The 57,671-nt window shown below is 35.9% G+C and carries 57 protein-coding genes (2 of these 57 running past the window's edge); 26 read left to right on the top strand and 31 right to left on the bottom strand.

Annotated features, from left to right (window positions below; genetic code table 11):
• The 3 genes from BLT30_RS06880 to BLT30_RS18170 form a co-directional block, all read left to right on the top strand.
• Positions 1-477, top strand: the 3' end of a protein-coding gene (locus BLT30_RS06880) for an endonuclease (protein ID WP_089872638.1). 666 nt of this gene lie to the left of the window's left edge; 477 of the gene's 1,143 nt are visible here — the last part of the coding sequence; its start codon lies beyond the left edge, outside the window; its stop codon occupies positions 475-477.
• Between the two features lie 85 nt (positions 478-562).
• Positions 563-1,231 (top strand): GDSL-type esterase/lipase family protein, encoded by a 669-nt coding sequence (locus tag BLT30_RS06875; protein ID WP_089872636.1) that lies wholly within the window; start codon positions 563-565, stop codon positions 1,229-1,231.
• A gap of 195 nt (positions 1,232-1,426) precedes the next feature.
• Positions 1,427-1,579 carry a hypothetical protein gene (locus tag BLT30_RS18170; RefSeq protein WP_175487138.1) on the top strand — a complete coding sequence of 51 codons (153 nt, stop codon included), beginning with the start codon at positions 1,427-1,429 and terminating at the stop codon, positions 1,577-1,579.
• On the opposite strand, the gene BLT30_RS06870 is transcribed toward BLT30_RS18170, so the two are convergent.
• From BLT30_RS06870 to glgB, 14 genes are all read right to left on the bottom strand, one after another.
• Entirely contained in the window at positions 1,572-2,216 is a 645-nt protein-coding gene (locus BLT30_RS06870) for a DnaJ domain-containing protein (protein ID WP_089872634.1), read from the bottom strand. The two genes, BLT30_RS18170 and BLT30_RS06870, sit on opposite strands and share 8 nt — an antisense overlap.
• A 180-nt stretch (positions 2,217-2,396) precedes the next feature.
• Entirely contained in the window at positions 2,397-2,636 is a 240-nt protein-coding gene (locus BLT30_RS06865) for a hypothetical protein (protein WP_089872632.1), read from the bottom strand.
• Between the two features lie 338 nt (positions 2,637-2,974).
• Positions 2,975-3,418 carry an SRPBCC domain-containing protein gene (locus tag BLT30_RS06860; RefSeq protein WP_089872630.1) on the bottom strand — a complete coding sequence of 148 codons (444 nt, stop codon included), beginning with the start codon at positions 3,416-3,418 and terminating at the stop codon, positions 2,975-2,977.
• 94 nt (positions 3,419-3,512) lie between these two features.
• The gene (locus BLT30_RS06855) at positions 3,513-3,950 is read right to left on the bottom strand and encodes a VOC family protein (protein WP_089872627.1); all 438 of its coding nucleotides are present in this window, start codon (positions 3,948-3,950) and stop codon (positions 3,513-3,515) included.
• A 107-nt stretch (positions 3,951-4,057) separates the two neighbouring features.
• Complete coding sequence (locus BLT30_RS06850; RefSeq protein ID WP_089872625.1) at positions 4,058-4,504, bottom strand: VOC family protein; 447 nt, start codon at positions 4,502-4,504, stop codon at positions 4,058-4,060.
• 19 nt (positions 4,505-4,523) lie between these two features.
• Complete coding sequence (locus BLT30_RS06845) at positions 4,524-4,958, bottom strand: SRPBCC family protein (RefSeq protein ID WP_089872623.1); 435 nt, start codon at positions 4,956-4,958, stop codon at positions 4,524-4,526.
• The gene (locus BLT30_RS06840) at positions 4,958-5,485 is read right to left on the bottom strand and encodes a DinB family protein (RefSeq protein WP_245707131.1); all 528 of its coding nucleotides are present in this window, start codon (positions 5,483-5,485) and stop codon (positions 4,958-4,960) included. The genes BLT30_RS06845 and BLT30_RS06840 overlap by 1 nt, the downstream gene beginning before the upstream one ends.
• A gap of 14 nt (positions 5,486-5,499) precedes the next feature.
• Positions 5,500-5,940: an SRPBCC family protein gene (locus BLT30_RS06835; protein ID WP_089872620.1), complete on the bottom strand. Its 441-nt coding sequence runs from the start codon at positions 5,938-5,940 to the stop codon at positions 5,500-5,502.
• A gap of 11 nt (positions 5,941-5,951) precedes the next feature.
• Positions 5,952-6,806, bottom strand: a complete 855-nt coding sequence (locus tag BLT30_RS06830) for a VOC family protein (RefSeq protein ID WP_089872618.1) — start codon at positions 6,804-6,806, stop codon at positions 5,952-5,954.
• A 158-nt stretch (positions 6,807-6,964) separates the two neighbouring features.
• Positions 6,965-7,378, bottom strand: coding sequence for an SRPBCC domain-containing protein (locus BLT30_RS06825; protein WP_089872616.1), 414 nt, complete (start codon positions 7,376-7,378; stop codon positions 6,965-6,967).
• Between the two features lie 113 nt (positions 7,379-7,491).
• Positions 7,492-8,259: a DUF3108 domain-containing protein gene (locus BLT30_RS06820; RefSeq protein ID WP_089872614.1), complete on the bottom strand. Its 768-nt coding sequence runs from the start codon at positions 8,257-8,259 to the stop codon at positions 7,492-7,494.
• Between the two features lie 98 nt (positions 8,260-8,357).
• Complete coding sequence (locus BLT30_RS06815; RefSeq protein WP_089872612.1) at positions 8,358-9,626, bottom strand: glucose-1-phosphate adenylyltransferase; 1,269 nt, start codon at positions 9,624-9,626, stop codon at positions 8,358-8,360.
• A 108-nt stretch (positions 9,627-9,734) separates the two neighbouring features.
• Positions 9,735-11,141 carry a glycogen synthase gene (locus BLT30_RS06810; protein WP_089872609.1) on the bottom strand — a complete coding sequence of 469 codons (1,407 nt, stop codon included), beginning with the start codon at positions 11,139-11,141 and terminating at the stop codon, positions 9,735-9,737.
• Positions 11,142-11,169: 28 nt separating this feature from the next.
• A complete protein-coding gene (gene glgB, locus BLT30_RS06805; RefSeq protein ID WP_089872607.1) occupies positions 11,170-13,116 on the bottom strand; it encodes a 1,4-alpha-glucan branching protein GlgB in 1,947 nt (648 codons plus the stop codon).
• Between the two features lie 601 nt (positions 13,117-13,717).
• Here glgB and BLT30_RS06800 point away from each other — a divergent pair.
• On the top strand, positions 13,718-14,338 hold the full coding sequence (locus BLT30_RS06800; RefSeq protein WP_089872605.1) for a hypothetical protein: 621 nt from the start codon (positions 13,718-13,720) through the stop codon (positions 14,336-14,338).
• Between the two features lie 160 nt (positions 14,339-14,498).
• On the opposite strand, the gene BLT30_RS06795 is transcribed toward BLT30_RS06800, so the two are convergent.
• The 4 genes from BLT30_RS06795 to BLT30_RS06780 all read right to left on the bottom strand — a co-directional run bounded on the left by BLT30_RS06795 (position 14,499) and on the right by BLT30_RS06780 (position 19,813).
• Positions 14,499-15,977 carry a lipopolysaccharide biosynthesis protein gene (locus tag BLT30_RS06795; protein WP_089872603.1) on the bottom strand — a complete coding sequence of 493 codons (1,479 nt, stop codon included), beginning with the start codon at positions 15,975-15,977 and terminating at the stop codon, positions 14,499-14,501.
• 42 nt (positions 15,978-16,019) lie between these two features.
• Entirely contained in the window at positions 16,020-16,823 is an 804-nt protein-coding gene (locus tag BLT30_RS06790; RefSeq protein ID WP_089872602.1) for an FkbM family methyltransferase, read from the bottom strand.
• A gap of 164 nt (positions 16,824-16,987) precedes the next feature.
• Entirely contained in the window at positions 16,988-17,857 is an 870-nt protein-coding gene (locus tag BLT30_RS06785; protein ID WP_089872600.1) for a sugar phosphate isomerase/epimerase family protein, read from the bottom strand.
• A 225-nt stretch (positions 17,858-18,082) separates the two neighbouring features.
• Positions 18,083-19,813 (bottom strand): hypothetical protein, encoded by a 1,731-nt coding sequence (locus tag BLT30_RS06780; RefSeq protein ID WP_089872598.1) that lies wholly within the window; start codon positions 19,811-19,813, stop codon positions 18,083-18,085.
• Between the two features lie 273 nt (positions 19,814-20,086).
• On the opposite strand from BLT30_RS06780, the gene BLT30_RS06775 reads away from it, so the two are divergent.
• On the top strand, positions 20,087-20,851 hold the full coding sequence (locus BLT30_RS06775) for a response regulator transcription factor (RefSeq protein ID WP_245707130.1): 765 nt from the start codon (positions 20,087-20,089) through the stop codon (positions 20,849-20,851).
• A 195-nt stretch (positions 20,852-21,046) separates the two neighbouring features.
• The gene (locus BLT30_RS06770; RefSeq protein WP_370874196.1) at positions 21,047-21,559 is read left to right on the top strand and encodes a glutathione peroxidase; all 513 of its coding nucleotides are present in this window, start codon (positions 21,047-21,049) and stop codon (positions 21,557-21,559) included.
• 69 nt (positions 21,560-21,628) lie between these two features.
• Here BLT30_RS06770 and BLT30_RS06765 read toward each other — a convergent pair whose 3' ends face one another.
• Positions 21,629-22,099: a PepSY-like domain-containing protein gene (locus tag BLT30_RS06765; RefSeq protein WP_089872592.1), complete on the bottom strand. Its 471-nt coding sequence runs from the start codon at positions 22,097-22,099 to the stop codon at positions 21,629-21,631.
• Between the two features lie 91 nt (positions 22,100-22,190).
• Complete coding sequence (gene gcvT, locus BLT30_RS06760) at positions 22,191-23,270, bottom strand: glycine cleavage system aminomethyltransferase GcvT (protein WP_089872590.1); 1,080 nt, start codon at positions 23,268-23,270, stop codon at positions 22,191-22,193.
• Positions 23,271-23,456: 186 nt separating this feature from the next.
• Here gcvT and BLT30_RS06755 point away from each other — a divergent pair, with 186 nt between their 5' ends.
• Positions 23,457-23,789: a zinc ribbon domain-containing protein YjdM gene (locus tag BLT30_RS06755; RefSeq protein WP_089872945.1), complete on the top strand. Its 333-nt coding sequence runs from the start codon at positions 23,457-23,459 to the stop codon at positions 23,787-23,789.
• A gap of 308 nt (positions 23,790-24,097) precedes the next feature.
• On the opposite strand, the gene BLT30_RS06750 is transcribed toward BLT30_RS06755, so the two are convergent.
• Complete coding sequence (locus tag BLT30_RS06750) at positions 24,098-25,030, bottom strand: sulfate/molybdate ABC transporter ATP-binding protein (RefSeq protein WP_089872589.1); 933 nt, start codon at positions 25,028-25,030, stop codon at positions 24,098-24,100.
• 83 nt (positions 25,031-25,113) lie between these two features.
• Between BLT30_RS06750 and BLT30_RS06745 the strand changes: the two genes are divergently transcribed.
• From BLT30_RS06745 to BLT30_RS06685, 13 genes are all read left to right on the top strand, one after another.
• Complete coding sequence (locus tag BLT30_RS06745) at positions 25,114-25,773, top strand: YceI family protein (RefSeq protein ID WP_089872587.1); 660 nt, start codon at positions 25,114-25,116, stop codon at positions 25,771-25,773.
• Between the two features lie 149 nt (positions 25,774-25,922).
• Entirely contained in the window at positions 25,923-26,933 is a 1,011-nt protein-coding gene (pheS, locus tag BLT30_RS06740; protein ID WP_089872585.1) for a phenylalanine--tRNA ligase subunit alpha, read from the top strand.
• A gap of 372 nt (positions 26,934-27,305) precedes the next feature.
• On the top strand, positions 27,306-28,877 hold the full coding sequence (locus BLT30_RS06735) for a sensor histidine kinase (RefSeq protein ID WP_245707129.1): 1,572 nt from the start codon (positions 27,306-27,308) through the stop codon (positions 28,875-28,877).
• On the top strand, positions 28,874-29,515 hold the full coding sequence (locus tag BLT30_RS06730) for a response regulator transcription factor (RefSeq protein WP_089872581.1): 642 nt from the start codon (positions 28,874-28,876) through the stop codon (positions 29,513-29,515). Before BLT30_RS06735 ends, BLT30_RS06730 begins: the two co-directional genes overlap by 4 nt.
• Before the next feature lie 240 nt (positions 29,516-29,755).
• Positions 29,756-31,216 carry a tetratricopeptide repeat protein gene (locus BLT30_RS06725; protein ID WP_089872579.1) on the top strand — a complete coding sequence of 487 codons (1,461 nt, stop codon included), beginning with the start codon at positions 29,756-29,758 and terminating at the stop codon, positions 31,214-31,216.
• Positions 31,217-31,387: 171 nt separating this feature from the next.
• Entirely contained in the window at positions 31,388-32,023 is a 636-nt protein-coding gene (locus BLT30_RS06720; protein WP_089872577.1) for a hypothetical protein, read from the top strand.
• Between the two features lie 107 nt (positions 32,024-32,130).
• A complete protein-coding gene (locus BLT30_RS06715) occupies positions 32,131-32,814 on the top strand; it encodes a hypothetical protein (protein WP_089872575.1) in 684 nt (227 codons plus the stop codon).
• Between the two features lie 767 nt (positions 32,815-33,581).
• Positions 33,582-34,037: a hypothetical protein gene (locus BLT30_RS06710; RefSeq protein WP_089872573.1), complete on the top strand. Its 456-nt coding sequence runs from the start codon at positions 33,582-33,584 to the stop codon at positions 34,035-34,037.
• A 187-nt stretch (positions 34,038-34,224) separates the two neighbouring features.
• The gene (locus BLT30_RS06705) at positions 34,225-34,542 is read left to right on the top strand and encodes a GNAT family N-acetyltransferase (RefSeq protein WP_089872571.1); all 318 of its coding nucleotides are present in this window, start codon (positions 34,225-34,227) and stop codon (positions 34,540-34,542) included.
• Positions 34,543-34,561: 19 nt separating this feature from the next.
• Positions 34,562-35,089, top strand: a complete 528-nt coding sequence (locus BLT30_RS06700) for an NADPH-dependent FMN reductase (RefSeq protein ID WP_089872568.1) — start codon at positions 34,562-34,564, stop codon at positions 35,087-35,089.
• Positions 35,090-35,091: 2 nt separating this feature from the next.
• Positions 35,092-35,304 carry a (4Fe-4S)-binding protein gene (locus tag BLT30_RS06695; protein ID WP_027382520.1) on the top strand — a complete coding sequence of 71 codons (213 nt, stop codon included), beginning with the start codon at positions 35,092-35,094 and terminating at the stop codon, positions 35,302-35,304.
• A gap of 2 nt (positions 35,305-35,306) precedes the next feature.
• A complete protein-coding gene (locus tag BLT30_RS06690) occupies positions 35,307-35,705 on the top strand; it encodes an OsmC family protein (RefSeq protein ID WP_089872944.1) in 399 nt (132 codons plus the stop codon).
• Between the two features lie 2 nt (positions 35,706-35,707).
• Positions 35,708-35,989, top strand: coding sequence for a GNAT family N-acetyltransferase (locus tag BLT30_RS06685; protein WP_089872566.1), 282 nt, complete (start codon positions 35,708-35,710; stop codon positions 35,987-35,989).
• Between the two features lie 102 nt (positions 35,990-36,091).
• On the opposite strand, the gene BLT30_RS06680 is transcribed toward BLT30_RS06685, so the two are convergent.
• The gene (locus tag BLT30_RS06680) at positions 36,092-38,506 is read right to left on the bottom strand and encodes a DUF5916 domain-containing protein (RefSeq protein ID WP_089872565.1); all 2,415 of its coding nucleotides are present in this window, start codon (positions 38,504-38,506) and stop codon (positions 36,092-36,094) included.
• Positions 38,507-38,618: 112 nt separating this feature from the next.
• Positions 38,619-40,292, bottom strand: a complete 1,674-nt coding sequence (locus BLT30_RS06675; RefSeq protein ID WP_089872563.1) for a glutamine--tRNA ligase/YqeY domain fusion protein — start codon at positions 40,290-40,292, stop codon at positions 38,619-38,621.
• A gap of 205 nt (positions 40,293-40,497) precedes the next feature.
• On the opposite strand from BLT30_RS06675, the gene BLT30_RS06670 reads away from it, so the two are divergent.
• The 4 genes from BLT30_RS06670 to BLT30_RS06655 all read left to right on the top strand — a co-directional run bounded on the left by BLT30_RS06670 (position 40,498) and on the right by BLT30_RS06655 (position 44,468).
• Positions 40,498-41,175, top strand: coding sequence for a response regulator transcription factor (locus BLT30_RS06670; RefSeq protein WP_027382525.1), 678 nt, complete (start codon positions 40,498-40,500; stop codon positions 41,173-41,175).
• 31 nt (positions 41,176-41,206) lie between these two features.
• The gene (locus BLT30_RS06665; RefSeq protein ID WP_089872561.1) at positions 41,207-42,316 is read left to right on the top strand and encodes a sensor histidine kinase; all 1,110 of its coding nucleotides are present in this window, start codon (positions 41,207-41,209) and stop codon (positions 42,314-42,316) included.
• A gap of 112 nt (positions 42,317-42,428) precedes the next feature.
• Positions 42,429-43,013, top strand: coding sequence for an IS1096 element passenger TnpR family protein (locus BLT30_RS06660; RefSeq protein ID WP_089872559.1), 585 nt, complete (start codon positions 42,429-42,431; stop codon positions 43,011-43,013).
• Positions 43,014-43,124: 111 nt separating this feature from the next.
• Positions 43,125-44,468, top strand: a complete 1,344-nt coding sequence (locus tag BLT30_RS06655) for an alpha-amylase family glycosyl hydrolase (RefSeq protein ID WP_089872557.1) — start codon at positions 43,125-43,127, stop codon at positions 44,466-44,468.
• Positions 44,469-44,562: 94 nt separating this feature from the next.
• On the opposite strand, the gene BLT30_RS06650 is transcribed toward BLT30_RS06655, so the two are convergent.
• From BLT30_RS06650 to BLT30_RS06625, 6 genes are all read right to left on the bottom strand, one after another.
• Positions 44,563-45,216: an NAD(P)-dependent oxidoreductase gene (locus tag BLT30_RS06650; RefSeq protein ID WP_089872555.1), complete on the bottom strand. Its 654-nt coding sequence runs from the start codon at positions 45,214-45,216 to the stop codon at positions 44,563-44,565.
• 59 nt (positions 45,217-45,275) lie between these two features.
• Positions 45,276-45,686, bottom strand: coding sequence for an Rrf2 family transcriptional regulator (locus BLT30_RS06645; RefSeq protein WP_089872553.1), 411 nt, complete (start codon positions 45,684-45,686; stop codon positions 45,276-45,278).
• Positions 45,687-45,787: 101 nt separating this feature from the next.
• Positions 45,788-47,254, bottom strand: coding sequence for a serine hydrolase domain-containing protein (locus BLT30_RS06640; RefSeq protein ID WP_089872551.1), 1,467 nt, complete (start codon positions 47,252-47,254; stop codon positions 45,788-45,790).
• Between the two features lie 87 nt (positions 47,255-47,341).
• A complete protein-coding gene (locus BLT30_RS06635; RefSeq protein WP_245707128.1) occupies positions 47,342-47,944 on the bottom strand; it encodes a helix-turn-helix domain-containing protein in 603 nt (200 codons plus the stop codon).
• A gap of 736 nt (positions 47,945-48,680) precedes the next feature.
• The gene (locus BLT30_RS06630) at positions 48,681-49,175 is read right to left on the bottom strand and encodes a hypothetical protein (RefSeq protein WP_089872547.1); all 495 of its coding nucleotides are present in this window, start codon (positions 49,173-49,175) and stop codon (positions 48,681-48,683) included.
• Between the two features lie 173 nt (positions 49,176-49,348).
• On the bottom strand, positions 49,349-51,556 hold the full coding sequence (locus BLT30_RS06625; RefSeq protein WP_139166590.1) for a hypothetical protein: 2,208 nt from the start codon (positions 51,554-51,556) through the stop codon (positions 49,349-49,351).
• Between the two features lie 842 nt (positions 51,557-52,398).
• Between BLT30_RS06625 and BLT30_RS06620 the strand changes: the two genes are divergently transcribed.
• Positions 52,399-53,982 carry an AraC family transcriptional regulator gene (locus tag BLT30_RS06620; RefSeq protein ID WP_175487137.1) on the top strand — a complete coding sequence of 528 codons (1,584 nt, stop codon included), beginning with the start codon at positions 52,399-52,401 and terminating at the stop codon, positions 53,980-53,982.
• Positions 53,983-54,317: 335 nt separating this feature from the next.
• On the opposite strand, the gene BLT30_RS06615 is transcribed toward BLT30_RS06620, so the two are convergent.
• Together BLT30_RS06615 and BLT30_RS06610 are read right to left on the bottom strand one after the other, a co-directional pair.
• On the bottom strand, positions 54,318-54,683 hold the full coding sequence (locus BLT30_RS06615; RefSeq protein ID WP_089872540.1) for a hypothetical protein: 366 nt from the start codon (positions 54,681-54,683) through the stop codon (positions 54,318-54,320).
• Between the two features lie 193 nt (positions 54,684-54,876).
• Complete coding sequence (locus BLT30_RS06610; protein WP_089872537.1) at positions 54,877-56,019, bottom strand: acyl-CoA dehydrogenase family protein; 1,143 nt, start codon at positions 56,017-56,019, stop codon at positions 54,877-54,879.
• Between the two features lie 148 nt (positions 56,020-56,167).
• Here BLT30_RS06610 and BLT30_RS06605 point away from each other — a divergent pair, with 148 nt between their 5' ends.
• On the top strand, positions 56,168-57,671 hold the 5' portion of the coding sequence (locus BLT30_RS06605) for an AMP-dependent synthetase/ligase (RefSeq protein ID WP_089872535.1). It continues 266 nt past the right edge of the window; the window shows 1,504 of its 1,770 coding nt (coding positions 1-1,504); the start codon lies at positions 56,168-56,170; the stop codon falls past the right edge of the window.

Raw genomic sequence — 57,671 nt, 5'->3', positions numbered from 1 at the left:
TCCAGCTTTTATAATCTGAATGTTTCCGGAAGTCCATTTGACGGAAATAAGTTTCCTGGATTCCAAAACTGGTACATAACAATGCTCTTACAATGGGCAGCTCAAGACCCCGTTTCTCAAAAGGAAATTGACAGGAACAATGCTGTCTATGCTTATCAAGGTAACAGAAATCCATTCATCGACCATCCGGAATGGGTCACCACTATCTGGGGTCCCGTAATGGCAGTAGATGATGCTTCTTTTTCAAAAAATCTGAATATTGCTCCAAATCCTGTAAAAGGAAACGTAATCAACGTAACCGGAGACAAAGATCTGAAACAATTCAAAAAAGCATTTATCTACAATATGGTAGGTCAAAATGTTCAAACGATAGAAAATCCTTTCCAAAACGGAAATACAATTACTTTGAAGAATCTTCCAAAAGGTGTCTACATCTTGAAAACAGGAGAATTGAACACGAAATTTATTGTTGATTAATTATCCTAAACAAATATTAAAAACCTGAAATCAGTTGCAATAGCAACTGATTTTTTTTATCTTGAAGCTTATAAAAATTTTAAAAATGAAATTCAATAAAATTCTTTTCAAAAGACTTTTCTTCTTTGCATTGATGCTCAGCTATCTCCAATTTTTTGCTCAGGATAAACCATATTGGAAAGAGATCCAGGAGTTCAAAAAACTGGATCAGACGAATGAGATACCGAAGAAACCAATTCTGTTTCTCGGAAGTTCTTCTTTTACTTATTGGAAAGATGTGAATGATTATTTTCCGAATAAAAATATCGTAAATCGTGCATTCGGAGGATCCAGGTTATTGGACCTTAACAATTATTCCGAAGAACTTTTAATGCCTTACAAGCCAAGACAAATTGTTATCTATTGCGGAGAAAATGACATTGCGACAGACAATCCAACCCCAGACGAAGTTCTCGAAAGATTCAAAACATTCTTTGGAAAGATTCGTCAAAAATATCCAAAAGTTCCGGTTGCCTATGTTTCTATCAAATATTCGCCAAGTCGTGAAAAGTTATGGCCACAAATGAAAGAACTGAATGAAGGTATTGAAGCTTATCTTAAAACTCAAAAAAGAGCAAAATACATTGATATTACAAAAGTGATGAATGATGAAAACGGAAAAGTAAGAACAGACATCTTCAAAGAAGATATGCTGCATATGAAACCAGAAGGTTACCGACTATGGGCAAACGTGATGAAGCCTTACTTGAAATAGTCTTCGATAATCTTAGGCTGGCACTTATAAATCTTCGACTCCGCTCAGATTGGCATCATTTAAAGAGTACATTTTGGTATTACAATTGTCACCCTGAGCGGAGTCGAAATGTTTATAAATTATTGATTCTTAACATTATTAAATAATTTAAAATTTCAATTTGTATTTATTCTAAATTAATTTATATTTGCAGCTATGATCCCAACAGTTATAGCTTTCAAAATTGCGCCTTTGGCCCCGGCTTACAGAAACGATGAAATGATGTATTGCGACAAGAAAAAATGCTGCAAGAAATTCAAGAAGGGAAAGCGTTGTAAGAAATGTCCCGGACGTGCAAAGATCAGTTAAGCATCAGCCAGATAATCATAGCAGCCAATGCTAAAAATATAAGAACAGAAACCAGTCTTTTAGATTGGTTTTCTTTTTTTTGCGGTTTTTGGAAGGATCCGGATGGATTATTTAACGATTCCTTTTCTTCAGAATCCAATTCCGATTCTGCCAGTTCTGTAATCGTAATGCCCTGAACAATAGTTTTGTGAAGTACGGTGTTCGTTGCGTGAAGCAAAATCTGGAATTTTCCTTGGGAATCAAATTCCTTAATTCTGATTGTTCGCTCACCATTCGGTTTTTCTAATCCGAAAGGCACAATTTTCACCAAATCCGCATCATAAGTATTCCAATAAATAGTGATTTCTTCACCTTTTTGTGCCCGGATCTTACTCGCAGAAAAATTCTTGATTTTCGGTGGAAGAATACTTTTTACATTTCTTTGCTGGCTGGAAAGATTCTGGTCGTAGAGTCGTCTCCTGTCCGTATCAGTCAGTGTTTCATAAGCTTCTTTGACCTCTTTGAATCTATCTGAGAAGAAATCGTCATTATCATTTTTATCCGGATGATATTTCAGAGACAATTTTCTGTAAGCTTTTTTGATGTCTTCCGCAGAAGCATTTTGAGGAATTCCGAGAAAGTAGTAGTAATCCTTCACAAAGCAAATTTAACAATTTCATTTATCTTTAAAAAACTAAATTTTACTTCCCGCAGATTTAGCAAATTAAGAAGATTTTTAATAAAATCATCTCCAAAATCTACCTGATTTGCGAGAAGAAAAAAAACGGAAAGCTCATACTTTCCGTTTTTCTAACAATTTAATTTAATTTTCAAAAAATTATTCTGCAGTTCTTGGCTTGCAGCATCCTCTTCCGAATTGTGCCCTCACTTTTTCTTTCAGCGAGTTGTATTCCTCGTCATTCATCGTTCTGATCCTGTCTGCGAATCCGAATGGCGTTCTTTCTTTCACGTCATACTCGTCGAAGATACCTCTTACGAATGCTTTTCTTTTTTGTGCTTTTTTGGCGATGATTGCGATAGCGGCTAAACCTGCGATTGCTAAAATTCCTTTTTTCATTTTTTTAAAGTTTTACGTTTTACATTTAGGAAGACGCAGACCTAAATCTTTTACTTTAAATAATTTTCAGGGCGCCTTTATACGTCTGTAATTTATCCTGAGCTAAGTCGAAGAGCTCCCACTTTTTTCTTTAAAAAAAATAAAAAGAGCTCTGTTCAAGCCACAGAGCTGTGTATAATAGAAACATTAGTTAATGAATTGAAAATTGATATAAAATAATATTTGTCATTCCGTAAGAATCTCAACAGCATAGATTTCTACGGAATGAAAAATATTCAAAACCCATCCTAAAGCCAAAAATTACAGATAAAAAGCCTTGCAATTGCAAAGCTTTTATTTTAATCAGTTTTCATAAAGTCGAAAGCACCTTTCCGCAGATGGATCCCATATTCCAGCCAAGCTTTCATACAGGCCAGAAAATTGGCCCAACCTTCGGTTTGACCGATTGCCCACTTTATGCCTTTTTCATCGCTGTTATGACCTTCTTCCGCAACTTTTATCACTGTGTTATTTTCAGCTAATTGTTGTAACTCAATTGTCACAACAGAATTTGGGTCCCAGACAAAAACAATTTTTTCGTTGGGAATGATCTCTTTCGTTGTCAATGGATAAGAACCGTCAAATTCAGGGAAAGACCAGAAGATTTCCTTATTGGTTTCCATTCTTCCGGAACCTTTGGAAATGAAATAATTCCGCATTATTTCTGGATTGATGATCGCTTCAAAAACATCCGAAACAGGCTTCTGAATTCCTATAGATGCTTTTGCTGTTACCTTTTCCATAAAATATTTAGTTATTAAATTCCTCGCAGATATTTTAATCTTAGCAGATAATTGAAAATCTGCAAAGTTTGTTAAAATCTATGAGTAACTCCCGTTATCCTTCGTAACCAGAATCTTTGCTATAGTTGACCATCCAGCAAACACCATATTTATCTTTGAAGCTTCCGAAATAGTCGCCCCAAAACTGGTCTTCCATTGGCATTTCAACTTCTCCATCTGCAGAAAGTCCATTGAAGATCCGGTCCGCTTCTTCCCTGCTTTCCGGAAAAATAGAAATATAATTCCCGTTTCCTTGATTGAGCTTTTGTCCCATGGACGGAACGATGTCAGAAGCCATCAAAAGGTCTTTCCCAATTGGTAATGCGATGTGCATGACTCTGTTTTTTTCATCTTCGGAAAGATGTTCTGTTCCTGGCGCATTTCCCATTTTCATCACGCCGCCTACAAATTCCCCACCGAAAACGGATTGATAAAATTTGAAAGCTTCTTCTGCTGTACCATCAAAATTGAGGTATGAATTTAATTTTGGCATTTTTTTATTTATTTTGAATTTTGTCGTTTGTTTATGATTTAAACCACAAAAGTTACAAAAGAAAGAATCAATTTAATTTTTTTAAATCTTTTGTGGTTAATGTTATTTTAATGTTCCTGAACTTTCTCCGGGTCGTCGTAATTGACCATCCATTGGATTCCGAATTTGTCTTCCCACATCCCGAAATAAGCACCCCAAAATGTGTCCTGAAGTTCCATCGTAACTTTTCCATCTTCGGAAAGTTTATCGAACAATTTTTTAGCTTCATCTTTGGACTCGGCTTTGATTGCGACTGAAAAATCATTGCCGTTTTTGTACTCGCCCATTCCTGGAAGAGAATCACTGCCCATAATCACAGTTTCTGTAGAAATTGGAAGTGAGACGTGCATTATTTGGTTTTTGTATTCGTCCGCCAACGGAGGCATTCCTTCCTGAGGTGGCATATCGCCGAAACGACTCCAAAATGGAACTTTGGTTCCAAATGCAGATTCATAGAATTTGAAAGCTTCTTCGCACTGATCGTGGAATGTAAGATAAGGATTGACTGCTGCCATAGTTTTATAGTTGTTTTGTCTATGAGTTTAAAGATTTTTCCAGATTTGCCAAATATTGAGTCCAAGCTCCTGTACAGTTTTTATAACATTCGATTTTGGGAATCAAACCTTCGTGTGTGAAAGTGACTTTTGTTCCATTTTTAGTTTCTTCCAGAATGAATTTGATTTTGGTATTTTCCCATTCGTGAGTGTCTTGAAGAAAAGATAAATTACTATCTGTGACTAACCAAACTAATTCTTTATTTGGGTTAAGTTCTATCAACTTTTGTTTTGAAAAATGAACGTCATCACCAGCCGAGAAAGAGAATTCGTCTCCGGTTTGATTACTTTCGCCTAAAATAACTTCTCCAAACAAACCATTCCACCAGCTTTTTACATTTTTTAAAATGGGGAAAATTTCTTTAGCTATTTTGTTGGAGTGAAAGCTATATTCGAAGTTTTTGTTGGATTCCATTAATATTTCAAATCTTTATCGAAGTTATATTTCATTCCTTCATAACCGAGGATCTTTCTCATCAATCCCAATTGTCCCGACAGATAATCTTCTCTTCCAATACACATCCCAACGAAATTTAGAACATCTTCTTTGAAGAAATCTACGCCCATTCCCATTGGAAAATCTTTGTCTAAATCTTCATCTGTCGCTTGAAGCAATTTGTCATAGACCAAAGGCGATATCTTATGGAAACTTTCTTTCAGTTGCGCTAACGTTGGATAATCAAAACTTTCATCCAAAGCCTTTCCTTGAAAAAACAACTCGCTGAAAGGGTCTTCTTCCTTGAGTCCCAGAACCCAGCCCAAACTGTAACGCATATTGACAAAATTCCCGACCATCCAAATCATATGATTGGTTTTTCCATCGATTCTTTTCTTGGCATCTTCCTCAGAAATCCCGTCCAAAACCATCACGAATGTCTGTGAATGGGCACGAAACGCAGGAATGACAATATCTAATTTTTTTGAAGTTGATCTATCCATCATTTGTATTTTTAAAATTAATTTTCAGAAAGATCTTTTATGACTTCCAATCCTTTCTTGAATCCGTTATCAAACATTTCTTTGAATTCGTCATTAGAATCCACTTCCACTTTAAGTATTGTTTTTCCATTATCTTCTTCCAGATAATAAGCTTCCAGACTTCCGTTCCAAGCTTTTACTTTTTCAGAATCGACATCTTCTACGCCATTATGAAGTTCGCCAAGATGTTTAAAAATCAGATGTTTCGGTTCTTCGATACGTTCTATTGTACTGACCATTCCATTTTTTCTGCTCGAATCCGTGAAATAGGTTTTACCGCCAACTTCCCAATCGGTTACCATATTGGAATCCGGACTGAAATAATAGGTCCATTGAGAATAAGTTTTCTCATTCCACAGAACATCCCAAACTTTTTCTGGTGACGCATCAATCTCGATTTGATATTTTAATTTTTCCATAGTGTTTTATTTTATGAGTTGTAATAAGCATCTTCGATATCTTTGATGATGATTTTTTTCATTTTCATCATTGCTCCAAAAGCTTTTTGAGCTTTTTCCACTTCGTGAGTATTGGTTAATTCAATCAATCTGTGAGGAACGATCTGCCAGCTGAAACCATATTTATCTTTCAACCAACCACACATACTTTCCTCGCCTTCTTTCGTGAACTCGTTCCAGTAATAATCGGTTTCGTCCTGGTCTTTTGTCATTATGGTCATAGAAGTTCCTTCGGTAAACTGGGCTTTATGATCGTGTGAACTGTCCATCGCCATCATCACATAATCATTGATGATGAATTGAGAATGCGCCACATTACCGGCAACATCGCCTTGGCCTTCTTCATATTCCATAACACCTTCTATCTCAGAATCCGGGAAGATGGTTGTATAATAACTTAAGGCTTCCTTGCATTTTCCGGCATTTTTGCCCGTGAACATCATGACAGGAGAAAACTTTTGCTTCGCTTTTTCAGTTCCGAGATATAATTGCCAGGAAATCCCGTATTGGTCTTCTACCCAAGCATATTTTTCGCTCCAGGGATAAGCATCCAGTTCCATCATCACTTTTCCTTTTTCAGCAAGTCTGTGATAATAGCTTTCTACTTCTCCGGCAGAATCGCACATCATCATTAATGATAAAGTCAAATTGGGCTTGAACATTGGTCCTGCATTCAGAAACATTAATTTCTGACCTTCGATTTCTATATTAATGACCATTGGCGTATTGACCGTGATCTGACAATTTCTGAAAACAGAAGTATAAAATTCTGCAGCTTCTGCCCCGTTTTGGTTGAACCAAAAACAGGGAAATATGTTGTTGTTCATTTTTTATAGATGTTAGATGTTAGATTTTAGAATCATAATAATCTTTTAAATTTAACACAAAGTCCACAAGGTTTTTTTAATATAAACTGTTTTTAAGGTTCACAAAGGCGCTTACGATTATAAAGTTTATATAATCTTTGTGACTTTTGTGGTTCAAACTAAATACTTTCCGAATAGCTCTTGAAATTATCCAAAATTACCTGCCAACCATCTTTTTGGAAATCCAGAGGATTCTGATTTTCCGGGTCGAAGTTTTCAGTAACTTTTGTTTTATCATCAGACAGTTTTTCAAAAATCACTTCAATTTCTCTTCCGTCTTCTAAATGATATTTGATGAATTCATTATCTCTGACCTCATCATAAATGCCTACTAAATCGAAACCAAAACTTCCGTCTTTTGCCTGCATTCTGACTTCTAATTTTCCTCCAACCTTCAAATTGTTTTTAGCGGAAGGACATTCCCAGCTTTCGTGGGCGAAGTTCCAATTCACAATATGTTCCGGGTTGTTGAAGAAATTCCAAACGTCGTTGATTGGTTTATTGATTTGTGTAGTTACTGTCAATTTTTGCATTTGAATTTGTTTTATTTCAAAGTTAAATTTATTTTGAAATTATCAACTTGCCTTAGGACAATATTTGGTCTTAAAACAAAAAACCACTCATAAAAGAGTGATTTTCAATATATTTATTTTATAAAATTCAAAGGATACTTCACATTACTAAAACTATCAATACTTGCTTTGAGCGAGCCAACTGCCAGTTCTGCTTTTATGAGAACAGGAACTCTGTTCTGGTCGTTGGTAACCCACATCGTCACGCCTTCCTTCGCTTTAAAAACTCTCCCACTGATTACAGAAGGAATGATTTTCAGACAATCTATTTTGCCAAATTTGGTAGACAGCTTTTCAGTACCGGCTACTTTTAACTGAAAGGGAAACAATTCGTCATCAATCCAAACATTCATTCTCACCACGCTTCCTACTTTCAGATTTTCCGCCGGCAAGCTTCTCATGTAATAAAAACAGGACAACATATCCTGAACGTCATTAGGAACTTTTATAGTCTTTGCTGGTCTGTCCGTATTTTTTTTATCAACCAAAACCAATGTATTATTGGCAGGATTGAAGGTACTTTGCAAATGTTGTCTGTAACCGCCTTCTGCTACATTTCTTACATAGAAAAGCGGTTCCTTGCTCTCGTTGATATAACTTTCATAAACATCTTCCACTTTGAAAAAAGCTTTTGCGGCGCCACTTGTTTTACCAACACCTCTTACATAAAATGCTGACTGACCTTTATAGGAAGTTTTGGTTGTTGACAAAGTTGCATTACCAGCTGTAATGAACCCGTAATGGATCCTGTAGCTCAAAACCTCTCCGGCAGTGATATTATCAAACTGTGCTGAAGCTGTTGTAAAAAAGAAAATGCTGATAAGAAAAAGAATGTTCTTCATTAATTGTTGTTTATAAATAATCTAAGACAAATTATTTGCCAAATTTAAAAAAAATAAAACCCTCCGTTTCCGAAGGGCCTACTTATTTGTATATTAATTTACATAATATTGGTGCCGTCTGGGATCACTGCATTTTTCTTCACGACCACGATCCCGTCTTTGATAGAATGCGTGTCATAATCGCCGTCCGGATGATGTTTTCCTCCGATGATTCTCACATTGTTCCCGATATAACAATTCTTATCAAGAATCGCTTTGTCAATATAACAATACTTCCCGATTCCCATACTTGTTTTACCTTCCAATTCATTATTAGCAACTTCCTGAGCCGTTTGATAATAATCCGCTCCCATTACATAGGAATTAACAATTGTAGAACCTCTGTCCACTCTAGTTCTATTTCCGATGATACAATTTTCAATTTTATCGGCTAAAATGATACAACCATCTCCGAAGATCGTTTTACTAACATAAGAACCATTAATTTTTGAGGGCGGAAGCATTCTAGCCCTTGTATAAATGGGATTAGAACTAAACAAATTGAATTGAGGTAAATCTTGAGCCAAATCCAAATTAGCCTCATAGAATGATTCAATCGTTCCAATATCTGTCCAATAACCGTCATATTGATAACTCAAAACATTCAGATTTCCGATTGAGGCCGGAATAAAATCTTTTCCAAAATCATCACCCTCATGTTCTGAGAATAGTTTCCTCAAGACATTCTTCGTAAAAACATAGATACCCATTGACGCCAGATATTCCTTGCCTTGAGCTTTGCTTTCTTCGCTGGTTTCTGACTTCCAATCCGGAAGAACATCCAAACTTGGTTTCTCTGTGAAAGCTGTAATATTGCCTTCCTCATCAGCCTTCATAATTCCGAATCCAGTTGCATCTTTGGCATTTACAGGAATAGTTGCAATGGTGATATCACCGCCTTGCTCCTTATGGAAATTGATCATCTTCTGGAAATCCATCTGATAAAGCTGGTCTCCTGAAAGAATCAAGATATATTCATACTCATATTTTTCAAGGTGTTTCATTGTCTGACGAACAGCATCCGCCGTTCCCTGATACCAATTTTCATTCTCAACATTCTGTTCTGCAGCCAAAATATCTACAAAACCTTTGCTGAAAATATCAAAATGGTAAGAATTCTTGATGTGTGAATTCAGTGAAGCTGAATTGAACTGGGTTAAAACCAAAATCCTGTTCAGTCCGGAATTGAGACAATTCGAGATCGGAATATCGACCAACCGATATTTTCCCGCGATAGGAACTGCCGGTTTGGACCTTGTGTAAGTCAAAGGAAACAATCTCGTTCCTCGCCCGCCTCCCAAAACTATGGAGATTACGCTTTCTTTCATAAAATGTGCTGGTTATATATTATTTTCTATTATTTATTATAAAGCTAAGAAATCCCGCCAAATATTAAGCCAATGTTAACAAAAATATTTACTTATTTGAACTTTGAATCAATAATTATACATTTCCAAATAATTCTTGGCCGATTTTTCCCAAGAGAAATCGAATGACATATTGTTATAGATCAATCCTTTCATCAAATCTTTTTGACTATAGATATGCAATGCCCTTTTGATTGCAAAAACGGTATCATCTGCACCCGCATTGGTGAAATTAAGTCCGCTTCCGCCAGTTGAGATATCCTGAACCGTATCTCTCAAACCGCCAGTATACCTAACAATCGGAACAGTTCCGTATCGCATAGAATACATCTGGTTAAGACCACAAGGCTCCACCCGGCTTGGCATCAGCAAGAAATCTGCCGAAGCATAGATCTGATGCGACAAATATTCCTTATAACCTAAATCTAAAGCAAAATTCACATTGAATTTATATTGTAATTCCTTCAGTTGATTTTCGATATTTTGATTTCCGGAACCGAGAATCATGATATTAAGAGAACCATTGGTTTCCTGAATGCTTTTCTCAACAATATCAGGCAAAAGGTCTGCGCCTTTTTCTCCAGCAAAACGTCCTATGAATCCGAAAAGCGGAAGATTTGGATTAAGTCCGTATTCTGCACAGATGACTTTTTTATTCTCCCATTTTCCTTCTTCTGCATAATCCTTATTATAATTGAATTTCAGCATGTCGTCGGTCTGCGGGTCCCAAACTTCGGTATCAATCCCATTGATAATGCCGAAAGCTTTTTTTCTTTCCTGATTCATCAAAGGTTCTAATCCTTGGAAACTGTAAAATAATTCCTCCAGATAACCACCGGAAACTGCATTGAAGGCATTGCAGGATTTTATCATTGCCGCCATCGGGTTGATTCTTCCGCTCCAGTCCAAAAGACCCGATCTTATCCCTTCGAAATGTGGAAGAAAGCTTGACATCTGCCAATCCATACTTCCCTGATATTCTCCATTATGGATTGTTCCGATGGTTTTTACACCTTTCAAAAAGCTGAATTCATAACAATTCTCAATCATAAAAGGCACAAGTCCCGTGTGATAATCGTGACAATGCAAAATATCCGGACGGACCTGCATCGCACTCAGCCAATGCAAAACACCGTGCTGAAAAGCTATGAATTGCTGACTCTCATCCCAATAACCATAAACATTTTCCCTATCCAACAATCCCGGAATCTTCACCAGATAAAGGTCAAATCCCAAAATATTGCTCTTCTCCTTGAAAACCTGAACCTGATACATATGGAACGACTGATGAATAAAACCATCAAACACGATCTCGAAATCGTGGTTGTAGAAAAACGGTTTGTTGTACCAAGGCATTATCACGCTGGCATCCAGACCCATTTTGTTTTGATATTTGGGCAAAGCTCCTACCACATCTGCCAGTCCACCGACCTTTGCGACAGGATAACATTCCATAGAGAGGTGAAATATTTTCATATCAGATTCCTATTATCTTTTCTTCTAATTATTTTTTACGTTTTAAAAAATCTGCGATTTTAGATTTCTTGATCAATTTACTTTGTTTCAATACTAGTCCTGACAAAGGCGGTACTCTTATAATAATCGAGTTTTTTCTATTATTCCAGCCTTCGTCCAATCTTTGAGAAATAACTGCTTCTACTCCGCTGCCACTGTATTTTTCTTCGTCAGAATTCAAGATGACTTTCCAGTCTGTATTTTCATCAACACCGATTCTGTAATCAAAACTGTTAGGCGTAAGATTCAGAATGGTCATCAGGATTTCTTTCTCGTTTTTACTTTTCCTCAGATAAATAAAAATCGAGTTATCCCTGTCGTCACCGTCAACCCATTCGTAACCATAAGGCGAAAATTGAAGCTCATATAAAGATGGATGTGTTTTGTATAGAAAATTCAAATCCCGAACGAACTCCTGAAGATTCTTATGAACAGGGTATTGCAGCAAATGCCAGTCAAGGGAACTTGTAAAATTCCATTCGTTGGTTTGGGCAAATTCGTCACCCATAAAAAGGAGTTTCGCTCCCGGATTCGTAAACATATATACATACATTGCCCGAAGATTCGCAAATTTTTGCCATTCGTCGCCCGGCATTTTGTAGATCAGACTACTTTTTCCGTGCACAACCTCATCGTGAGACAATGGCATCATATAATTTTCATTATACATATAGGTGCTCGTAAACGTGATCTTGTTGTGATGGTATTTCCTATTGATCGGGTCTTCTTTGAAATAATCCAATGTATCGTGCATCCAGCCCATCATCCATTTCATCCCGAAACCGATCCCGTTATCGTGAACAGGTTTGGTTAATTTTGGAAAATCAGAACTTTCTTCTGCAATGGTCTGGGCATCAGGAAATTCTTTATAAACTGCTGTGTTGAAATCCTGTAAAAACTGTTTTGCTTCTAAGTTTACATTTCCGCCGTAGATATTTGGTTCCCATTCGCCATCGTTTCTGGAATAATCGAGATGTAGCATTGATGTTACTGCATCTACACGCAATCCATCAGCGTGATAACGGTCAAGCCAAAAAATCGCATTCGAAATCAGAAATGATTTGACCTCAGGTCTTCCGTAATTGAAAATATAGGATTTCCAATCGGGATGAAAACCTTTTCTCGGGTCTTCGTGCTCATACAAAAACGAACCATCAAAACGATGTAATCCATTGGCATCACCCGGAAAATGAGACGGAACCCAGTCCAGAAAAACACCGATATTATTTTTATGAAGTTCAGAAATCAAGTACATCAATTCCTGTGGTCCTCCGAATCTTGAAGTCGCCGCATAGAATCCTGTGATCTGATAACCCCAACTTGGGTCATAAGGATATTCCATAACGGGCATAAATTCTACGTGGGTAAAATTCATTGCTTTAAGATAAGGAACCAATTTATCAGCTATTTCGCCATAACTAAGAAAACGCTCCGGATTTCCCGGGTCGCGCATCCAAGAACCGAGATGCATCTCGTAAACAGAAATTGGCGACTCGAGGCTGTTGTAACGCCAGCGTTTTTCCATCCAGTCTTTGTCCTGCCACTCGTACCAGGTCGTGCAAACTGCAGAACCCGCCTGTAATGCATTTTCAAAACAAAGTCCATAAGGATCGGCCTTTTCCAACAGAATCCCTTCAGTTGTTCTAATCCCGTATTTGTAAACTTCTCCAAAATCCAAATCGGGAATGAACCCTTCCCAAATCCCGGATTGGTCCCAACGCCCTAATAACTGGTGAGAAAAAGAATCCCAATTGTTAAAATTCCCCATTACGGAAACTTCCGTTGCCGTAGGTGCCCAAACGGCAAAATAAACACCGGAGACACCGTTCACTTCAATCTTTTGTGAGCCGAACTTTTCGTAAAGCCTCGTGTGTTTTCCCGAACGGAAAAGGTAAATATCAAAATCGGAAAATAAAGAATATGGCTGAACGGTCATAGATAATGCGTGATGAATAATGATTGATGAATATTTAAATATTACAACATTACCAAGATAAAGAAATTAATCGATACATAGTAAAAATTTTTTATTAACTCCTATTTAAGTTTTTCTGGGGAAACGTTTTCTGGTGAATAAATGCAATGACCATAAATTTGAAGCTCATGCAGAATCATCAACTATCTATTTCAACAATATACAGAATAGTGATCCCAAAATCAAGTTCAAGCTATTGATTTCTCATACGTCCATTTTAATTCTTCTTTAGGCTATAATAAAACTGTCGCAGAAGTAAAATCAGAATTTATTGACAAATAAGCTTAGGTCTTTTTCAAAATGAAAAAGAATCTTCCAATATTTTTGTTTATGGTATTCTTTATATTGGGGATGGATTTTTGTTTTTCACAAACAAAATTTTCTTGTTTTTTAACAAATAAGCAATAATGAATCTTGAAAAAATCGGGAATATTAATTTTAAAAATCTAGCTTTTAGTAAAAAAACTAATTAAAACAGAAAAATTCTAAAATTATATTAATTTATCTTATCGAAAATCATATTCTTGGAAAGAAATTTGCTCCACATTTTCAAATCACGATTATGAGGGTTCTGTATTTTTCATTTCTATTTTTAGCATTAACATCTTGTGCTACAAAAAAGTACACTAAAGCCAAACTTCTTCCCGAAGGTATAAAATCTGCGACTGAAGAAGTCTATGATACTTCAAATAATCAGAAAAAGCTACTTCATAAAAAGGAAATGACCTTTACCAAAAATGGTCGTATCAAATATTCGAAAACGTTTGATTCCAATGGAAATCTTTTGCAGGAAACCGAAAAGAAATTGTGGTTCACTGTAGAGCGCTATCCCGACAAAGACCCTTACTACTGTAAAACACGCTGGAAGCCCAATCAGCGAGAACGAATCAGTTGTTACACCAAAAAGCAATACAAACAGAACGAAAGCATCTACCATTACAACAAAAATGGCAGTATTGATAAAATCGTAGATAACTTTAATACTTTCAATACGAGTCAATTTCATTATTCTAATAACGAGCTTTCCAAAATTGTTATTACTGGAAAAGACCACAAAATCATTGATGAATTATCAATCAATTGTATAGAGACAGACGAGAAAGGAACTTGTTTAAAAGAAACCAGAATGTCTAATAAAACTGGTAAAAAGCAAGAGACTCTGATTTTCCCGAGATATGATTAGAATTTATATTTTGATGTTCAACACTTAAGTTTTTAAAATTTAAACAACAAAAGTCACATAAGAACACATTAGTTTTGAAAATCTTCGATTTTTGAACTATAGTGAACTTAAAATTATATTAGTGTTATTTAATCTTAAGTGACTAAAGTGTTATGCAGATTTAAAATTTGAAAAGACTCTTAATAAAAGCCTTGTTAAGATATTTGTCTAAAGGATAGATCTTTAGGAAGTAATTCCCAATGAAAAGCAATATCAAAACCACTGCAGGTTTGTAGAACAGATTAAGAATATTGAGTTTGAAATCCGGCAGAAAAATGGCGACATTGATAGAGATACAACCTAAAATCATTGCATAAATCATCTCGATTCCCAAAGGAAAAACCTTGAATTTGATATAATTAAAAACGATTTTGATGATATTAAATAAAGACAATGAAATCGCATAAGCAATCGCAATTCCTAGAATTCCCAAATCTGTATGTTTAAGGAAAATCATATTCGTTGTGATGGTTAAAACTGCCAAAATAAGCATCACCACAATATTGAATTTGTAATACTTCGACAGCGAAATGATATGTCCGTTAAAACCCGTTGCCAAATCGAACAACATCGCAAATCCGAGAACCCAAACCACAGGCTCTGAGGAACGCAAGTCTTCTCCGTTCTTCATAAAGTCCGCCAAATACGGAAATCCTACAACAATACAACAGAACAAAACCAAACCAAGAAAAAATAAACTAAGTGATGTTTTCTTATGAAATCTGTCTAATTCTTCGTGATTTCCGGAAGCCAATTCTTTATTAATGATAGGCGCGGAAATATTGAAAAGTCCCATCTGTGGAACCGTTATTAAAGAAATGATCGCATAAATATTACTATAAATCCCGTTCTCGCGAAAATTGATAAACTCACCAATCATCAAGTTATCAATATTAATCGCAATATAATTCCCGATATTTCCTAAAAACCCGAATAAACTGTAAGTGAAAATCTCGCGGTAAAAATTATCTTTTTTGAAATAATCCAGACCAAAATCCGGTTTGATCTTCTCTAATCTGTTTGTGTAATAGCCATAACCAATTAGCGAAATCACAAACATCAGAAAGAAAAACCCGTAGGCCATTTTATCCGCAACGCCTAAAAAGAAAAACAGGCAAAATGCACCAATATTAGCAATCTTTGGAATGAAATTCTCGAAGATATTGGGGACAACGATTCTTTTGTAATTGGTCAAAAACTTATTGAAAACCGAAGATAAAGCCAAAACCAGAACCATTGGCAAGATCAGGAGTTTCATTTCCCACAACTTAGAAGTTTGTAATTGCGGAAATAGGAAATTAATCAAAAAATAACCGCCTACGAAAATCAAGAAATTAATAACGACTGCTAGTAAAGACAGAGACAGCATATTGTGATGCTTGCCATCTGCATTGACTTTGCTAAAGAATTTGACGTTAGAAAAGCTCAAGCCAAAAACCACGATCGGAACCAAAATCTCAGCTGTCGGCAAAATATAGCGGAGCTTTCCATAAAACTCCATATCGTAAGGGAAAATGAAAATAGACGCAAAAGTTCCCAACAAAAAGCCGAGATAACCGATTATCGAATATTTTACACCTTGTCTTGCTACAACGCTCATTTTTAATTATAATTGATAGTTGATGATTGATAAATGATTTTGTCAGACTGAGGCTCTAGAAGCCTTAGGCAGGAAAATAATATTATTAATGTAATCTTTGTAATTCTTCACATTATCCGGATTTTGTTGATTCAGAAATTCTTCTGTCAAGATCTTCAGTTGCAAAGTTTCTCTATCCAGATAATTGACTGAATAGCCCCAATCCGCAATCTCGGAAGTCAACGTCCAAAGATTTTCCTTGTGATGGCGCTGCTCCATCTCAACCATCAAAACTGGTTTGAATTTTTCAATTGTTTTCTTGGCGCCTCGCAACGTCTGCATCTCATTTCCTTCTACATCAATTTTGATGAAATCGAGGTTCTTGAGATTAAGATCTAATTCGTCCAAAGGTTTGACTTCTACTTTCTGAAGAATGGTTTTCTCTTCATTTTTTTCTCTGATAGAAGTCTGCAAAGTTCCTCTTGTATGGATCTTTTCGCCATTAATTACCGGAATTTTGAATTCCGCAATCGTGGAAATGTCAGACAAAGCAACAGAAAACAAATTGACTTTTGGAAATAACCGTTTGAGTCTTTTGAACAATTTTTGATTAGGTTCGAAAGCAAAAATATTTTCCGGATCCAGATGATTTTCCAAAGTATAGAGATAAGCGCCAACATTGGCTCCCACATCCATGAAGACAGAATCTTTCGCCAAAAACTCCTTAATCCAAAGAAACTCCGGCTCAACTTTTCTTTCCAAAAGATTTTGAGCAGTAAGACCTTTCAGCTTCTTGAAAAATCTGCTTTTATAATAAGACGGCGAAATGTACTGGAGATTCTCAGCAAGCTGACTATAAACACTCATCGATTTTTGTCATAAAGAAAAGAACGACAAAGAAAAGGCATTTATTTTACAAATCATAAAATTTTGTTAAGAGAATGTATTTTAGAACACAAAGTTCACAAAGGTCTTAGTTTTATAATATTGAAAATATTAAGTTCACAAAGGCGTTTTGCTTAGATAAGATTTTAATTAAAAAACCGATTCTTTCCGATGTGATCTTTACTTATTTTTATGCTTTCAAAAATATCTTTATCACTGGAATCCTGTTCCAGAAACCAATATTGAAGACCTGCTTTTTCTTTAGCTTCGAAGATTGTTTTAAAATCAATGGTTCCGTTTCCTATCTCGGCGAAATCTCTGGTTCCGGCTTTCATATCCTTCACGTGCCACAGCGGAAACCTTTTCGGATATTTTTCAAAATAATCCAAAGGATTGAATCCGGCTTTTGAAATCCAGTAAAGGTCGAGCTCCATTTTTACCAGCTCGGAATCGGTATTCTCTAAAATGAAGTCATAAACAGTTTGTTCCGAATCCATTTTTTCAAACTCAAAATCGTGATTGTGATAAGCAAAACCGATTCTAGCTTTGCTTGTTATTTCGCCCGATTTATCAAGTAATTCTGGAAGTTTTCTGTAATGTTCCGAAGTCCTTTCTTCCCCGAAAAGATAAGAGCAAACCATATATTTTGAACCGATGAAATGCAGATCATCCACAGACCTTTCCCAATCGTTGAGTAAGGTTCCTTTTTCATTATGAACAATTCCGGTTGTATGATGAGAACTGATAACTTCTAAACCAACATTTTTGAGAATCGATTGAAATTCTGTTCTGGATTTCCCGAAGAATTTTCCGTTATAACCATAGATTTCAAGTTGTTTAAAACCCATTTCCGCCAATCGTTCCAAGGATTTTTCCAAGTTCTCAGAGACAGCATCCCGAATCGTGTAAAGTTGTATGGCCAAAGGTTTTCTGTTATTCATAAGATTTGAAGTTCCGCAAGCATATAAACCCAAAAATCCCAATCCGGACAAGCTTATAAAATCTTTTCTGTTCATTATTGATTTTTCAATTCTTTAAAGGTATCATTTTTTAAATTGATTCCACAGCATATTAATTCTATCATAATTCGAAAGTTTCAATAGCAATAAATAAAAGAATAATCGTCATATCATAAATAAGTAAAATGAATTTTTTTTATTATCCATTAAACAAATCATTATCAATCAGTATTGAAGAGAAATAGATTCTTCTTAATTACCGTATTTTGTAATAAAACGAATTTATTCCAAATTTTGCTTGACACTTCTGCTACCTATTGAAAACTTATAGCCAAATTGGAACTGGTAAAAAGCTTGATTATTACTTTTCCCAGCATCATTATATGTTAAAAGTCGCGTAAAAATGGCTTGATTCGGGTTTCCATTTGGATGATAAAATATTTCTGCTTCATGTTTTACTACAGGAATCCAACTTGGAAGATTTAACAATCTTTTATCACTATTAAAATCTTCATAATTAAAACCAGAATACTCAAATTTATAACTAAACCCAAAATTATTAAATCTCTTAACATTGAGATTAATTCCCATACCATATTTCAGTGCTTTAATAGCAATTTCCTCAGGGATTTCCTCTGTTCCGAAATTAGTTTGTGTAAGATTATAATCTACAACACCAAAAACTGAAAGACTAACCGGTGCATTTTTATGTTGCCATTTGAAAGCTTCTAAATAAAGCCCCATGGTAAGGAAACGCTTTTCCACCAATTCAAAACGAATACTATCTATTTTATTCATATTAACATATTTTGATTTATCATCAAACTTGGAATAATTAACATAAGGTGAAACACTTGGTAGATATTCAACTTGTCCCAAATATTTTTTACTCCACATAAATCTGAAAGGATATGGAAACAAATAAAATTTTGCCCGACCTTCGATTTGAGCTAATCCATTTTGTGATTGTCCAAATAATGCCAGAAAATCTGTATAAGCTCTTAGCTCTACAATTTTTTCTAAATAAGTGTTTTGTTTTATCTGGTAGATTGCACCACTTCTATCATTGGTTTTATTTCCCTCCACATCATCTTGAGGAAGTTCTACAGCTAAGTCATGTGGTATATAGTGATTCCCAATTTTATAGTTGTAACCCATTATATCTGTAACTTTTATATATAATTTTTTTAGGGCATTATCTTGATAATGTTGATTTAAATTTTTGTTTGTGAAATCTTCTTTTCTGATAGAATATAGATAATACATCAATTTTGTTTTACCGTAAACTGAATAAAACAAAACACTAATCCCAACCTGGTTTGTAAAAACATGAACATCACCAGAATCATCTGTCACATAAGCAACAATATCATTAAAATAGCCGTCTTTAATTTCTATTGCTAATTTTTGAAAGCTATAATGTTCATCACAAAGAATCATATCATAATTGTAGAATGGAAACTTTTGTCCTTTTTTAGGAATTGTTATATCTCCCAAGTAACTTTCTTTGCCAACATCCAACAACAAGCTTTTGAGAAGTTCTGTTTCTGTACTTTTTTTATTAGAAAATAAATCTTTGTCTATCACTTTGTTCTCACCAAAATATAGATAAGTCTTAGTCTCTACTTTCTCAGATTTTATTACTTCCGGAAAATAGGCTTTATCTTCCTCTTTGGAAAAGACAAACAAGCTATCAATAGTTTTTTTCTGTTCTTTTTTGATTTTCTCCAATACATTTTTATAGCTTTCAACAAGCAAGTAAGTATTTTTAAAGATGTCTTTTTCTTTCTGAATATCCAGTTGACTGCTTTTTATTTTTGTGTTCAAATCTTCTGAAAATGTTGTAGTAAGATTCGATTTTAATTTTTCAAAGTCTTTTTCTAGCTTACTGATTCTCTCTTTGGAAACATTGTACTGTTCTTTTAAGGACTCAATTTCTTTTTTGTAACTATCATTCTGTCCCCAAACCACCCCAGTCCAAAGCAGAAGCAATAATAATAATTTTGTTCTCATAGTTTTATATTTTTAAATTATTGTTATAATCTTAAATCTCAAACTATAGCTTATTATACAAACTATTGGAAACAGCTTTTTAGATATTGGTTCTCAACAAATTGACAGACAAACCTTAAGTAAGAGAAATTTTCACGATTATTAGTTTTAAGCAAATATAAATTTTACATCAGATACAAGTAAATACCTCAAAAAAGGTATTTTTAATGAGAATATTTGTTAATTTTATAAAAAACTAATAATATGAATGAAAATTACCAAATAAGCTCAAAGATGAAGCATCCATTACTGGAAGTATGGAACGCTTTCCCTCAATCTCTAAGCAATAATTCAAAAAGCACCTCTAGTTATCCCAAAATTGAAAAGGTAATTGGTGAAATGTTCGCTTTGGGAGAATTTTATTTTTACATCATTAATATTGCGGACAGCACTATTATCAATCCTCATCAAAATATCCTTAAGATTCACGGACTCAAGAAAAAACCAAAATATCTTAAGGAGATCATCGATCTGATTCATCCCGAAGATCTACAATTTGTAATGGAGGCTGAAAAAATGACCATTGAAAAAATGCAGGAAATTGGCTGGGAACATCAGCAAAATCTTAAATGCAGCTACTGCTTCCGAATGAAAACAGGAAAAGGTAATTACGAAATGTTCCATCATCAGTCATTACATATCGCCAAAAGCGAGGAAGGAAAATTATTACAGGCCGTAAACATCCATACTAATATTCAGCACATTACACAGCGAAATCCTTACTCTGTATTAGTTGCAGGCATTGGCGGAAGAAATGATTTTTACCAAATGTATTATAAAGACAATGAGAAGAAGAAACTTCCACAAACCAATCTTACTATAAGGGAAATGGAGATCCTCTCTCTTTTGGCATCAGGCAACTCGGCAAAACAGATATCAGCGCTTTTAGGCATTTCTTACCACACAACTACCACACATCGCAAAAATATTTTCAGTAAGATGGAATGTACGAAAGTTTCCGAACTCGTGAAGAAATCTCTGGAATTAGGATATATTTAAATTTTTGATGATTTGATAACAAAAGTTAATTGTTTTATAAGTTTAAGAATTCAGATGAGAAATTGACAAACTTGTTTTAAATTTGAAAATTAAATGCTATCTATAAATCTTCAAAGGAAGTATTAAACAAATAGCGACTGCATATGGCTTTTAAAAAAATTTAAATAACTTTATATGAAATATTTATTCATCATTATGCTATCATTATTCGGATTTTCAAAAAATAAGGCTCAGGCAAAATCTATTCATGGTTTCAAAGTAGAAGCTTTGGATGGTTCTACAATTGATTTTTCCAAATTCAAAGGCAAAAAAATATTGGTTGTAAACACCGCTTCCGAATGCGGATTCACACCACAATATGCAGATCTGGAAAAACTCTACGAAGCCTACAAGGACAAATTGGTTGTTGTTGGTTTTCCAGCCAATAATTTTGGAGGACAAGAACCTGGAAGCAATCATGAGATCGCGACATTCTGCCAAAGAAATTATGGTGTGCAATTCCCGATGGCAGCAAAGATCTCTGTAAAAGGTGACGACATTGCCCCTATCTACAAATTCCTGACAGACAAAAAAGAAAACGGTGTGAAAAACACAAAGATCCTTTGGAACTTTACCAAGATCTTATTGGATGAAAAAGGAAATGTGATCGACAGCTTCGCGAGCACAACCAATCCAATGAGTGAAAGTATTACAAAATATCTTAAATGATGTTAGGATCTAAAAATTAAATTTTAGAAAATAAAAAAAGCGTTCATATTCCGAACGCTTTTTTTTGCTTTAGTCAACTCTTAAAAATTTTCCGTTTTTATCAAATTCCAAATCGATGTCGTTTTGTAAATCAACTTTGATCTTGTTTCGTTCTTTATCAATGCTTTCTACTTTTATACCTTTGTAATGCTGATCAAGATAAGCTTTGATCTTTGCAGGAATCAAGGCAGACACAATACCTTGCTTATCACTTATTTCCTCCCAATTTCCATTTTTATCAAAATCGATTTCCGCACCGTTATTTAGCTTTACTTCATATTTTTTTCCGACAACTGTTGATTTTGCTTCGTATTTTACAACTGTTGCTTTTGGATAATACTTTGCAAGAAAGCTTTTAATTGTTGCAGGCATTTCCTGATAAAGTGCCGAAAATTTCACTGAATTGACATCCGGATTCAAAGTGATTTCATTTTTCCCGACAGCTTGAACAAACAAGACTCCGGAGAACATCAGGATAAGACTTGGTTTATTTAATTTCATAACAAATTATTTTTTTGAATTTAATAAAAATATCAGAAACAAAAAAGCGACCAAACAGCCGCTCATATGATAATCAATTTAGAATTGATTTTTAAACAAAAGGGAGTTTTACCACTTTCGCAGGAATATCTTTATTTCTGATTCTGATAAAGATCTCTGAACCTAATTTGAAGTTTGGTTTATCTACATAAGCCAGACCCAATCCTACTTTCTTCATTGGAGACATTGTTCCGGAAGTTACTTTTCCGATGATCTTTCCTTCTGCATCCACCACTTCATAATCGTGTCTTGGAATTGCTTTTTCCAGCATTTCGAAGCCCACTAATTTTCTGGAAACGCCTTCAGCTTTTTGATTTTCCAGGAATGCTTTGTTCACAAAATCTTTATCGAATTTCGTAATCCAGCCTAACCCAGCTTCCAGTGGAGAAGTCGTATCATCAATATCGTTGCCATAAAGGCAGAATCCTTTTTCCAATCTCAAAGTATCTCTGGCTGCCAATCCACAAGGAATCATTCCAAATTCTTTCCCGGCCTCTGACAAGGCATCCCAAAGCTGTTCTGCATTTTCGTTCTTGAAATAGATTTCGAATCCGCCGCTTCCCGTGTAACCTGTATTGGAGATAATCACATCAGAAAAACCAGCAACAGAACCAATCGTGAAGTGATAATAAGGAATCGCTGACAAATCTGTTTCTGTTAATTTCTGAAGAATTTCGGTAGCCTTTGGACCTTGGATGGCGATCAATGACATTTCATCGGAAGCATTCGTCATTTTTGCTTTGAATTTTTCATTGTATTTTGCAATGTGATTCCAGTCTTTGTCGATATTGGACGCATTAACAACTACAAAATATTTTTCATCATCGATCTTGTAAACGATCAGATCATCTACAATTCCTCCCGTTTCGTTCGGAAGACAAGAATATTGCGCTTTTCCGTTTTCAAGAACATCAACATTGTTAGAGGTTACAAACTGCAAAAGGTCTTTTGCAGAAGGACCTTCGATGAAAAATTGTCCCATATGGGACACATCGAAAATTCCCGCTTTTTCGCGGACAGCAAAATGTTCTTCATTAATTCCTGAATATTGGACAGGCATTTCGAATCCTGCAAACGGAACGATTTTCGCGCCTAGAGAAACGTGTTTATCGTATAAAGCGGTTTTTTTCATTTTTATTTTAAAGATTTATTTTAGTTGCGCACAAATATAAAGAAGATTTTAGATAATAGATGCTAGATATTATACTTTCAAATTAGCTGATAAATATTTGGTTGAAGTAGATTAGCAATTTGGTTATCTTTGCAATTTGTTGGTCTAAAAAACCAAATACTAGCAACGATAAACCAAAAACCAATTATGAGCGATACGATCCTTTGTCCAAAATGCCAATCCGAATTCACTTACGAGCAGGATAATTTACAAGTTTGTTCCCAATGTTTCTACGAATGGGACCCTGCGGAGGTTTCTTCGGAAGGTAAAATCTTCGATTCTCTTGGGAAAGAATTGCAAGATGGAGATTCTGTAATTGTTATTAAAGATTTACCCGTAAAAGGCGCACCAAAGCCTGTAAAAGCAGGAACAAAAGTGAAAAATATCAGACTAAGACCTGACAGCGACCATAATATCGATTGCAAAATTGATGGTTTTGGATCTATGGCTTTGAAGTCTGAGTTTGTGAAGAAAGCTTGACAATTTAATTTTAAAACACCTTCGACTCCGCCCAGTAGACAAACTTAATACTAGATGTCAAGCTGAACGGAGCCGAAGCCTTTCAAATATATTACAAAAAAAGGAAAAATTTGGCAGGGTAAACTTTCAAAGACCTTGATTGTTCGCAGAAGCGAAACTAATTTCCAGTCTCTAAGGCAGAAAGAGAATTAACCAAAAATTTCCTGATGTATTTTCCGTTTATCAAAATTAGAATTTTTTCTTGATTCAACAAACTGAAAATCTATAACTTATCCATATTTTATCCACAAATTGCAGATTCGACGAAATCAAAATTTCAGATAAACTTTTCCTGCAAGAAATGCATCAGTGTAAACAATGATCGATTTATCATTGATCATCAATTTATTTCTGTAATGAGAACCTGCAAACCGACTGTCAGAAACATTTGCCTCTACCCCACTTTCAGCGATTTTGATCTGATGAGGGAAGTAATTGGTTTTCTTTAAATTCAATTTATTTTTTTCTTCTTCCGAGAAAATGTTGACCTCGCCAAGAAGCTTCGCAACATAATCGTTGTAAGGGTTTTCATAAGTTTCTTTTGGAGAGTCATTTTGGATCAGTCGTCCTTGCTGCAAAACCACAATTTTATCTGCCCAGGGCAAAACCTCTTCCAGATTATGCGTCGAAATAAGAAGGCTCATATTATTTTGTCTTACATAATTGAAAAGTTTGTCCCTCAACTCAAACTTGCGGGAAAAATCAAGATTACTGAAAGGTTCATCCAACAAAAGCATTTTTGGAAGAATCGCCAGAGCTCTTGCTATGGCAACTCTTTGCTGTTGTCCGCCGCTCAGGTTTTTCGGTATTACTTTGGCATATTCAGTAAGTCCCACAACGTCCAACAATTCTTCTACCTTCTCTTTTTTTGATCTCAGGTTAATATTAGAAATGTATTTCCCAACGTTATCATAAACCGTTCCGTAGGGCATCAAATCATAATTCTGAGCAACGAATTTCATTTGCGCTTCGCCGGGAACAAGATTTCCCTTTGGCCCAAATAGCTTTTGTCCTTCAAAGATGATTTCGCCATCCTGCCAATCCATCAAACCATAAATAAGACCCAACAATGTAGATTTGCCACAACCACTTTCCCCTGCCAAAGCAATAATTTGACCTTCATCTACACTAAGATTAAGATTTTGGAACAGCGGCTTATCGGCCTGATAATTGAAATACAGGTTTTTAACTTCTAACAACATCTTGCAAAATTAGTGGTTGAAATCGTAATAATTTTATTATTTTAGCAAAAACACAAATTTAGATATAATTTAAAAATTTCTTTATGAAAAAGACAACTTTAATATCCGCATTTTTATTGATCTCCGCTTCGGTATTTATTATTTCTTGCGGAAAAGACAAACCAGTGACCAGTGAAAGCAATGAGGTTTTGACAACAACAGACGGGCAAGTTTATGTTGTAGATACATTGAATAGTAAAGCTGAATGGAAAGGTTTCAAAGTTGTAAAATCTGATAATACCAGCCACATTGGAAATTTGAAATTCGAAAGTGGCGAGGTGACTGTAAAAGACAACAAATTGGAAAGCGGACAATTCGTGGTTGATATGAATTCTTTGACCAATGAAGACCTGAAAGACACCGAATCCAACGGAAAACTGCTTGGACATCTGAAAAGTGCAGATTTCTTCGACACTGCAAAATTTCCGACAGCTTCTTTCGAAATCACAAAAGTAACAGAAGCTCCTGCCGGGAGTGATTACAACACCGTTCTTGACGGCAACCTGACCCTGAAAGGTATCACAAAGCCAGCTACCTTTAATGCGAACGTAAAATTAAAAGACGGCGAATTGAGCATTGCAACAGAGCCAAAAGATATCAACAGAGATGAGTTCGGAATTAAATTTCAAATGCCTGCCGCAGAAGGCTTGATCAAGAATGAAATCAATGTTCAGATGAAAGTTAAAGCCATCGAAAAGAAATAACCGATTTAATATTCAATTTAATCATTTAACCCTTTCAGAGTTTGAAACTTTGAAAGGGTTTTGTTTTTAAAATGAAATTGTTTTACCGAAAAGCAGTTTATTTTTAGTTTAAAAATCGTATTTTTGCAGTCTATTTTTTATAAAGAATAATGCTAGAGAAAATTGATGACCTGCTGTTGGAAGTGCAAAATTTCCAATCTTCTGCAAAGGATGAGATAGAACAGTTCCGACTAAAATTCAATGGAAAAAAAGGAATCATGAACGATTTCTATGAGTCCTTGAAACAAATCCCCAATGAGCAGAAGAAAGATTTTGGACAGAAGATCAACATCTTAAGAAATTCTGTAAATGAGAAACTGGAAGAACTGAGATTTTCTTCGGAAAGTAAAATTACCCTTGAAAAAGAAGACCTTACAAGACCTGCTTTTCCTTTGGAATTAGGTTCTCGTCATCCAATCAACCTTGTTAAAAATAAAATCATTGACATCTTCAAATCTATCGGTTTTGCTGTTGCAGACGGACCTGAGATAGAAGATGACTGGCATAACTTCACCGCACTTAACCTCCCGGAATATCATCCGGCGAGAGATATGCAGGATACGTTCTTCATCGAGCAAGATCCTGATGTTTTACTGAGAACGCACACTTCTTCTGTGCAGATCAGACATATGGAAAACAACGAACCGCCAATGAGAATTCTTTCACCAGGACGTGTTTTCCGTAATGAAGCGGTGTCTTCCCGTTCACATTGTATTTTCCATCAAATTGAAGGTTTATATATTGATGAGAATGTGAGCTTTGCAGATCTGAAACAAACCATTCAGTTTTTCACAACTGAGCTTTTTGGAAAGTCGAAGATCAGAATGAGACCTTCTTATTTTCCTTTCACGGAGCCAAGTGCAGAAGTTGATGTTTATTGGGGTCTGAATTCTGAAACGGATTACAGGATCACAAAAGGAACCGGCTGGTTGGAAATCATGGGTTGTGGAATGGTTGACCCTGCAGTTCTCAAAAATGTAAACATCGATTCTGATAAATTCTCTGGATACGCTTTTGGGATGGGAATCGAGAGAATTGTAATGCTTCTTTACCAAATGAGCGATATCAGAATGTTCTTTGAGAATGATATCAGAATGCTGGAGCAGTTCAAAACAATGTAATAAATTATATATTGCATAATAAAATCAAATCCTGTAAATTAAGTTTTATAGGATTTTTTAATAATTTTATATAGTAGTGTTTTATATTATTTAATTTTTATAAAAAGAAAATTTATAAAGTGGTATTTTTATAATATTGTTTAATTTTACAAATTATGGTTGTCATTTTTACAAAATGAAAATCAATAAAAAAACATAAATAGCACAAATATGGAATCAAAGAACAATCATTTACGCCCATTGAGCTTTAGATCGAGAAAGATTGTCCATTATTTTCTTATTATCTGCATTCTTTTGATACAAGTCATTATAGGCAGTTTTTTTTACAACGAGTTCAGGAATAAAAAAAATCTGAAGTTTATAGAAAATCAATTGAATGAAATCCATTCCATCGAAAATCTGACAGATGATTCCAAGAAAGAATTGGTAAGTTCTCAGGACTACTTCCAAAAATATCTTATTACTAATGATCGAAAATATTTGGAGTATTATTTCCAGTCCGTTGATAAACTCACTAAAAACCTGGACAGTATCAACAGCTACAAAAATCCAAGATTAGAAAACGTTATCCTGCCTCAGAAACAAGATTCTTCGGAATTCAGGAAACTAAAACTTCTGGCGGATTCTACCTATCAATTTTCTTCCAGATCAAGCTTTAAGATCCGAGAGAACAATGCTCCAACCCTTAAAAAATTTGATCTCAACAATTATAATTATGAGAAATTCAATATAGAGACAAAAACTGTTTCTGATAGCGTGAAAAAGAAGGGACTGCTCGGCAGGATCGGTGATGCAATAGCCGGAAAAGTTGATGTACAGAAAGAAAACACCATTATTACAATTAAAAACGGGGGACAGACCACCGGCGAAAAAATAAAATCAGATATGGACAGTATCATGAGGACGATCAATAACCACTACTCCAAAGAGGTCCAAAGGATACAGGTCAACATTACCAATAATAAAAACCATAATGAAAAGTTTTTCAAGACCTTCAACAATCTCCTAATATACAGTAATGACCTGATGAACATCTATGGAATGGCCATCAAAGATTCTAAGTTGGAACTTGAAAAGGAATATGAAAAACAAACTTCCAAAAGCAATCATATCAGAAACTATTTGGTTCTGGGAGCTCTGATCCTGATGTTTATCGTCTCTATATTGATCATGTTCCTGACAAGAATTGCCTTCATATATGAGAAAAGGTTGAAAATTGCTAATGATCAGATAAAGGAAAATCTTAATTTCAAAAATAGAATTTTGGGTATGTTAAGCCATGAGCTAAGATCTCCACTCAAGATCATTGGAATTTTCATCAACAGAATTAATAAAAAAACCACAGACGAAAGTATAAAAGAATATCTAAAATCGATAAGCTTTACAAATAACACCCTATTGATGCAGGCTAATCAAATTTTGGAATACACAAAAAACCAACAGGTTGAAAACAAACTAATCCCGACAGTTTTTAATATCAGCGATGAAATAGATTCTATTCTCACCTCCATAGAGCCTTATATAGAAACCAGAAATAATAAATTTGTCGTTAATAAAAATATTGACCCCAGTATTACCGTTTATTCTGATAACACAAAGATCAATCAGGTTTTTATGAATATCCTTGGAAATGCTAACAAGTTTACAGAGAACGGGCAAATAACCGTAGATACCAAAACAGAATCTGTAGATGAAAATACAATTTCGCTAGTTACAAAAATAACAGATACAGGTGCAGGAATCTCAGAATCTGACCTTGAGAAAATATTTGAACCTTACTATCAAGGTGTACTGTCTGAAGATGTAGAAAATCTGGGAGCTGGTCTAGGACTGAGTCTTTGTAAGGAAATTGTAGAATTGTACTCTGGAAAAATATCTGTAGATAGCAAACTGAATCATGGGACAATAGTAAGCTTCTCTGTTAATTTGAAAATCAATAAATGAATCAATTAGATAGACCAATCACTTTCTTACTTGCAGATGATCATAGTCTAATAAGACAGGGCATCGTTTTTCTTTTGGAAGAAATGGAACTGGAATGTGAGATCTTTCATGCTTCAACACTACAAAAGATATTGGAATCTATACAATCCAACCCTATTGATATTGCCATTATAGATGCTCACTTTCCCGATGGAAACAGTCTCAGCATATTATCTGATATCAAAAATATAAGACCCGAGATCAAAATATTGATATTTTCCGGAATAGATGAAAATACACAATCCTTAAAATTCATCAATGCCGGAGCAAATGGATTCCTTAGCAAGTTGAGTGAGGAAGAAGATGTGAAATACGCCATATCAAAAATGATAAAGACCGGAGAATACATCTCTCCTGTCACACAGGCCCTATTAATGAATTCTATACGTAACAGAAATCTGATCAATCCATTATTTTCTTTAACAGACAGAGAACTACAGATCGCAGAAATGTATGCAGAAGGCTACGGTAATCTGGAAATTGCCAACAAACTGGATATCAAACAAAATACCGTAAGCACGTTAAAGAAAAGGATTTTTGAAAAACTAAACATAGAAAATATAGTAGAACTTATAGATTTGATCAAAAATCATTATTAGACCAGAAAATAGTTTCTCCAATAAAGGCCCCGACAAAGAAATAAAAAAACACCCATAGTTCTGTAGATCATAGCAAAACAGTTTAGAAAGTTCTTAACAGTTTCTTATTTTATTTATTGAATCGAGATATCTATTATATCTCTATGGTTTTCATAATTTTAGATAGTTGTGAGATAGCTACATCTTTGCTATCTTAGTGTGATTTCCTTTCTTTTGCTTTCTTTTTAATTAACAGCTACTATGAGATATCCACATTACCTGCACATACTATTGTGCTGCCTTTTCTCTTTATTTTCTTATGCGCAATCTAAAGAAGAAGTTGAAAGAGTCAAAAAAGAATCGATAAGTTTATATGACGAAGGAAAATATGATAAAGCTATAGCAATCAATCAAAGGCTGATAAAAGAATCCAGAGAAGTTGGATATATAAAAGGGATCATGAGTGGTTACAAAAGTCTTTCTTACATTATGAGGGTTAATGGAAAGTATCATGAATCCCTAGCCTTTGTAGAATTATGGGAAAAAGAAAATGAAAGAAATTATGATAAAGGAGAACAATCCATTATCTATTCAGAAAAGGCTGCCCTATATTCTTATCTTGATCTCTACCAACAATCTATCTCATACTCTAAAAAATCGCTTGCATTATCCACACATATCACGGATAAAAAAGCCAGACAAAATTTGAGAGCATTTTGTTACGGTTATCTGGCAATTATGTATAATGATCTGAATAAATTGGACTCATCATTTTATTATAGCAAAAAGGCTTTTTATGAGCAGGACAATATAGAACAATCCAATAGACTGGCATTTTATTATATTTATTATAAAAATGATTTTGATTCCGCTGCATATTATCTAAAATATTCGGAGAGTAAAATAAAAGCAAAGGAGCCGCATGCTTATGAACTGTCTTTATTTTATAGAACCTTAGGAGATTATTACAAAGAAAAAAAAGAATACGATTCGGCAATTATTTATTACAACAAACTTTTACAAATAGGAATCGAAAGAAAAATTCTCGTCGATGTGAAAAATGCCTACCTCTTTATTTCCGAAGCCGCTGAATTGAGTAATGATAAGGAAATGGCAGCCAAGTTTCTTAAAAAATATAATGTTCTATCTGACAGTCTTTCGAGAAGTCAGAAAATTCAACTCAATTATCCAATAGAACAATACATAAAAGAAAGCCAGAAAGAATATAAACATCAGGAAAATATATCCAGATATAAGATTGTTGCAACGGCTTTATTATCTGTTTTGGTATTACTTTTTTTTCTCATAAGAAACCGTAAAAAAGCTGTGAAGCTGAAAAATACTTTAAAAAATAAGGAAGAACTAATTGTAGAAAGAGAGCAAGAAACAAATGAACTTAAAAGTAAGGTCAAAGACGGTTTTGAAGAAGTAACTCTGCTTGCCCGCAAAAACAAACCTGAATTTGTGACGCGTTTCATTGAGATATATCCAGAATTTTATCAGGTTCTTTTAAAATTATATCCTGATATTCCTCCTGAAACTTTAAAATTTTGTGCGCTTCTTAAACTGAATTTTTCAACAAAAGAAATTGCAGACTATAACTTTCTCACAATAAGAGCCATTCAGCTTCGCAAAAACAGACTTAGAAAAAAATTAAACATTCCGTCTTCGGAAGACATTTATGTTTGGATTAATAATTTAGATAAGAAAACAAAGGATTAATTAATTCATTTTCAATTATTTATAATTTTAGATATCTATGAGATAGGCGAATTTTTCACTTCTAATGAGAATTTCCCTTGTTTTGTCATGTTCATTCATCACTAAGGTTTAGACCGGATAGTTCTTCTTCAAGATTTAGAGTCACTATAAAATATATGAAAACAATTCAACATGCTAAACAAAAGAATCCATATAAATTTTTCATTAAAATCTGTTTTCTTTTTCAGGAAGTTGACTTTAGTGATATTTATATCTTTTCTTTTTTATCCTCTATCCGCTCAGGTATTTATTAAAAACAATACTACGTTCTCGGTAAAACAAAGTGCTTTTATTCATTCTTCCGATTCAATTGTTACAAAACCGGCAGCTGCAACAGATAAACCAAAAATTTACCTCATAAGAAGCACATCTATTCATCAGCTTGAGAACACTAACGCCGATATTATTTATATTTCAGCAGAGAAAAGTCAACAGAAAACTAAAGTTGCCAAAATCACCCGCAAGCACAACAAGAAAAAATCACAAAAAAAACCGGAAACCGATTTCTACAGAGAACAATATGCGCGTGTTACACTTTCAGGAAAACCGGCAGATAAGAATTTATCCGGTAATCGTTTTGCTGACGTAGTTATTACAATTATTAGTAATAAACCTTTCTCAAAATTCTTCATCATTATAGGCGTTATAAAAAACTCTTTTGAGAATTTATATTTGAATTCTTCTTATAGCCTGAGAAATTTGAAGGAGAAGGTTGATGTATCTCATAATAACTATTCAGTAACTAGGCCTCCGCCGGTTTTAGTATAAAATATTACTCAAATCTCCGAAAAGAAAAAAATACACTTCTTCATCAATTACAATGTAAGAACAGGATAATCTATTCCAATAAATTAAAAACTCAAAAACAAATCAAAATGAAAAAAAATACATTCTATATAATTGCTACAATTACATTTTCTACATTCTCATTCGCTCAAGTGGGGATCAATACCGAAACCCCACAAAAAACATTACATGTAAATGGAAGCATCCAAATTACAAACGAATTAAATGTAGGCGGAAATAAAGATACTGCAGGAAGTGCTGGAGAGACAGGAAACTTTTTACAATCCAACGGACCGGGTGCAGCGCCAAGCTGGGTAGGTCTGGAAGACCAGTTCATCCCTACTCTTTCGGCAATAGGATTAAGAACAACCGTAACGGGTACATTTGCCCAATTCGCCACAACAACATTAGTTTTTAATTCTGTCCCAAAGATCAATCCGTTGCATCTTACCTACAATTCTACAACAGGAGTATTCACAGTTCAGAAAGCCGGTTATTATCAAATTTTAGTTTATTTAATGTATGATAACAATTCAAACCCCAGTGGCCAAACCAATGGAACAGCAATCACAACAATTATGAGAAATGAAAATACCAGCATAGTTGGAGGTTTCACTTCCGCACATGGTGAAAGAACCCCCACTATTTATCACAGTCCGGCAACTACAGCCTATTTCAACATAGGAGACAGGCTAAGTGTTAGAGGTAGTTTTACTCAAATATACAAGTTTGGAGCAGGATCTAATATCTCTGTTACATACATGGGTGAATAAACCATTGTTTTAAATTGTTCACGAATATAAATGTCCTGATAATCAAAAAAATTGTTAGGCATTTTTTGCTATAACATTTCTGTGACTAATAATGCATGATTATCAACTTATTTATGGAAAAACCTCAGAATTTAAAAATTTTATTCACCCGTATTCAAAACGAAACTTCTAATGCAGAGAAGAAAATAACCAAATAGAAATAAATATTATTTCAATATGCATTATTAATTGTAGATAAATATCTACAAGTTTAGCGATATATATCTAAGACTTTTATAGTTACCCTAATTCTGTATGTTAGTAAATTTGTACCAACAAAAAGAGCCAATTATAATTGTTAAAAAAATCGAAAATAGGATTCTAAAAGCACAAATGATGAATTACTAATTTATCGAAAATAAAAAACACAAATGATGAAATTTTGAGTAATTATTATAAGAACTAAAAATTATAATAATTACAAAGAACACAAGCTCAGAAGATTCTAAAAACACAAATGATGAAATCTTAAGTATAAATTATATAATCGAAAGCTTTTACAATTTATACTAAAAAAACACAAAAACACATTCATAAACACTATTGATGGAAATCAAGTATCTTTTTACGGAGCCGAAAGGCTCTGTAAGAGATACTAAAAAAAACACAAATCGAAAGATTCTAAAAATACAAATGACAGTAAAAACACAAACGAAGAAATCCTAAGTTTCAAGTTACAGAGTCGAACGGCTCTGTAATTTTGACACTTACAAAACACAATTCAAAAGATGAAAATAAATAACAGAAGAAAGACCATCCTAGCGGTGTATGGATTTTCATTCATTCTCTTATTAGACTTTATTTTCTTGTTTTTCGCAGACCGATTTTTAAAGATGAATGATACAACACTGTACGTTATTTGCTTCATTATCTTTTTATTGGCATCATGGAGATTGATAACTCTCAAGCTTTTCTCTTTGGAAATTACCGAGCATATCATCTCTGTAAAATATGGAAATCTATTTTCACAATTAAAAAGACCCGTTCTGGAAGTTCCTTTACACAAGGTTGTTTCCTTAAAAATAGACAAAGAAATCATGGATCGTATTTTACTGATAAGTATCAAATCCAAAAGAGGAATCAGAAATTTCCATTACAGGATCGGAAGTATCTCCAATACCGAAGCGGAAAAATTTGAAAAAATAAAAGATATTATAAAAGCTTCTTCTATAAATGAAGCTTAACCAAGAAACACCAAAGAACAGATAATTATTTAATTTTAACCTTGATTGAAGTCCTGTGAATTAATTTTCACAGGATTTTTTTTATGTTCAAAATCAATTCTTCACGAAAATATCCTACATCAATTTACAGTAATTTTGGTTTCTATAATTTTGAATCAAATAATTACTAACTTTAAAGAAATAAAATATGAAAACAGAATTCGAAGCTATTCCTCTAGTAAAAAACGAAAACAAAAAACGTTTCGAAATAGAAATCGACGGACATTTTGCCTTTATCAATTATGGTGAAAGAGAACATCAGATCGCATTGGTTCACACAGAAACTGAACCAGAATTGGCAGGAACCGGAGCGGCTGTTGCAGTAGTAGAAAAGACCTTGGAATACATCAAAAAAAGCGGAAAAAAACTTTTGCCATTTTGTCCTTATGTTTTTGCATACATCAAAAAACATCCGGAATGGAAAGCTATTGTTGACGAAAAATTCGGTGGATACGACCAACTTTAATTATTTAAAAATTCAAACTATGAAAATATTCGCATTTGCAGGAAGCAATTCTTCGACATCTATCAATAAACAATTGGTAAGATTTGTCCTCAAGAGTTTTCCCAATGAGGAAATTAATCTAATTGACCTTAATGATTTTCTGATGCCTGTTTTTTCAGTAGATCTGGAGAAGAATGGATTTCCGGAAGAAGCACACAGATTTCTGAAAAATATAGAGGATTCTGATGTCATCATATGTTCTTTGGCAGAAAATAACCGTTCTTATAGTGCGGCTTTCAAGAATATATTTGACTGGGCCTCTAGAATTAACGTGAAAGTTTTTCAGGATAGACCAATGTTCCTGATGACAACTTCGCCCGGAGGTTTTGGAGGTGGGAATGTAATGGCAGAGGCTTCCAAGTTTTTCCCACAATTTGGAGCAGACATCAAAGAGACATTTTCTCTTCCGAAATTCTATGAGAATTTTGATTCGGACAATGGCGTTATTGAACCAAAATTACTGAGTGAACTTAATACTAAAATCAAAAACTTTAAAGATCAGATCTAATAATGGAAACCCACGAATATAATACAGGAGAAATAACGATCCTTTGGAAGCCGAAAGTTTGTATTCATGCTGCTGTTTGCGTAAAAATGCTTCCGAAAGTTTACAATCCGAAAGACAGACCTTGGATAAAACCAGAAAATGCCACCACAGAAGAATTGAAAGACCAATTATCAAAATGTCCTTCTGGTGCATTGAGCTATAAACTAAATTCTTAATGATGGGAGTAAAAGTCAAGGCAAGCCTGGGAGCGGAAAAATATTATACTGAAGTAATTGCCGGAGAAAACACGCTTATCACAGATGAGCCAGTTGATAAAGGTGGCGGAAACAAAGGCTTCAACCCCTTTGAGATTCTTGCAACATCTTTGGCAAGCTGTACTGCAGCAACATTAAGAATGTACATTGATAGAAAGGGCTGGGAAATCCCGATGATCAATGTGGAAGTAGACCTGGAGAATTATCCGCAGACCAAAACAGCTCAATTTTGCAGGATCATAGATTTTGGAGAAACGGAAGTAAGTGAGGATATAAGAGACAGGCTTTTTAAGATCGCTGACGCTTGTCCCATTCATAAAATATTGACCAATGATATAGAAATATTAACAAAACTCAAATAAAAATGCTAGAGGTAATACAAAACAACGGAGAAAAGCATGGTGAATTTATCGCACTCTTTGACGGTAAACAGGCAGGACTGATGACCTATACTTGGGCTGGAACAGATAAATTCATAATCGACCATACAGAAGTAGAACCCGCCTACAATGGAAAAGGCGTCGGGAAAGAAATGGTTTATCAGGCTGTGGAATTTGCCCGGGAAAACAATTTAAAGATCATCCCGCTTTGTCCTTTTGCAAAAGCTACTTTTCAAAAGAATGAGGAGATCAGAGATGTTTTATAATTAATGATGAGTTATAAATGATGAATGATATTAAAAAATCCATTTCAGCTTTGAAATGGATCTTGTCTTTTAGTCTTGTATCTTGATTCTAAAAACCCTTTCTTAAAACCAACTCTTCATGCGGTTATAATCTAAGAAATAAGTAACTCTAAGTGAAAAATTGTTGATCATAGGTGTGCTGAAAAGCTCGTCAAAATTATTCTTGAATCGCATTCTGGAAATTTCCAGATAATTGCTGGTCGCATTTCTGTAAAGCAAGGTCAGCTGGCTACCCGGTGCAAACCACCAAGAATAACGCAGATCCACGTTCCAGGAATTGTACGTTCCGTTCAGGCTCGGATTATATGCTGTGTTGGCATTTAAGCTTCCGTCATTATCCAGAATATAAAATTGCTTATAGGTCACGTCCGAAAAATAATGTCTGAAAGCCAGTGCCAAAGTCATTTTCTCATTGAAGGTATATTGACCTGTGATCGCATTCTCATAAGTATTTCTCTGTCTTCTTCCCATATAGATGTTATCAGGATCTTTCCCGGAATATCCAACTTCATTATTACTGAAAACCGGATTGAACTTCCAAATCAAATTGAGTTTATCCGAGGCTCTGTAACGTAGATATAATGATGGAACAACGTAGTTTCTTCCTTTTTGGTCGTAGGCATAATAATCAAGCGTAATATTGTACTGAAGCTTTTTTCGGCTGTCGCTCTCAAACCAAAGCCAGCTGTCAAAGTAACCCGGAACTTTTAAATATCTTCCGAAAGTTCTTGGTTCATAGATATCTTTCTCACCATACGGCGTGAACTCTACTCCACCTCCGAAACTCTGGAATTTCTTATTCGTAAATGAGTTGTTGTGATTGAAGATCAATTTTTGGTTCAGAAACGATTCTAATCTGTGATAGTAATTCAAATTGAAATTCAGATACATATTATTGAGTTTTCCGGTCGGCTGAAGAATTCTGTACCCGTACCAGACGTTATGATTTCCATAATTGGTTTTTGTGGAGAATCCAAGGTCATTGATATCCCAATCCTTGCTCACATAATTGGCATTAACCTCAAATCTGTTCTTGCCGGAAAATTTCCCAATTCCAACGGTTCCTCTATTGCCAAATTTAGTATCACCGTCCATTACCCAGCTTCCTTTGAAATTCCCATAATAATTGTAAGTATTATTTTTGTTGGCAATATTCCACAACAATCCTGTCGCATTGGCATCGCGGAAATCCCCGGTTCTTGTTGTATTGGTATTGACCAAAGTTACCGATGAGTTCCCTCCAAATCTCTGGTCAAAAACCAGAACATTATAATTAGTCCAGGGTTCTACAACTTCTTTTCTTATAGCTCTGGTTTGATTATCTTGAATCGTGGCTTCCATTTTCTCAGTAATACCATTGAAAATCCCAATTCCTAAACCTTTTTTGGTTCTTCCCGAAATTTTAAAGGCGTTGAATAATTTGACTTTTGAAGGATATTCAGTAACCGTTTCATTTTCTGTTGTATCAGGATATCTTGACGGACTTCCTCCCACTCTTCTGGAATAGAACATATCGCCTTTGCTAAACAGTTCCGTTCCTTCCATAAAAAACGAACGCTGCTCTGCAAATTGCTGTTCAAAAGGTGTCAAATTAAGAATCGAGTTATCAAAATTGGCTTGACCAAAATCCGGAATCAAGGTCATATCAAATGTAAAAGCATCGTTGATCCCGTATTTCAAATCCATTCCGCCGTTCACATTCATTTCTGTTTTGCCATCAAAACTGTTGACGTAAGTGGAAAAATAAGGAGTGAAAGAGAGCCTGGTTGGTGTTTTTATTTCGGTAACGCCATTCAAAACGCCATCATACAAAGTATAATTCCCTTTTTGATTGTCCACGTGGTTCCAGTCGTACATCGTATTGGTCCTTTTGATTTTCCGGATCATATTAAGACCAAATTCCTGTATGTCTTTTTTAGGAAAACGCAGTTCGAAAAAAGGAATTTTCATTTCTACAGTCCAGCCTTTATCATTGATTTTCACCGCGCTGTACCAAACGGCATTCCAAGACATATCTTCATTTTCAGTGGTCAATTTTCCATCCACCTGAACTCCGGCTGCGGTCACGATAAATTCCAAACTCTGCTGATGGTCGTTATATCCGTTGATAATTATCCCAAAAAAATCATCATTGGCAATATTGTCTCTTTCCGTTAATTCTTTTAAAATTTTGGAAGGTTCTGGGTCATACATCTGAGCAGCAATGTATAATCCAGTATCATCGTAAAGGAATTTGACCTCGGTTTTCAAACTGTCTGCCTGTGGTCTTCCGTTGTTAGGCTGGCGCTCTACAAAATTGCTGGCAACAGGTACATTTTTCCAGATCTCATCATCCAGAATTCCGTCTATTTTGATAGTCTGGTCTTTCTTGATAGCTTGTAATTTTTTCCTCGAAATACTATCTGAAGCGACAGTTTTCTGTGCGGATAACTGCACACAGAAAAAGATCAATGGAAGAATTCCAAATTTAGTTTTCATAGTTTTATCTTACTTGGAGATAAGACAACGGCAGAATAATTTTCATTACATCGAAACAAAAAAAATCAGACAAAAGCCTGATTTTCAATTTAATATTTTATTTTTTTTATAATTATGGTTTATAACCATCTTTAAGCGTAACGGTTCTGTTGAATACTAAAGTGTCATCAGAAGAATCTCTGTCTTTTATATAATATCCAATTCTCTGGAACTGATAATGGTCTTCCAAAGTAGCATTTTTCAGACTTGGTTCCGCAAAACCGTAAGTAATTCTTAGCGATTGAGGATTGATGAATTGGATGAAATCTACCTCTTTCTCAGCATCCGGCTGTTCTGTGGTGAACAATCTCTCGTAAGTTCTGATCTCGATCGGTAAAGCGTGTTTTGCAGAAACCCAGTGAAGCGTTCCTTTCACTTTTCTAAGACTTGCCTCTGTTCCGCTTCCCGATTTTGAATCTTCATCATAGGTCGCATAGATTGTTGTGATCTCGCCGTTGGCATCTTTCTCAACTCTTTCAGCTTTGATAATATAACCCGCTTTTAATCGGACTTCTCCACCCAATTTCAATCGGAAAAATTTCTTATCAGCTTCTTCTTTGAAATCTTCTCTTTCGATGTAGATCTCTCTTGAGAAAGGAACTTCTCTTGTTCCTGCATTTTCATCCTCAGGATTGTTCTCCGTCTCCAGCCATTCTTCCTTATCCTCAGGATAATTCTCGATGATCAGCTTAACTGGATTTACAACCGCCATTACTCTGGTTGCCGCTTTATTAAGGTCTTCCCTTACTGAAAATTCCAACAATTGGATGTCAATCAGGTTTTCTCTTTTTGCAACACCCACCCTTTCGATAAAGTTTTTGATCGCCGTGGGAGTGTACCCTTTTCTTCGAAGTCCCGAAATGGTAGGCATTCTTGGATCGTCCCAACCAGTTGTTACTCCTTCTGCAACCAATCTTTGAAGTTTTCTTTTGGATGTTACCATATAGGAAACGTTCATCCTTGCGAATTCTCTCTGCTTTGGCGCAACACTTTCATTATCATAAACCTGGTCCAGATACCATTCGTAAAGTGGACGGTGATTCTCGAATTCCAGTGAGCATAACGAATGCGAAATTTGTTCGATATAGTCAGATTCCCCGTGTGCCCAATCGTACATCGGATAGATCTTCCATTTTTCGCCGGTTCTGTGATGCGGTTTTTTCAGGATTCTGTACATCACGGGATCACGCATATTCATATTCGGAGAAGCCATATCGATCTTTGCACGCAAACTCATCGCACCTTCTTCGAATTCTCCGTTCTTCATTTGCTCAAAAAGCTCAAGGCTTTCTTCTATCGGACGATTCCTAAAAGGTGAATCTATTCCTGCCTCAAAAGGATTTTTCCTCTGCGCAGTAATATCTTCGGAAGATTGCTCATCTACATAGGCCTTCCCTTCTTTGATCATTTTAACAGCCCAGATATATAATTGCTCAAAATAATCTGAAGTATATAATTCCTGATCATATTTGAAACCCAACCAATCGATATCAGCTTTAATTGAATCCACAAATTCCTGTTCTTCTTTTGCAGGATTGGTATCATCGAAACGAAGGTTGACAGGTGCATTATATTTTTGCCCTAGCCCAAAGTTGATACAGATGGCTTTTGTATGACCAATATGAAGATAACCATTGGGTTCCGGTGGGAATCTGAAACGCAGCTTAGATGAGTCTAAACCGTTTTCCAGATCGTCTTCTATAATTTGCTCAATAAAATTGAGTGATTTTTTTTCTTCTTCTTCCATAATCTGAAACGTGAAGTGCAAATTTAACTTAATTTCCTCAAAAAATAAAACGATTTTACCTTATAAAAATAGATAAATATTGATGTCAAAAATTCTTTTAAAACGTAACTTTTTTATTTTGTAAATGTTAAATTTGTGTGAACTTTAAACATTTAGTGATACAGAGTTCATTTTTTTTTAATTTTGGGATAATTAATAAATCGAAATGAATCGTAAAAAAATCCTTTTAATTGATGATGAGCAGGACATTCTGGAAATCATCTCTTATAATTTGGAAAAAGAAGGTTATCAAGTCTTTACCGCCGGAAACGGAAACGAAGGTATAGAAAAGGCAAAAGAGATCTTACCAGACCTTATTCTCCTTGATGTGATGATGCCTGAAAAAGATGGGATCGAAACTTGTCAGGACCTTCGCAAGATCAAAGAATTACAAAGAACTTTGATCGTATTTTTATCAGCAAGAAGTGAGGAGTTTTCTCAATTAGCAGGCTATCAGGCTGGTGCCAATGACTATATTGTAAAACTGATCAAGCCAAAAGTTTTGGTCTCAAAAGTTGCTGCATTATTGCAGATGGGCGCTAATTCTCAGGAAAATTCAAATTATATAGAACTTGGTGACCTGATCATTGATAAAGATAATTTCAAAGTATCGAAAGGTAAGGAAGAGTTTTTGCTACCAAAGAAAGAGTTCGATCTGCTTTATCTTTTAGCTTCCAACACAGAGAAAGTTTTCAAAAGAGAAGAGATCTTGGAAAAAGTCTGGGGAAATGATGTGATCGTGGGAGAAAGGACAATCGATGTCCACATCCGGAGATTAAGAGAAAAACTCGGCATCAATACGATACAGACCCTCAAAGGAATAGGTTATAAATTAGTAGTTTAAGATTTTCTAAAAAGAAAATCTTTTTTTTGAGATGAGATTTAGGAATTCTTTAAAGATCAATTGGTTATCTGTTACCGCATCATTCTTATTGGTAGGTGTTGTAGGTGGTGTTGTCTTGCTTTTCGAGTTTTATACGGATGATGTCTATTTCAAAACCAAGGACTTCAATTATTTTCTGATATTTACTTTATGGTTTGTATTCATTCTCAACTATTTTGTTTTAGAGTTTCTATTCAGCTTTTATAGCAAGAATCAGATCAGGAGGATCACAAATATTCTTCCTGAAGATATTATCCACGATTTTGATACAGATATTGGGTTCAAGGAACTTGGCGAAAAAGTTCACGAGATGAATCAGAAAAATGCCGAGATCGATATGATGAAGGAAATGGAAGACTACCGGAAAGAATATATCGGAAACGTTTCCCACGAACTGAAAACTCCATTATTCTCGATTCAAGGTTATATAGAAACATTACGAGAAGGTGGTGTGGAAGACCTTAACATACGAGACAAATATCTTGAAAGAATTGACAAGTCTGTTGAGAGACTCCTTAATATCGTAAAGGATCTGGATATGATCAATCGTTTTGAAGCCGGACAAATTGAGCTCAAATATTCTACTTTTGATATTAATTATTTGATTCAGGAAGTTTTTGACCTTCTGGAAATGGATGCAGAAAAACATTCTATGACAATGCAGCTACAGACCACACAATCTCAGCTTTTTGTGTTTGCGGACAAACAAAGAATTTCTCAGGTCTTGATCAATCTAATTTCTAATGCTGTGAAATACGCCAATCGAGAAGAAGCACAGATCATTGTTTCAACAAGAGAAGGAATGAAAAGCATACATATCTCTGTGGAAGACAACGGAATGGGAATCAAACCAGAAAATCTACCGAGAATCTTTGAACGTTTCTATCGTGTAGAATCCAGTAGAAACAGAAAAGAAGGCGGTTCAGGTCTTGGTCTCGCAATTGTGAAACACATTATGGAAGCCCACAAGCAGAGTATTTCCGTAGAAAGCGTTTATCTTTCCGGAACAAAATTCAAATTCAAATTATCGAAACCTTTCTTGGAAAAATCAAAAAGAACAAACCCGCTTTTATACATCGATAGACATCAACCGATGCGCTGAATTTAAAAAAAACTTTTTTGAAAAAAAATTTCCAATAAACTTTTATGGAATTTCATTTGTTTTATATTTGCAACATTAATCAAGGTAATATAAAGTTTAAAGTAAAACGAAAATGGTTTATAAGGTAAGAGTAATTCTAGACGCCAAAGAGACAATCTTCCGAGACATCGAGGTCAAAGAAAAGCAAACACTTTGGAATCTGCATCTGGGTATAAAAAGTGCCTTCAATCTACCGGGTGAGGAGTTGTCTTCTTTTTATTTTTCTGATGATGAATGGAATGAAGGAAATGCTATTCCTCTGGAAGATATGAGTGATGATGGCGATGGCGAAATAATGTCAGACATCTATTTGCCGGAAGGTTTCCCCACTGTTGGGAGCAAAATGAGATTCCAGTATGGGTTTATAGAACTTTGGGAATTTTTCTGCGAATTATTGGAGATCGTAGATGAAAAGACTGCAGTCAATTATCCACTTACAGTTTACAGATTCGGGAATGTGCCATTGAAAGCGCCAAGCAAAAACGGAAGTGATAATGGTAAATCTTCCAAAAGATCGGCCATATTTATGGATGATGATTTTGGAGATTTCGATGCAGAATTCAAAGAAACAAGCTTCGAAGATGAAGATGACGATTATAATGATGACGAAGAAGATGAAGGATACAACGATATCTTCGAAGATGATGATGAAGATTGATCCTAGTTTTATAAAATATTAACAAGCCCGAATTTTTCGGGCTTTTTTATTTTCATTACATTTACAAAATAGACTATAAGATTTACAAATTCAAGAGAAATTTTTTTTATAATGAAAAAACTGATTCTTTTACCGGCAATCGCCGCATTATTATTATCCTGTAAAACCCAGAATCATACAATGGAACTACCACAAGAATGGAAACGCACCACCAACATCTATGAAGTTAACGTAAGACAATACACTCCTGAAGGAACTTTTGCAGCTTTCGAAAAAGAGCTTCCGAGACTTAAAAAAATGGGTGTAGAAACACTGTGGTTCATGCCAATCACACCAATTGCCCAGCTCAACAAGAAAGGAAGCTTGGGAAGCCAATATGCTGCTTATGATTATACGAGCATCAATCCGGAGTTCGGGACATTGGAAAACTTCAAACATTTGGTAAATGAAGCTCACAAAATGGGATTCAAAGTGATTATTGACTGGGTTGCAAATCACACAGGTTGGGACCACGTCTGGACAAAAACGCATCCGGAATATTACCAGAAAGATGCAGATGGAAGCTTCCACAAAGCCAGTGGAATGGATGATATCATCGAGTTGGATTATTCTAATAAAGAAATGCGTCTGGCGATGATAGAGGCGATGAAATATTGGGTAAAAGAAACCAACATCGATGGATTCCGTTGTGACCTGGCAAGCTGGGTAGAAGTTGATTTCTGGCAGCAGGCAAGACCGGAAGTTGAAAAACTGAAGCCACTTTTCTTCTTAGGAGAATTCGATGAGTTGGAAAATCCGGATTATGGAAAAGTTTTCGATGCAAGTTACAGCTGGAAATGGATGCACCTTTCTGAGGATTTTTACAAGAAAAATCTTCCGCTTTCTGACCTCAAAAACCTCTTGGAACAATATTCCAAGATTGGAGATAATTCTATGAGAGCTTGGTTTACGAGCAATCACGACGAAAACTCATGGAACGGAACAGAATATGAGAAATATGGAGATTTCGCACCGGCTTTAGCTGTTTTTTCTGCTACTTGGAATGGCGTTCCTCTACTCTACAACGGTCAGGAATTACCTATGAAAACCAAGCGTCTGGAGTTCTTCGAAAAAGACCCGATTCCTTGGAATGGAAAATATGAATTGGAAGATTTCTACAAAACCTTATTCGCTTTGAAATCTGAAAATCCTGCATTAAGAGGTGGCGACCCAGCTGTTACGACCTTTTGGATCAACACCACCGCTAATGATAAGATCTTAGCATATCTTAGAAAAAATGGAGAGCGTGAGGTTCTGGTTATTATTAATACAACCAAAGATTCTGTTAATTTCAAACTGGAAGATGACAATTCGACAGGAGGTTATAAAAATGTATTTACAAATAGCAAAACTGAGTTCATAAAAGGCTCGGATGTAAGTCTTCCTGCTTATGGCTATTTGGTTTATGAGAAATAGATTCTAGATATTAGACATCAGACTTTAGATTAAAAAACATAAAAAACCCTTTCAAAATTTTGAAAGGGTTTCGCTTACATATAAAAATCGAGTTTTAATAAGCTGCCGTAAAACGTTGTCTGACGAATCTGTTTTGTTCCAATTCGTCCACCAAAGCCACAGCAACATCTTCCACAGAAAGAATGCTTCTTCCCTCTTCATTAAAAACCGGATTTTCCAAAGCCGTTCTGTAAGTCCCTTTTCTTATACCAGCTGTTCCAGGATGCATCTCGATTGCGGGAGAAAAGAAAGTCCAATCCAAAGTCTCATTCTTTCTGATTTCGTTCAGATAGTCTCTGGCAGCTGTTGCTCCAGGCTTGATATCTGCTGGAAAATCGGGGCCATCTACCAATTGGTTTCCATCGATGAACAAACTTCCTGCACCGCCAACGGTAATGAATCTCTTAACACCAGATTTTTCAACTGCTTTTTCGATGTTTTTGGAACCATTCAAAAAGTCATCATAAAGATTTGGGTTTGTCCAGCCTGCGTTGAAGGTATTGATTACAGCATCACTTCCTTCAAGAACTTTTGCCAATTCTTCAACATTGTTCACATCTGCACTGGTTGCTGTGACGTTGTCTTTCTTTTCTACTTTTGAGCTGTCTCTTGCAATGGCGTTTACAGCGTAACCTCTGTTTGACAATTCATTCACCACTTGTTTTCCTACGAAGCCTGTTGCTCCGATTACTGCTACTTTTTTGTTCATAATTATAATAAATTTTAATTAATTGTAATATATTTTGTTACATTTCGGATTAAAAATTTTTACCTGAATTGATCACTAAAATCTGAAAGTTTCTTCTTTTTCAAAAACTGGAGAACCAGATCATCCGTATCGTTGAATAAAAGACTCAGATTTTTGTTAATGTCTTTTCCAACACTACAAAGCGGATTGGGATTTTGATTCTTCTTCCCTAGAACTTCTGTATTTTTTACTGATTCATAAATTTCAGAAATATTGATCTGTTCAGGATTTTTGGCAATTTTTACACCTCCTTCTTTTCCTTGCCGGCTTTCCACCAAACCTGATTTTTTCAGATTGATCAATTCTTTGCGGACAATCACAGGATTTACGTTTACGCTTCCGGCAATCCAGTCGGATGTTAACCATTCCTGCTCGTTTTGTGCAAGAAGCGTCAAAATATGGATGGCGGTTGCAAATCTTGTGTTGTTCATTGTGCAAATTTAGAACAAATTTTAATTGTAACAAAAACAATTACATTTAAAATTTATTAACTGTAACTGTTTTATTCATTTTCAGACTTCAAAAAGTCGGTTTACCTGGTTTCGATTTCAATTATTTTTTCACCTTTATCTCCAAGATATTTTTTGAGAAGCGGACCATAAATTTTATAACCGTCATTCACATTGGTAAAAATGATGAGGCCTTGTTTGGTTTTTGGTAAAAGAAAAACAATTGTATTCACACCTTTGTCGGAACCGCCGTGTGACAAAGCAGTTTCACCGTTTCCCAAATCATAGATCTCAAAGCCAAGACCGAAAAATTTATCTTTTTTAGTGTCAACTTGTTTGGTCTTCATCGCTTCAAAAATTGGATTGGAAAGCAATACATTATTCATCACAGCCACCAAAAATTTTCCGTAATCTTCTACGGTCGTGGTCAAATCATCTGCTGCATTGACCGTTTTATTTTTTACAATGTCATAAGGCTTTAAATTCTCATCAAAACCGATAACAATTCTGTCAGCATCCTTTTTCTCATTCCAGATGTAGCTCGTATCATTCATCCCAAGTGGTTGGAAAATGAGTTCTTTGGCCAATTCTTCAAGGCTTTTATGAAATTTATTTTCGATGGCCTTTCTCAGATATTCAAAACCCTCTCCTGAATATTGGTATTTTGTCCCCGGTTCAAATTCGAAGGTCAATTTATTGTCTTTATTCATCCATCGCCAATTTGGGAAACCTGTCTGGTGACTTAATATCAATCTTGTTGTCAGTTTTTTATGTCTTGCGTCTTTCGCGATATCCGGGTCTGTCCAATATTTGTAAAGCGGCTCATCAAGATTCCATTTACCGAGACTTACCAAACGTAAAACTGTCATTGCCGTTACAGGCTTGGTTAAAGAAGCGACATTGAAAAGACTATTATAAGATGCAGAAGTTTTACCATTCAATGTTCCATAAACTTTTATTTGTGTCAATTTTCCATCTTCAATCACGCACAAGCCTAAAGTCGGAATATGATTATCCTTCAAAAATTGTTCGATGCTGTCATCGGTTCCGTCTAACTTAGCTTCGCCGTGGTCATAGCTCAGAACGTCACTCATTAACCAATTTCCGTTTTTCTTTGTCCAGACCGATGTGAATTTTGCCTGACCGCCCAATACATCTTCTTTACCTTTTTCACGGGTATAAAAACGATGTTCTCCGGTTTGGATGGCGCCGTATAATTCTCCATTGTTGTACAATGGGAAAACTTCCAGGCTGTTTTCAATAACTTTCCGGATCGGTTTTTGGTTGGGATTTCCACAAATATTTTGTTTTGTTCTTTCCAAGAATAATTTTTTATCCTGAAAGCCACCATTATCGTGATAGAATTTCAGATTATCATCCACCGACTTTTCCAAGTAAGCGATATCACAAAGGTTGAAACCACGTTCGAAGAAAATGCTGTCCTGTTTTTTGAGTTCCAGAAACAAAGGTGACCTTTTATCGATTTGGGCAGTAAGATTTTCGACAGAGAATAATAGAATTAGGACGATGATCCCGAGTTGTTTTGTCATTGTTTTAATTTTTGACAAAGGTTCAGAATTAATTGATTTTAATTCAAAAAAACAGCCCGACAAAAACCCGACAACTTCCCGACAGATCTATAAAATACTGAAATTCAATTTATAATAAAGACTTTGTTTTTTATCTAACTCGTAAGCGTTTCTAAGGATAATATAGACATTTGCCAGGACCAATGAAATCATCGTCACCATTACAGACTCACTTCCAAGCTTTAAAAAAGCAACAAGAAAAAAGATAATCGGGGCAATAATCGCCAGAATGACCTGAAGCGAAATAATCTGTTTGATGATTGGAGATCTGTGTTTTGAAATCAGCATTATCAACAAAGGTGGGAGAAAATTGGCAATCGGAAACCAACATAACGGAAGCGAAGAAAGATTGATTATTTTAATTAAACCGAGATTTTCAATTGGTTCATTTTCTATTATTGAAATTGGTTGTTCAACAATTGATATATCTGCAACAGATCCTTCTACCGGATCATCTGGAGCTAATAAATCATTTTCTGAAACATCAAGACTGGAGGCCAAAGTTTTCAAAGTATAACCTTTTGGTTCTGTTCCAGCTTCGATTCTTTGGATTGTTCTCACGGAAAGCCCGGATCTCTCAGCCAATTCTTCCTGAGTTAGATTTTGTTTTTCTCTGATTTTCTTTAATTCCGACATCTGTAATAATAACAAAAAGCAAATTTACAGATTCAATTGGTTTTGATTTAAGATTTTGTTTCCAAAATCTTAAATTTGTCTATTCCCTTCCTAACCTACTTTTTATACGCACTACATCGTATTAATATACATCAGTACCGGGATATAAGTACTGCGGAACGTATTAATGTTGGGTTTATAAACCATTCCGTCAAAAGAAACCACCCCGTCAAAAATTAAAATTTTTGCCACCCCTCCAAGGGAGGGGAATTTTCGCTCCGGTTAAGAGACGGGAATTTTCGTCCCATGAAAGAGAGGGGAACTACGCACACATATATTCCCCTCCCTTGAAAATCGAGGAACGAGATTCGCCGATTCCATTAAAAATAAAAAAAAGGACGAAGCACTGGTGGCAACCCGCCTACGGCAGATTTGGTTTATGAGGAATGAAGCACGGGAATAGTTTTCGGTGAGATTTTAAAAAAAAACCGCCCCGAAATCTCGGGACAGCCTATACTAATTATTTAACCTGAATTCGGGATAAGGGATTTATTTAAATAATTGTATATCAAATACAAATGCACTATCAATAGCGTCGGGCTTTAGCCCGATGTAAAGATTGTAATTCAAAATCGGCTTCAGCCGAAATTTATGATAAGTTTTAGCTAAAGCTAATCTTCTTTTTCAATCTTTAAAATGGGCTAAAGCCCATTCCTATTGATATTATAAAACTTCTCTTATCCCGAATTCAGGTTATTTAAAAATTTAGATTTTATTCTTCTGTCGTTTTGGGCGGTTCTGTGGTACTACCCACGGGGCCGCCGGTAAAGAACTGCTTTAGCTCATTTACCTTGGTCTCATAGCCTGTGGCACTGGTGCCGTTCTTGTATTTGGCAAATTCATAATCGTTGAGTGCTGCCTGATAGTTGTCCCAGTCGTGCAGGATTTTTGAGTTCTTGAGACCATCCAGCAGGCTCTCCAACCGCTGGATCAGGTTCTGGATGTAGAGCCTGGTATCATGGTCGTTGGCAAACTCCGTCCAGTCAACATCCGGGCTGCTGAGTGCCGGCTGGGTATCGCGGAAGTCTTTCACTTTGTTGATGATGAGCTTATTCTGCTCGTTCACGCTGCCGTACTGCTGTCTCTCTTCCGGGGAGAGGTTGGCTAGCTTGGTGGCAAGTGCTGTTTCCAGACTGGTTATCGCGGTATTGGTGGCTGTTTTCTCGGTTGCTGAGAAATGGCGGGCATCAAAGTTGGTAAAGGGCATAGATTGTAGGTTTTAGAATTTGTTTAAATGTAATGAGTAGAGAAAAGAAAATAGAGAAAAGATAAAAGACTTACAATCAGTCGTCTAAATCTCTGATGTCGCGGATTTGCAATCCGTGACTATGCTATTAACAAGCACGGATTACAAATCCGCGCTATCGGGTAAATCAACTATTACGGTTTCACATACAAAACATTACTTCCTGTCACTTTGTACAGACCTCCGCTTGGCAATGCTGCATCTGCCGCTCCGGCAGCTTCCGATGCATAACTTGGTAAATCCTTAATAATCACAGGAGTGATGTCTGAGGCGGTTACCTTTTCAATATGAAGTGGTGCTTGTGGGCTTGCTTGTCCAACACCGACATAACCACTTTGCAATATTGTAATCCCTTTCCTAGGTGAAGAAGGGATACTAGAGCCAACACCCAGTCTCATCATAGCGGCTGCATCAGTTGAAGTGTTTAGTACGAAAGCAGGACCTGGTCTGTCGAATGTTAAATAATTTGTTTCCAGTTTTGCACTCCAAGCATTGGCATCGTCTATTCTTATGCCTCCTGTGTTGCCGCTTGAAATAATATGCAATGGGTTTTGTGGCGTTGTTGTACCTATCCCCAAATAGCCCTGACCGGAAAGACGCATTTTTTCTGTAACGTCTGTATTGTTAGTATTTGTTGCAAAAATAATATGTGTTTTACGGTTTGTAGTACTCCAATCTCCATCTGCCGCAAATGCTATTCTTGCTCCAGTTTGTCCAACATTAGGAGTTACGGTTCCCTGAGCATCAATAGTCCCAATTGCATCTCCGTTTAATAAAGGCAGTAAATTTGTTTGGGTGCCTCTATATCTCTCAAATCTTAAAGTTGAGGCATCATTAAAAGTTGCAGTCACATCATTTACCTGGCTTAATATTACCCCTGCCCTTTGTGGATTGGTAGCTCTAAGCCCCAAACCATTTGGTGTAAATCGATACTGTACTTTGTCAGGAAAATCAGCAATATTATTAATCTGAAGATAGGCATCTGTAGGTTTAGTGCCAATCCCGATTTTTCCCATTTGGTAAATATCTTGGTTGTTAGCTGTAGCTCCTGCACTAGTAGTCACATTATACCAAGGTTCTGTTGATGAGCCACCACCTAATGAAGCTGCCGGCACTGTTTTCAAAACACCTGTTACATCTGCAACTACTACATTATCTGTAGCTGCACCAGCCTGCAAACCTTCCAGACGAACCGGATTTGTAGCATTTATATGTAAGGCATTGCTTGGCGCATTAGTCCCGATACCCACTCTTCCTTTAAAATAACTTGGGAATCCTAAGTCGTCATAAAAACCCCATTTATTACTGGAATTAACATTCGCCAGACTGTTATCAAGGTAAATACCATAAAAATTATCAACAGGTACCGTAGTTGCAAAAGTAGGCATATTACCCCAGTAAGACAGGTTTATTCCTTTGTATGTTTCTATTCCTGCACCGGCAGTCTCACCAAAGTATAAAAAATTGTCAACTCCAATCACCAATGGCTGTTTTACAGAACTTAAAGCTGTTGTAATATTTCTAATCCCCTGTAGTCTTCCCACAGTAGCACCTCCTTCTACCCTGAATTCAGAAGAGATTCCTGACCCATAATTCACATATCCAGTTCCGCCCTTTATAACTTCACTTTGCGATCCTTTAAGACTCGGTCCAGAAAATTTACTCGAAGAAACATTACCAAAGCTCGCTCCACTATAATCGAGTGTTCTATAAAATCCAGAGAGGGCTCCTCTTGTATATGCAGTCGAATTAGAAGGATCAACAACTACTTGGGAACGTTCTCCCATAAAACTTTGGTTAGGGTCGGTAGTATGATTTAATGTTAAAATATTATCCTGTGAAGCATAACTCGTTGCAGATCCAATAGCCGTTGTAATCGTATCTACAACATTTAATTTTGCCGTTGGCGTAGTCATTCCAACACCCACATTTCCCATTTGATAAATATTCTGTGTATTGGCAGTAGCTCCGGTGTTTGTAGCCACATCGTACCAAGGTTCTGTGCCAGCCGCTGCAGCTCCACTGTTAAATTTTTGCCAAATGGCACCATCAAAGTAATAGTAACCCGCTGCTGTAATGTTGATGGTTTTTCCGGCTGGCGTTCCATTTACAGCTGATGTTGCATAGACAATGGTTCCTGTTTGTTCCGCAAGATATTGCGCATCTGCTGCTTTTATCTGGTCTCCGGTAAGCCTTGGGGCTATGATACCTTCGGGCTTGGTCCCGTTTGTTGTCTTTGCTGTGACATCCAAGGTCGCCTTTGGGTCTTCGTTGTTAATACCCACCTGGGCCATTGCCATTGTTGCCCCGATCATGGCAACACTTGTAAAAATTTTCTTCATTTCTTTCTGTTTTTTTTATTATTGTTTTTATTATTATCTGCTGCTAACGCCATTTTTCTCGTTCCAAAGTCCGTCATCCGGGTCATACAACGTCATTCTATAGGTTCGGAACGCCAAACTTGAGGTCTGCAACGCCATTGCCGGGGTTATACAACCTCATTGTTGGGGTTCAGGACGTGGAACCCGGGGTCTGCAACGCCATTTTTCAGGTTGTACAACCCCGTTGGTGGAGTTCGGAACGTAATAAATGGGGGGTTCCAGCGTCACACTACACCTGTCAACTCGGGATAAATAATTTATTTAAGTAATTGTATATTAACTATAGTTGCATTATCAATAGCGTCGGGCTTCAGCCCGATGTATAAATAAAGAGATAATAAGGCTTTAGCCAAAATCTAGGCTAAGTTTTGGCTAAAGCCATACATTTTCTTTTACAATAAAAATGGGCTAAAGCCCATTCCTATTGATATTACGAAATTTCTCTTATCCTGAATTCAGGTTAATTAAGTATTTATCTGTTGTTTTGCTGGTTTCTGACATAACTTTAAAATGTTGTAACAGGCAATTATAAATTTTCTTTTTTGTGTTTCCAGAATCTTTTTTCAAAGAACAAAGAGAAACAACTACACGCATACAGACAACCAATTGGCATACATAAAACCAAAAAAACCATACAAAATTTGAAATTATATATGGGTGTTTTACAAAACAGACCCGCAGCCAAAATCTTTACATAAAACTCATAACCAGCCACTTAAAAAGCAATTTACGCCCATATTAAATTATTGTAAACACCCATCAAAAGATATTTTTCTGTCCTAATGTTTTATCTTTGCCATACTATGAAAACACAACGCCTTTTTTTCTTTATACTCCTGCTTATCTGCTCTTTGTCCTTTGCCCAGATTCCGGAGATTCCAAAATCTTACCAGGCAAAACTGGAGCAGCATCAAACAGAGCTGAAGACCCGCCCGCAGGCAGCACAGAAAAAACTGCTTGCCCTGATAGACGAAACCGAAAAGAAACAGCTCCATCTTGTGAGCATCCGTGCTTATGAAGCGCTTGCCTACCACTATTCTACTGCAGACGAAACTCAAAACACACTAAAATATGCCCAAGTGGCCATTGACCTTTCAGATAAATATAACTACCCGACAGAAGCCGCCGTGATGTATGGCGTTATCGGGCAGCAATATGGAAGAATGGGTATGGATGAACTTGCCAAAGAGCATATACAAAAGGGCATCGACATCATAAAAAACCCAAAGACCGATGCCGAAAAGCATCATCTGGGAAATCTCTACACCTACCGCCTGTACACCAAAGAACCCGGCAAAGACAGCAGCCGCATCTTTCTGAAGTATGCAAAGCTGGCCCTCGCCAGCTACCTGGCCATAGAAAATAAGGAGCTGCGGGAAAAGGCCAGCGTTTTGGGATATGGAAATGTAGGAATGTGCTACTCTGAGCTGAAACAGTATGATTCTGCCATTGCAGCACTGGACAAGGTACTCGCCATCAACAAAGGAAAGAATGCCTATATGTCCGGCAGCTCTTACCTGCAAAAGGGAATGCTCTTTCTGGAAAAGAAGCAAGTGGATTCTGCCGAGGTCAATCTGAAAAGATCTGAAAAGAATTTCTTGGGAAAAGGCAATATAAATGAGGAAAAAGAGCTCTACTCCCAATTTATAAAGCTGTACGAATTAAAAGGAGATAAAAATAAACTGAAAGAATATAAATCTGCCTATCTGGAACTGGAAAACCGGCAGCAGAAATCAAGACTCAGCACTGCCACCGAATTGTTGAAAAACGAAAATAAGGAGAAAAAATCAATAACATCCAATTTCTATAAAGTTGCTATCGGACTTAGCGCAGTCATCATCGCACTGCTCATCATACTGAGCTGGCAAAGAAAGAAACGGCTGAGAGAAAAAGCTGCTTTTGAAGCATTCCGAAAGAACAGAAACGCAGAAGAGCAACATACGGTAGAAACCAAAAATACAGAAAACATACACATCACAGGAAATAACGAAGAAGAGCCTAAAAACGAAAACCTGGGCGAAGATGTAGAGATGAGGCTGCTAAAAGGGCTGGAAAAATTTGAAAAAGAGCACCGCTACAACGAGAAAGGAATCGCAGTAAGGGAAATCACATCCCAGCTCAATACCAATGCGACATACCTATCCATAGTCATCAAAAAGCATAAAGCCGATAATTTCAGCAGTTATATCAACACGCTGCGCATCAACTACATTGTAGAAAAAATAGAAAATGTCCCGGAATACAGAAAATACAAGGTTAGTTATCTGGCAGAAGAAACCGGCTTCTCATCTGCTTATGCTTTCTCAAAAGTGTTCAAAGACGTCACGGGAGTTTCGCCATCGTCATACATTAGTCTCTTGGGAAGGAAAACTGTTGGAAATGAATAATTAACCTGAATTCGGGATAAGAGAAGTTTTATAATATCAATAGGAATGGGCTTTAGCCCATTTTAAAGATTGAAAAAGAAGATTAGCTTTAGCTAAAACTTATCATAAATTTCGGCTGAAGCCGATTTTGAATTACAATCTTTACATCGGGCTAAAGCCCGACGCTATTGATAGTGCATTTGTATTTGATATACAATTATTTAAATAAGTCCCTTATCCCGAATTCAGGTTAATTAGTATTCAGCCTTGTCAAGGTTTTGAACCTTGACAAGGCTCATTAATATTACTGTTAATTTAAAATAATAAAACCTTTCAGATCTGAAAGGTTTTATTGTTTATTTCATATTGAGGACTTTGTCGACAACATAAACGGTATTTCCTCGCCAAGGCAAAGTCCCGTGATATTCTTTGTAGTGGAGGTCAAAATATTTCCCACTATTCATTTCCAATTGTTTGAAAACAGCTTCGTTTTCAATAGAAAATTCGAATTGGTTACTGCCAATCGGTGCGCCAGGTTTTGCTGCTCCAAAGCCTTCCTGGATCAATTTTCCTTCGTAAGTTTTGAAAATATTTCCTTTGTTGACGGCATAATTGAGATATCCGGATTTAACGCCTTCTCCGAAAACAAAGTAATATTTCCACCAGACGAAAACGCCTAGAAATAAGAAAATTACGGCTAAAGTCATCCAAAGGTATTTCATATTCTGTGTTTTTTAGTGAATCAAAGAGTCTGTTTAAAATTTTAAAATCTCGCAGATTTGGCAAATTATGCAGATTTTATACGCAAAACAAATCTGCTAAATCAGCTTAATCTGAGAGAAAAATAATTTTCTTAGATAATTATTTGTGCTTACAAATTTTCACATAATTAATTTTAAACAGGCTCAAAGTTAGTTATTTTTTCGAGATAGCTCTGGATATCACAATCTTTTGAATTTCTGAAGTTCCTTCGTAAATCTGAGTGATTTTCGCATCACGCATCATTCTTTCCACGTGATATTCTTTTACATAGCCATAGCCTCCGTGGATCTGAACTGCTTCGATCGTTGTATCCATCGCAACCTGAGACGCGTACAATTTTGCCATTGCACCACTTTCCGAGATATCTTTGCCTTCATCTTTTTCAGCGGCCGCTTTGTAGATCAGCATTCTTGCAGCCATAATACTTGTATGCATATCAGCCAATTTGAAAGCGATCGCCTGATGATTGATGATCTCTGTCCCAAAAGATTTTCTTTCCTTAGCATATTTCAAAGACAGTTCATAAGCTCCGGAAGCTATTCCTAAAGCCTGAGAAGCAATCCCGATTCTACCACCATTCAAAACAGCCATCGCGAAATTAAACCCAAATCCATCCTCCCCGATTCTGTTTTCCTTTGGAACTTTAACATCGGTAAACATTAGAGAATGTGTATCACTGCCACGGATTCCCAGTTTGTCCTCTTTCTTTCCTACAACAAAGCCTTCCCAACCTTTTTCCACGATAAAAGCGTTGATTCCCTTATGTTTTTTCTCCGGATTGGTTTGTGCTATTACGATATAATAAGTGGCGTTTCCACCGTTTGTGATCCAGTTTTTGGTTCCGTTCAAAAGGTAATAATCACCTTTATCTTCAGCCGTTGTTGACTGAGAAGTCGCATCAGAACCAGCTTCCGGCTCAGACAAGGCAAAAGCGCCGATCACTTCCCCGCTTGCAAGTGGTTTCAGATATTTCATTTTTTGTTCTTCGTTACAGAATTTTTCCAAACCAGCGCAAACCAAAGAATTATTAACGGACATTACTACTGCAGCAGATGCATCAACTTTAGCAATCTCTTCCATTGCCAGAACATAAGAAACACTATCCAGTCCAGCACCACCGTATTTTGGGTCAACCATCATCCCGAGGAATCCCATTTCGCCCATTTTTTTTACGGCATCGTAAGGAAATTTTTGTTCATTATCTCTTTCGATAACGCCTTCCAAAAGCTCTGCTTGTGCAAAATCTCTTGCGGCTTGCTGAATCATCTGTTGCTCTTCTGTAAGATTGAAATCCATAAGTTTTTTTATTATTTTTTTCGTTCGTAAATATAAACTTTTTGGCAAAAAATCAAAGAAAATTGTCGCATTTTGTTGTTTGAGAAAAAAAAATTATATTTACGATAATGTAAACTCAATTTTAATAATATATTAACAAAGATATTTTATGAACGTTAAAAGAATATTCGACTTCTCTGCTCTTGCTTTCGAAAAATTCTCGAAAGAAGATTGTCTTGTCACGAAGAAAAACGGAAATTGGATCAAAACATCTACTCTTGAGTTTATCAATCAGGGGAACAAAATTTCCAGAGGTCTCTTGAAGCTTGGGATAAAACCTGGCGACAAAATTGGTCTGATATCTTCTAACAACAGAACGGAATGGGCCGTGATGGATCTTGGAATTTCCCAGATCGGTGTGGTTACAGTTCCGGTTTACCCTACTATTTCCGAAGAAGATTATGTTTATATCTTCAACAATTCTGAAATCAAATACTGCTTTGTTTCCGATGCAGACCTTTATAAAAAAATTACAAACGCAAAACCTAATATCCCATCATTAGTAGGGGTTTTCACATTTGATGATATTGATGGTGCGCCGAACTGGAACGAGATCCTTGACCTTGGAGAAAATGATGCGACACAAATTGAAGTGGATGATCTGGCAAAATCTATCAATCCGGAAGATGTTGCGACAATCATTTATACTTCCGGAACGACAGGAAAACCAAAAGGTGTTCAATTGACCCACAACAATCTGGTTTCTAATGTTACTGCAAGTACACCAAGAATTCCGAAAGATAAAAGTCTGGATTATAAGGATATGAAAGCGCTTAGCTTTCTTCCGATTTGCCACGTTTTCGAAAGGATGATCTTCTATTTATATCTAAGTAATGGAATTTCTATCTATTTCGCTGAAAGCATCGAGAAAATCGGAGAAAATGTAAAGGAAGTTAAACCTCAGTACATGACGGTTGTTCCAAGATTGGTGGAAAAAGTCTACGATTCTATATACAACAAAGGAACAGCTGCAGGCGGATTAAAATCAAAAATATTCCTTTGGTCATTAGGAATTGCTGAGAAATACGAGTTAGGAAAGCCAAAGTCATTTATGCACACCATTGCGGACAAATTGGTTTTCAAAAAATGGAGAGAAGGTTTGGGAGGAAATCTCATCACGCTTGTTTCCGGTTCTGCTGCCCTCTCAAAACGTTTGAACACCATGTTTCACGCTGCCGGAATTCCAATTTTAGAAGGTTATGGCTTGACGGAAACTTCACCTGTAATTTCGGTAAACAGCTTTGGTAAAGTGAAAGTTGGTTCGGTTGGAATTCCTCTAGAAAATGTAAAAGTTAGAATAGAATCTGACGGCGAAATTGTGGTAAAAGGACCTTCTGTTTTCGAAGGCTATTACCGAGATGAAGAAAAAACGAAAGAAGCTTTCACTGATGATGGTTATTTCAGAACTGGTGACATCGGACATCTTGACGAAGACAATTTTCTTTTCATCACGGATAGAAAAAAAGAAATGTTCAAAACTTCGGGAGGAAAATTTGTTGCACCTCAGGTAATCGAGAATCTTGCAAAAGCTTCCAAATTCATTGAACAGATCATGGTTGTCGGTGATGGTGAGAAAATGCCTTGTGCGTTGATTCAGCCGGATTTTGCCTATG

This window comes from Epilithonimonas hungarica, assembly GCF_900102265.1.
Classification (GTDB): domain Bacteria; phylum Bacteroidota; class Bacteroidia; order Flavobacteriales; family Weeksellaceae; genus Epilithonimonas; species Epilithonimonas hungarica.
Note: the sequence above shows the minus strand (reverse complement) of the source record. Positions and strands in the feature narration are given on the sequence as shown.

What these genes read in the sequence shown, in the direction of transcription:
- BLT30_RS06875 (WP_089872636.1), top strand. Translation starts at nt 563, where the DNA reads ATGAAATTCAATAAAATTCTTTTCAAAAGACTTTTCTTCTTTGCATTG.
- BLT30_RS18170 (WP_175487138.1), top strand. Translation starts at nt 1,427, where the DNA reads ATGATCCCAACAGTTATAGCTTTCAAAATTGCGCCTTTGGCCCCGGCT.
- BLT30_RS06865 (WP_089872632.1), bottom strand. Translation starts at nt 2,636, where the DNA reads ATGAAAAAAGGAATTTTAGCAATCGCAGGTTTAGCCGCTATCGCAATC.
- BLT30_RS06860 (WP_089872630.1), bottom strand. Translation starts at nt 3,418, where the DNA reads ATGGAAAAGGTAACAGCAAAAGCATCTATAGGAATTCAGAAGCCTGTT.
- BLT30_RS06855 (WP_089872627.1), bottom strand. Translation starts at nt 3,950, where the DNA reads ATGCCAAAATTAAATTCATACCTCAATTTTGATGGTACAGCAGAAGAA.
- BLT30_RS06850 (WP_089872625.1), bottom strand. Translation starts at nt 4,504, where the DNA reads ATGGCAGCAGTCAATCCTTATCTTACATTCCACGATCAGTGCGAAGAA.
- BLT30_RS06845 (WP_089872623.1), bottom strand. Translation starts at nt 4,958, where the DNA reads ATGGAATCCAACAAAAACTTCGAATATAGCTTTCACTCCAACAAAATA.
- BLT30_RS06840 (WP_245707131.1), bottom strand. Translation starts at nt 5,485, where the DNA reads ATGATGGATAGATCAACTTCAAAAAAATTAGATATTGTCATTCCTGCG.
- BLT30_RS06835 (WP_089872620.1), bottom strand. Translation starts at nt 5,940, where the DNA reads ATGGAAAAATTAAAATATCAAATCGAGATTGATGCGTCACCAGAAAAA.
- BLT30_RS06830 (WP_089872618.1), bottom strand. Translation starts at nt 6,806, where the DNA reads ATGAACAACAACATATTTCCCTGTTTTTGGTTCAACCAAAACGGGGCA.
- BLT30_RS06825 (WP_089872616.1), bottom strand. Translation starts at nt 7,378, where the DNA reads ATGCAAAAATTGACAGTAACTACACAAATCAATAAACCAATCAACGAC.
- BLT30_RS06820 (WP_089872614.1), bottom strand. Translation starts at nt 8,259, where the DNA reads ATGAAGAACATTCTTTTTCTTATCAGCATTTTCTTTTTTACAACAGCT.
- BLT30_RS06815 (WP_089872612.1), bottom strand. Translation starts at nt 9,626, where the DNA reads ATGAAAGAAAGCGTAATCTCCATAGTTTTGGGAGGCGGGCGAGGAACG.
- BLT30_RS06810 (WP_089872609.1), bottom strand. Translation starts at nt 11,141, where the DNA reads ATGAAAATATTTCACCTCTCTATGGAATGTTATCCTGTCGCAAAGGTC.
- glgB (WP_089872607.1), bottom strand. Translation starts at nt 13,116, where the DNA reads ATGACCGTTCAGCCATATTCTTTATTTTCCGATTTTGATATTTACCTT.
- BLT30_RS06800 (WP_089872605.1), top strand. Translation starts at nt 13,718, where the DNA reads ATGAGGGTTCTGTATTTTTCATTTCTATTTTTAGCATTAACATCTTGT.
- BLT30_RS06795 (WP_089872603.1), bottom strand. Translation starts at nt 15,977, where the DNA reads ATGAGCGTTGTAGCAAGACAAGGTGTAAAATATTCGATAATCGGTTAT.
- BLT30_RS06790 (WP_089872602.1), bottom strand. Translation starts at nt 16,823, where the DNA reads ATGAGTGTTTATAGTCAGCTTGCTGAGAATCTCCAGTACATTTCGCCG.
- BLT30_RS06785 (WP_089872600.1), bottom strand. Translation starts at nt 17,857, where the DNA reads ATGAACAGAAAAGATTTTATAAGCTTGTCCGGATTGGGATTTTTGGGT.
- BLT30_RS06780 (WP_089872598.1), bottom strand. Translation starts at nt 19,813, where the DNA reads ATGAGAACAAAATTATTATTATTGCTTCTGCTTTGGACTGGGGTGGTT.
- BLT30_RS06775 (WP_245707130.1), top strand. Translation starts at nt 20,087, where the DNA reads ATGAAGCATCCATTACTGGAAGTATGGAACGCTTTCCCTCAATCTCTA.
- BLT30_RS06770 (WP_370874196.1), top strand. Translation starts at nt 21,047, where the DNA reads ATGCTATCATTATTCGGATTTTCAAAAAATAAGGCTCAGGCAAAATCT.
- BLT30_RS06765 (WP_089872592.1), bottom strand. Translation starts at nt 22,099, where the DNA reads ATGAAATTAAATAAACCAAGTCTTATCCTGATGTTCTCCGGAGTCTTG.
- gcvT (WP_089872590.1), bottom strand. Translation starts at nt 23,270, where the DNA reads ATGAAAAAAACCGCTTTATACGATAAACACGTTTCTCTAGGCGCGAAA.
- BLT30_RS06755 (WP_089872945.1), top strand. Translation starts at nt 23,457, where the DNA reads ATGAGCGATACGATCCTTTGTCCAAAATGCCAATCCGAATTCACTTAC.
- BLT30_RS06750 (WP_089872589.1), bottom strand. Translation starts at nt 25,030, where the DNA reads ATGTTGTTAGAAGTTAAAAACCTGTATTTCAATTATCAGGCCGATAAG.
- BLT30_RS06745 (WP_089872587.1), top strand. Translation starts at nt 25,114, where the DNA reads ATGAAAAAGACAACTTTAATATCCGCATTTTTATTGATCTCCGCTTCG.
- pheS (WP_089872585.1), top strand. Translation starts at nt 25,923, where the DNA reads ATGCTAGAGAAAATTGATGACCTGCTGTTGGAAGTGCAAAATTTCCAA.
- BLT30_RS06730 (WP_089872581.1), top strand. Translation starts at nt 28,874, where the DNA reads ATGAATCAATTAGATAGACCAATCACTTTCTTACTTGCAGATGATCAT.
- BLT30_RS06725 (WP_089872579.1), top strand. Translation starts at nt 29,756, where the DNA reads ATGAGATATCCACATTACCTGCACATACTATTGTGCTGCCTTTTCTCT.
- BLT30_RS06720 (WP_089872577.1), top strand. Translation starts at nt 31,388, where the DNA reads ATGCTAAACAAAAGAATCCATATAAATTTTTCATTAAAATCTGTTTTC.
- BLT30_RS06715 (WP_089872575.1), top strand. Translation starts at nt 32,131, where the DNA reads ATGAAAAAAAATACATTCTATATAATTGCTACAATTACATTTTCTACA.
- BLT30_RS06710 (WP_089872573.1), top strand. Translation starts at nt 33,582, where the DNA reads ATGAAAATAAATAACAGAAGAAAGACCATCCTAGCGGTGTATGGATTT.
- BLT30_RS06705 (WP_089872571.1), top strand. Translation starts at nt 34,225, where the DNA reads ATGAAAACAGAATTCGAAGCTATTCCTCTAGTAAAAAACGAAAACAAA.
- BLT30_RS06700 (WP_089872568.1), top strand. Translation starts at nt 34,562, where the DNA reads ATGAAAATATTCGCATTTGCAGGAAGCAATTCTTCGACATCTATCAAT.
- BLT30_RS06695 (WP_027382520.1), top strand. Translation starts at nt 35,092, where the DNA reads ATGGAAACCCACGAATATAATACAGGAGAAATAACGATCCTTTGGAAG.
- BLT30_RS06690 (WP_089872944.1), top strand. Translation starts at nt 35,307, where the DNA reads ATGGGAGTAAAAGTCAAGGCAAGCCTGGGAGCGGAAAAATATTATACT.
- BLT30_RS06685 (WP_089872566.1), top strand. Translation starts at nt 35,708, where the DNA reads ATGCTAGAGGTAATACAAAACAACGGAGAAAAGCATGGTGAATTTATC.
- BLT30_RS06680 (WP_089872565.1), bottom strand. Translation starts at nt 38,506, where the DNA reads ATGAAAACTAAATTTGGAATTCTTCCATTGATCTTTTTCTGTGTGCAG.
- BLT30_RS06675 (WP_089872563.1), bottom strand. Translation starts at nt 40,292, where the DNA reads ATGGAAGAAGAAGAAAAAAAATCACTCAATTTTATTGAGCAAATTATA.
- BLT30_RS06670 (WP_027382525.1), top strand. Translation starts at nt 40,498, where the DNA reads ATGAATCGTAAAAAAATCCTTTTAATTGATGATGAGCAGGACATTCTG.
- BLT30_RS06665 (WP_089872561.1), top strand. Translation starts at nt 41,207, where the DNA reads ATGAGATTTAGGAATTCTTTAAAGATCAATTGGTTATCTGTTACCGCA.
- BLT30_RS06660 (WP_089872559.1), top strand. Translation starts at nt 42,429, where the DNA reads ATGGTTTATAAGGTAAGAGTAATTCTAGACGCCAAAGAGACAATCTTC.
- BLT30_RS06655 (WP_089872557.1), top strand. Translation starts at nt 43,125, where the DNA reads ATGAAAAAACTGATTCTTTTACCGGCAATCGCCGCATTATTATTATCC.
- BLT30_RS06650 (WP_089872555.1), bottom strand. Translation starts at nt 45,216, where the DNA reads ATGAACAAAAAAGTAGCAGTAATCGGAGCAACAGGCTTCGTAGGAAAA.
- BLT30_RS06645 (WP_089872553.1), bottom strand. Translation starts at nt 45,686, where the DNA reads ATGAACAACACAAGATTTGCAACCGCCATCCATATTTTGACGCTTCTT.
- BLT30_RS06640 (WP_089872551.1), bottom strand. Translation starts at nt 47,254, where the DNA reads ATGACAAAACAACTCGGGATCATCGTCCTAATTCTATTATTCTCTGTC.
- BLT30_RS06630 (WP_089872547.1), bottom strand. Translation starts at nt 49,175, where the DNA reads ATGCCCTTTACCAACTTTGATGCCCGCCATTTCTCAGCAACCGAGAAA.
- BLT30_RS06625 (WP_139166590.1), bottom strand. Translation starts at nt 51,556, where the DNA reads ATGAAGAAAATTTTTACAAGTGTTGCCATGATCGGGGCAACAATGGCA.
- BLT30_RS06620 (WP_175487137.1), top strand. Translation starts at nt 52,399, where the DNA reads ATGAAAACACAACGCCTTTTTTTCTTTATACTCCTGCTTATCTGCTCT.
- BLT30_RS06615 (WP_089872540.1), bottom strand. Translation starts at nt 54,683, where the DNA reads ATGAAATACCTTTGGATGACTTTAGCCGTAATTTTCTTATTTCTAGGC.
- BLT30_RS06610 (WP_089872537.1), bottom strand. Translation starts at nt 56,019, where the DNA reads ATGGATTTCAATCTTACAGAAGAGCAACAGATGATTCAGCAAGCCGCA.